We start from the raw sequence: 57,671 nt of genomic DNA, 5'->3' as shown, positions 1-57,671 counted from the left end.
GGAGCAAGCGTAGCAACAGACAGATAATCATTAAAATATATAGTTATTATGAATTTGATAACTTATTCTTATGATATGGACCTTAAACACCTGCGTTATTTCAAAACCGTTGCCGACCTGCGCAGCTTCACCCGCGCAGCAGAGCAGCTGCATATCGCACAGCCCGCCATCAGCATGGCGATTCGCAAACTGGAGCACGAGCTGGATCTGCAGTTACTGCACCGTAAAGACCGCCAGGTGGGACTGACCGACGAAGGGGAGAGACTCTATGCCCATGCCAGCCGGATGCTGCAGGCGGCAGATGATGCAGCACTGGAGATGCAGGAACTCAAAGGACTGCTGCGGGGCGAGGTTCGGGTCGGTATCCCGGGGATGCTGGGTTCATACTATTTCCCTCCGCTATTAATGGCTTTTCGCCACCGTTACCCGCAACTTAACCTGTCAGTGATCGATGGCGGCACTGGCAAGCTGCAGCAACTGCTGGAAAACGGCGAGCTGGACTTGGCGGTCATTGTCGAAGATACAGTGCCGGAAAGCCTGCAGGCGGAAGTTTTTCTGCGCGAACAGATGATGGCAATCTGTCCCAAAGATCACCCCTTCGCACAACTATCCAGTGTTCCCATGGAAGATTTTTTTGCCGAAGAGCTGGTGATGTTCCAGGCCGGGTATTTTCACCGCAAGATAGTCGACCGTATTGCCGAAGCACATCAAGTTGAGGTCAACATCAGCTTTGAAACCAACCTACTGCCCCTGATCAAGTCGATCGTACGCCAGGGGTTTGGTGTGTCTACCCTGCTGCAAATGGTCATTGCCGATGAACCTGAACTGGTCGCCCGCCCCTTTGCCGAACCTGTCTGGCTTGACCTGTCTATTGCCTGGCGGCGCGATGGCTATCTGTCCCGGGCCAACCGGGCATTTCTGGAGTTTATGCTAGAACAAAGCCGTGAGTATCGTAATGACGGATGAAGCACGCCTCTGCCTTTAGACAATTGGCATATTTCCCACTATCATGCGCCGTCAAATTACGGAGACGACTCATGCTTAATGTAAACGAATACTTCGACGGCACAGTAAAATCCATCGGTTTCGAAAACCGTGATGGCCGTGTCACCGCAGGCGTAATGGCGGCGGGTAACTACGAATTTGGCACCAGCGAAAACGAACTAATGAAAGTCGCCAGCGGTGAGCTGCTGGTTAAGTTGCCGGGCAGTGAAACCTTTGAGTCTTTCCCCTCCGGCAGCGAGTTCAAAATCGCGGCTAACCAGACTTTCCAGCTCCAGGTGAAAGAACCAACCGCATATATCTGCATCTACGGCTGATCAGGTAAGTCCGGTTTCGCAGCAGTGTTGCATGCGCGTAACTCTGCTGCGAAATGATTCAACTCAGGTTGAATATTTTTCGCCCAGATTGCCAAGCGCATTGATCAATTTCATCAAGCCCTGTGCTAATATAGCGCCCTTTCATTTTTGCCAGTCAATCACCGGTGCCCACTGTTCCCGCAACGCGGCCCAAACGAAGAGTTACCAACATGAGCAAAGCCACTTCTCTGGACAAGAGCAAAATCAAAATTCTGTTGCTGGAAGGTGTACACCAATCTGCAGTAGATACCTTCAATGCGCATGGTTACGACAATATCGAATACCTAACCGGCTCACTGCCTGAAGCGGAGCTGCTCGAGCGCGTTAAGGATGTACACTTTATCGGCATCCGTTCGCGTACCCAGCTGACACCCGCAATATTCGAGGCGGCAGACAAGCTGGTCGCAGTCGGCTGTTTCTGTATCGGCACCAACCAGGTTAATCTGGAAGCGGCTACCATCAGAGGTGTCGCGGTATTCAACGCGCCGTACTCCAACACCCGCTCCGTTGCCGAATTAGTGATTGCTGAAGCCATTCTGCTTTTGCGCGGCGTCGCCGAGAAAAATGCCAAGGCGCACCGTGGCGTATGGCAAAAAAGTGCTAAAAACTCCTTCGAAATCCGTGGCAAAAAACTGGGGATTGTCGGTTACGGCAGCATTGGTTCCCAGCTGAGTGTTATCGCCGAGTCCATGGGCATGCAGGTTTACTTCTACGATGTCGTCACCAAACTGCCATTGGGCAATGCCACACAGGTAGGTTCACTAAAAGAACTCCTGCGTAAAACTGACATTGTGTCCCTGCACGTACCGGAAACCGCAGCCACCAAAAACATGATGGGTGCAGAAGAGTTTGCCGAAATGAAACAGGGCGGTATCTTCCTGAATGCAGCGCGTGGCACAGTCGTTGACATCGATGCGCTGTGCGCAGCATTAGCGAGCGGCCATATTCATGGCGCAGCCATCGACGTATTCCCGGTAGAACCTCGTACTAACAATGACGAATTTATCTCGCCACTGCGTGAATTCGATAATGTCATCCTGACCCCACACGTGGGCGGCTCCACCATGGAAGCCCAGGAAAATATCGGTTATGAGGTATCCGAGAAGCTGATCAAGTACAGCGACAACGGTTCTTCTATCACCTCGGTTAACTTCCCTGAGGTGGCGCTACCGGAACACCCAGACGTTCACCGCTTGCTGCACGTTCACGAGAATATCCCGGGGGTGATGGCTGCCATCAACAACGTATTCTCCGAAAACAGCATCAACATCAGCAGTCAGTACCTGCAGACCAACGAAAAAGTGGGTTACGTGGTCCTGGACGTGGATGCCAATTACTCCGATGTCGCCCTGGAAAACCTGAAACATATCAAGGGCACCATCCGCTGCCGTCGTCTGTTCTGAACAGAAAAGACAGCAACACCAGAGAACGGGTCTTTATGACCCGTTTTTTATGCTCGGAAAAAATCCCCGACCTGGCCACAAGATTGAAAAGCCAGGCGATCTGGGTCAAGCTCAGGATTCCACTCTGAATCCAGTTGTTATGCCTGACTCCAACCCTAAGCCACTGTTTGACAACCTCTATAACCTGGTGACTGGGGATGAAGATGCCCGGGTTTGCAAGGATATTCCTGAAGCGGCTTGTAACGATCAGCCAGGTAACTTTTTTGCCTACCTGCTAGCCAATCTGCTAGGCAAAATCGCCGACGAGCTGGCCAGCGCCAAACTGATTATTCCCTGGCTGTTCGGGGCGCTGGGGGTTCCTGCCATCTTCACTGGATTTCTGGTGCCCATCAGGGAAAGCGGAGTGCTAATCCCACAACTGATGGTAGCGGCAGTTGTCCGCAAGCTGGCTATCCGTAAATGGGTCTGGATAGCCGGATCAGTATTATCGGCCTTCAGCCTGTTCGGTATGGCCTGGGCAGCACTGCAATTTGACGGGGCGGCTGCCGGCAGTGTCATCCTGTTAATGCTGGTGATCTTCAGTCTGTCACGCGGTATCTGCTCTGTCTCAGCCAAAGATGTACTGGGTAAAACCGTTTCCAAAAGCCGTCGCGGCATCCTGTCCGGCTGGAGCGCGTCACTGTCTGGTATTACGGTGCTGCTAATAGGCCTTTGGCTGAGTACGGTTGGTATGAATACGTCCGAGCTCAGTATTTTTGCCAGCCTGCTGATGGTCGGCGGGGTGCTCTGGCTAATCGCCTCGCTATTTTTTGCTCAGATACAGGAGCAACCCGGCGCGACCGAAGGTGGTGGCAACGCGCTGACAGTAGCACTGCAGCAGATCAAACTGCTGCAAACTGACCCACCGTTCCGCCGTTTTGTCATCGCGCGCAGCTTACTATTGTCAGTCGCACTGGCAATGCCGTTTTATGTACTGATTGCCCAGGCAGGCGCTGGTAGCGACTTCCTTGGCCTGGGCATTTTAATCATCGCGAACGGACTGGCAGCAGGGCTATCTTCCCCTGTTTGGGGTTACATGAGCGACCGTTCCAGCCGTCAGGTAATGGTCATTGCCGCCTCAGGCGCTGGCTTTCTGGGGCTGTTCACTGCCGCCGCCGTACTGGCGGAGTGGTCATGGGTGATCAACGAATATGGCCTGGCTCTGATCTTTCTGCTGCTGAATATCCTGCACGGCGGTGCCCGTCTGGGGCGAAAAACCTACCTGGTAGATATGGCCAGCGGTGATAACCGCGCCGCTTATGTGGCTGTCTCCAATACCGCTATCGGTTTACTGATGCTGGTTGGCGGTCTGATTGGTCTAATCGGTGACTGGCTGGGCCCAGCATACATAGTACTCAGCCTGGGTCTGAGCTCGCTGCTAGCTGCATTTTATATTCACGGCCTGCCAGAAGTGGCGGATGACAGCTAGTTCAGCAGAGGCACACAAGGGCACACTATGCATTTCGTCTCAAGCGCCGTTCTGCTGCTAATACTGTGCCGGACATATTGGCTGTGGCGGCAGCTCAAGTACAGACGCGGGAGGCTGTGGTAACAATGAAAACCGCGCGGTGCCAACATTACGCTATACCCTAAACCAGACAACATCTACGGTTGAACTAAATCAGAACAAACACAGTCCACTCTGGGAACCTGCCCAGCAAGCAAGGGTAATTTCTCAATAAAAACAACACGAGTGGAGCAACTCTTATGATCAAAGTCAGTGTGTTTTATGCCAATGAGCCCGGCAAAAAATTCGACATGGATTACTACTGCAACACCCACATGCCGCTGGTACAGAATCGCCTTGGCACACCCCTGAAAAGCAGCGCCGTAGAAGCCGGCCTTGGTGGCGGCGAGCCCGACGCTCCGGCACCCTTTGTCGCTATGGGCCACCTGTATTTTGATAGCGTAGAAGACTTTCAGAACAGCTTCGGACCACATGCCGAAGAGATCATGGGGGATATTCCCAACTACACCGATATTGCACCAACCATTCAGGTGAGCGAAGTCAAACTTTAAGCCATCATCCTATCAGAGCGGCCCTGCCGCTCTTTTCTCTGATTCTGACGATCAACCCATCAGTTAGCGTTCAGCATAGATAATCTGTTTACGCATGGGAGCCAGTCTGGCCAGCAGTCTGTTTTGTACCCGGTGGGCAATACCCGTCTTGTTCATGGCACTGATCAACACGTCGACGGTGTGATTAAACACCGACTCTGTCACCCCCATGTTGACATGAATATCAAACATGCTGTCGCCTGTGTAGTGGCAAGGGCCATCAGCGACTTCACACATATGCTCGATGAATTTACTGCGAAAGCGGTCCACATCACTCTCGGCAAAATAAGGGAAGAGCGTATCGTCATAAGCGATCTCTGCAATAAAGTTATCCACCAATGATGCAACGCCCTGCTCCCCGCCCAACTGTTGATACAAGGTCGACTGAGGAGCCACAGCGGTGCACGCCGTCAAGCACAAGAAACAGAACGCAAATGTCAGTTGCCGCATGAGATCACCACACATAACCCGTCACGGAAAAATACAGCCCCTGCTGATCCTTGGCACCGGCAATATCACCTAGCTCAGCCCAAGCGGCGGTGACATTAATATGTTTATTAGGGAACCAGGCCAGAAACAGGTCCGCCCAGTCGTCCTCTTGCGCAAAACCCAGGTTATCAGGCTTCTGCCGGTAATCGATGCCTACTGCCAGACGGCGGTTCAGCAGCACCGCCAGTGAGCCTTCCACCTGCCAGGATGCGTCCGACGCCTTATCTCCGCCAAAGCCCAGAAAGCCGATCTGATTAGCTTTGGTACGGCGCACTGTCAGGTTCCAGAGCAGGTTATAACCCGCCACAGCCCCAAGGTGCACTTTGGACGCGGCCAGATAGATATCATTACCACTGCGGTTGTTTTTGGCGCCCACCAGTCCGGCAATATCACCATCCAGCAGACGCTTATACTGAATCCCGACACTCACCTGAGGTAGCGCACTATAGACCAGGTCACCGTAGAGTCTCACCTTGGCCCCAATCACCTTCTGGTCAATATCGGTATGCAAACTATTCAAATGAAACGACTGATGCGCAACGGACAATTCAGCCCGATCAAACAAGCCTACCGCAACGCCATAACTGTCCAGGGCATAATCATCCACCTCAACCCGGGTGCGAAATACCGACATAGAGGTTTCATCGCGGCTGTCATAACCGGCTAGCACCGCCCAGGGCACAATGCCACCCCCCGCGGCACCTTCAATATTGGTGGTGGCCGCGGTGGCAATCAGTTTGCCCTGCCCGGCCCACAAGTAAGGAGCAAGTAAAAACAGGCATAGACACAGCCCAACCTGTCTCACTCTACTACCCCTGAGACAGAGGGTTTAAGGTCTTCAACGCTGAACTGCTGCAACCAGCTGACAAACTCAGCCGCTGGCAGGGGTCGAGAGATCAAATAACCCTGCGCCCAAGCACAACCCCAACCGGAAAGAATGTCCAGCGACTCAATATTCTCAACACCCTCTGCCACTACATCCAGCTCAAAGCTGTCGGCAAGTTCGATGGTCGATTTCACAATAGTCTGGTCATTCACATCTTCTGACAGATGCATCACAAACTCTCGGTCAATTTTCAGTACATTGACCGGCATATTCTTCAGCTGGGACAGGGATGAATAACCGGTACCAAAGTCATCAATGGCCAGCTCCAATCCGGAATTTCTGAAGCGCTGCAGCAGCGCAATCGCTTGTTCCGGCTGGTGCATCAATTCGCTTTCAGTAATTTCGAAGGCCAGGTTTTCCGGCCGTAACTTATGCTTGCGTAGCTGGTGGAAAATAATGTCGAGCATATCTTCACGGGCGATATCCTGCACCGACAAGTTGATAGCCACCTGAATGCTATGACCAAGCTGCAACCAGTACGCAACCTGCTCTGCCACCGAACCAATGATCCACTCGGTGAGTGAGTTAATCAGGCCCGACTGCTCCGCCAGTGGAATAAACACATCCGGCGGGATAAACCCCTGCTCCGGATGAATCCAACGAATCAAAGCCTCGGCTCGGTTCACCCGACCCGTTTTCAGATGCAGCTTAGGCTGGTAATACATCTGCAAACCCCGGCCTTTATCCCGCATCGAACTGCGCAGATCTTCAACGATTTTCAGCCGCCGGACATAATCCTGCTCCTGACCTGCCTGATAAAAATGAATGCCATTGTGCGCATAACGGGCAGAATCCATGGCAATATCCAGACGGCGCATCAGACCATGCGCATCCTCCACATCCGCCGGAAACTCCACCACACCGATATGAATTTCAAAATTCACATTGATGCCGTCAGCTTCCGCCGCCAGACGCACCATGTTCGACATGGTTTTAACCGACTGATCATGACAAGGGCCATCCAGCTTAGCCACGAAGCTGCCACCCCCATGCCGCGCCACTAACGGCACCATCGGCTTAAGCCGGTCACACAGGCTGATCAGTGACTTGTCCGCCGTAGAAGGACCAAACATGTCGTTGATCTGACGAAAGTTACTGACCCTGAAACCCATCAGGTAAAAGCTTTCACCTTCCGTAATGCAACTTTGAATGCTCTGGGTAAATGTCTGCCGGTTAATAACACCGGTGGTCACGTCATGGGTTGCCTGAAAGATAATTTTTTCTTCGCGCTCATGCAGTTCATCCTGCATGTTGGAAAATGCCGAAATCAGATCGTTAAACTCTCGGGTTTCCGCCTTAACATTGAGCTGGCTTTTGAAACTACCTGCTGCAATTCTGCGCGTCACACCCACCAACTGACGCAGTGGTCGGCTGATCTGTCGGGAAAATAGCAAACCCGCCACCAAGGCAACCACCAAGGCAAAAATAACAATGGCAATAATCGTTAACTGTAGCCGGTCAAACTCACTGAATACTCGGCGCAGATCATCCGTCAACATGACATCAATGGTGCCGCTGACCCCCAGATAAATAGGCAGCGTCTGCGACTGTAATACCGGACGATGGCTAAAAGAGGTGGCCCAACTCAGCTGGGTGGTTTTTAGCAGTGCTTCGGTGGTCACCCCAGGTAAGGTGCTGATCACATTATCCGGCAAGCCCTCCTGCTCCACCAGAAAACTCAACTCCAGGCCGGTAATCCGCTTCAGGCTTGCCGCCAGGGCGTTATCAATTTCAAAGCCGATGACAGCGACACCGATTGGCAAAGGCGCCTCAACCGGGACCAGCACCAACTGGTAAGCCTTGCCTCTCAGCGGTGCCACAATAGAGGCACCACCTTGGCCCACCAGCCTGCTGAAATCCACTTCTGACTGCAGCGTTTCCAGGGCAACATTATCGATACCGACCGCATACTCCGGGACACCCCTCAGGCTGATAATTGCCATGATATCGGCTTCGATACGAGAAACGTGGTTCTCTAATGCACTGACGATAGTGCCACCATCCCGACTGGCCACCGCACCACGAAAACCAAAATCTGCCGCCAGTACCTCAGCCGAATTGACCAGCTGTTGTTCCCGTTCGCTCATAACCTGCTCAAACACCTTCGTACCCACAGAAAGGTCACGGCTGATCTGTTGCTGCGCAAACCGGAAGGTCGAGATCCACACCGACACCATGACAGCCAGGGCTGCCAGAAGTAACAAGCTGCCGATCAGTGAGCTGATCCTGAAACTGAGGGTTCTAATCATGATGATGTTTAAATCTGTTTTTAAAAGAGTTGGCCTGACGTGGGACTTCAGGTTCTATCGCAACGGGGAAAACCAGCAGGCCTGTATCATGGTTAAGTGAAACCCCATGCAACTGATTAATTTCACCCGTCTGCCGGGGATGCCAGACCATCACCTGAGACGGTGCTGCAGCAGGTAGTGTTAGCCTGCCATTGGCGTCGGTGACAGCACTCCATTCATTATCGGTCACCAGAATGTAACCGCGCATCTGGTCATGGATGTTGCAGCCAAGCACCACCAGCCCCGCCTGATCAAACAATACCGGTTGGCTGGGGACACCGCTGTAGAGCTTTATCTCGAAGGGCTTGGCCTGGGAAAAGGAATACACGTGGTGACGAATATCATCACTGTTCGGAAAACTGACCAACTGACGTTTAGCAATAGACATGACATGGGGCGCGAACGACTTGTCTACCTGGTCCATAATAGCCGGAGTATCCACCGCCACTTTGGCCAAGCCAGGTACAATCACCACGGCATCCGCCAACGGCTGACCGTCAGAATCATTTAACTGCACTGATGCGCCGAATCCAGCCGGGGCATGAGCAAACAATAATGCCCACACTAACGGGCAACACATCCAATTCCTTTTGGGTGACATCAGAGTAGATAAACTCTTCATGCGAACACTCTTTGGATGTTTTCTGGCAATACCAAGATACGTTAGCGGCGGTGCACTTGACCACTTGAACCCGAATGCAGAAAACCTAAGCATCTATTTGTACTACCACCGATCGACAAGGGCGTGGATTGAACCTCAAGCCACCCACCAAGGTTAGACATCAATGCAAGGATCTACCAATGTCCATCTGTCACACTACCGATATTCAGTACCCGGCGACAGGTAGCCGACCGGGGTCTTCACCCGTTTGATCCAGCGCATTTTTTTATAGTACCTTTTGCTTAGTCTAATCAGGCTGACAGAAGTCTAAACTGTCCAGACGCCATACTATCCAATTAAGTGAACAAAATGTCGGTTAAATTCAAACAGTGGTTGGCAACCTGCCTGCTCTTGGCCAGTGGCATAACAGCGCATGCAGCCTCTACAAAAGACTGTGAGACACTCACGGCAACGGGCAACTCAGAATACCCTCCCTACCTTTGGCGGGAAGGCACAAATAACGGTCTGCTGGGTGCCAACAGAGCCATCATGGATGAGATAGGCAAACGGCTTGGCATCGAGATTCAATTGGTGGATGTCGGCTCATGGGCACGCGCCCAGGAAACTCTGAAAACCGGGCAGATCGATCTGCTTGCTGGCGCGTTCTATACCGTGCCACGCATTCAGTATATGGATTATGTGTATCCCGCCTTTCTGAATACCACCAGCGTGGTATGGCGCAAAAAAGACAACGCCCTAGCCTACACCAAGCAAGAAGATCTGATTGATAAATCAGTCACCACTGTCATCAATAACAGTTTTGGCCAGGCATTCGATGAGTTTGCCAAGGACAAGCTTGACCTGCAATATGTCACTTCACTGGAACAGGCGCTCAAGATGCTGATCCATGATCGGACCGACTTTGTGCTCTACGAAAAGAACCCCGGGCTAGCCTATGCCGACACGCTAAGCATGTCCGACCAGATCAATGCACTGGAACCAGCGATCAGCAGCGAAGGGTTATACCTGACTATCTCTCACCGTTCGGCCTGCAATACCGGCACCCTGCGCGGGTTGCTCGCCAAAGTGGTTCAGGAGATGCTACAGGACGGCTTTATGCAGGAAGCATTACAACAAAGCCTGAAGGACTGGCAGCAGTTTTCCCAGTCACGTAGCTAATATGCTACCTCGGTTTTACAGGTGCTCGATGACTAGATTCAACACTTTTTTACTTAGCTCCGCCAAAGCCTGCTGTCTGCTTACCAGCCTGTGCCTGCTCACGTCGGCGCAAGTACAAGCCGAACGTACTTTGCCGCAAGTCACCTGGTCCCGCACGGACTTTGCTCCCTATTTTATTGTGCAAGGCCCTTATGAGAACCAGGGTATCAGCGATAAGGTCATTCAATTGCTGATCTCGCAGATCCCCAGCTATCAACATCAAGCCATCGTTATGACCCTGCCACGCATGTTAAATGATGCCCAACAAGGTAAACCGATCTGCCACGCGTCGTTACTAAAAACGCAAGCACGTGAAGCCTTCATCGAATACAGCGATCCGGTAATGATCAATTATGCCAACGGCATCATCACCTCCGCAGCGGGTCTGCAAAAATTTGGCATGTCACCTGAAACCATCACCGACATTGACCTGGCCAGTCTGCGCGGCAAACCCCTCAGCATTATGGTGTATCAGGGGCGCTCTTATGCACCTCACATTGATCAGATCATTGCCGAGGATAGACGCACAGACAACTCCATCTTTCGGGTTAAAAGCGGCACCAGCGAGCATGACCGCCTGATCCGTCAGTTATTCGCTAAGCGCCTGGACGGATTTATGGGCCGCCCGGAAGAGGCCTACTTTGATAGCGTCAGCCACCATATAAGACAAAAGCTTTACCTGATCGGATTAACCGGACAACCACGCACGTCGGTCACGCGGATTGGCTGCACCAAAGGCAGCTGGAACGATGACTTATTGAAGGAGATTAACCGGTTAGTGAAAACGAAAACGATGCGCCAGGCCATCAACAAGGCTTACATTAACTGGCTGCCGGAGCAGTTAAGAGGAAGCTATGTCATGGACCAGGCAATCCATTTTGCCCCTGATACACTGGTGTTTAACCAACAGTGACCATGCGGTTTTTCCCCGCCGCTTTTGCTATATAAAGCCGCCGGTCGGCTTGCGCAAGCATTTCAATGATACGTGCCTCAGTGAGGCGCTCTGACTCGCAGCTGGAACCAATACTCAGGGTCAGGTTAATACTCTGGCCATCGTGCAGGGTAAATAACTGTTGCGATATCTCCTGCAGCAAACGCTGAAAAATCTGTTGTGCATTACCTTTATCATCACTGATCGCGATGATGAACTCCTCACCGCCATAGCGCCCCACTAGATCATAGCTGCGTAACATCCCTTGCATATAACGGGCGACCGCCTGCAGTACCAGGTCACCGGATAGATGGCCGTAGGTATCATTCACCTGTTTAAAATCATCCAGATCACAAATCGCCAGATGCAAAGCATACCCCAGACGCTCACTGCGCTGAGCCTCCTTCACCAAGGCATCCATAACTGCACGCCGATTCAGCAAACCCGTCAGTTCATCATGGGTGGCCTGATATTTCAGCGCCTGACGCGTCTGATGCAATTCATGCAGCAAGCCCAATGTGCGCTCTGCCACACAAATCCGGGCCATCAGTTCAGTAGCGTTGAAGGGTTTGCAGATATAATCATCCGCACCATTACCCAAACCTTGCGCCACATCCTCGGTATTATTTTTACCCGTGACCAGAATGTAGTACGGCGGATTAAGTCGCGACTCCTGCTTAACCTTGCGACAAAGCTGCATGCCATCCATGATCGGCATCTCCCAGTCGATCAGCATCAAACACGGGCCCTGATTATCCAAATAGGCTCGCCAGGCAGCCTCACCATCGGCCACTTCAACAACATCATGGCCCATTTTCTCCACCAGACTAGACAGTACGACCAGCGTAGTAGGATCGTCATCTGCAATGATTACTTTCATACCTTTATCTCATCCAGCTTATGCTGCAGCGCTTGTTCAAGCTGCTGATAGTCATGTTCCAGGTCTACCAGCAGCGGTTCTATCTCAGACATGTTGTCCTCTTTACCCGCAATTTCCATGGCAAACACGGTGTAACGCAGCGCATCGCCACCGACATTATCGGCAGAGCCCTTCAATTTATGCGCCAGAGCGGACACTTGCGCCGTTTGCTTATCACTCACTGCCTGACGGATCTGCTGAATCAACTTGGGTGAACTATCAAGAAAGGTTGTAATAACCCGCTGCACCAATTGCGTATCACCCATGAGCAGCGCATGCATTTTCTGATCATTAAATACTGTCAGGGCTTCCTTGATCGTGTCAGCGGCTTCCTCTGTTTGCTTAACAATTTCAGTGTCAGCGCCTGCTGATAACTCGGGTGCAGTAAAATCTCCGGCCCACTTCTGTAACACCCGGTTTAATTTATCCAGCACGATTGGCTTGGCCATGTAATCATTCATCCCGGCAGCCAGACACTTATCCTCGTCACCGATCAACGCATTCGCCGTCATCGCCACAATCGGCACATTGCGGTTAAAGCCCGCCAGACCAGAACGGATAGATCGAGTCGCCTGATAACCATCCATCACCGGCATCTGACAATCCATCAGCACCAAATCGAACAGTGACTGCCGCAACTTCTCCAGCGCTTCTGCACCATTCTCTGCCGTGGCATAACGCACCCCCAGATGGCTGAGCATGCCCTCAGCAACCATGCGGTTGGTGGGATTATCCTCCACCAGCAGTACCTCAATCCCCTGCAGGTTCGCCGGGTGTTCAAGCAGGGCATGCAATTCAGCATTTTCATGAGTCAGAACGTTATACACCTGAATGTGCTGTACCGGCTTAATCACCTGTTGCTGAAATTCTGGGTAGCGGCTGATATCAAACAACACGTTATGGCCAATCAATACCGTTTCCACATGCTGTAACCGCGCATCAGCCCTAACCTGTCTGGCCAGATTAAATGCCTGCTGCTCTGGCCAGTCCTGATCGATCCAGACCTGGATATGCGGTTCACGTTCAATCAGATCGAGCAGGGTTGGCATCGCATTGGACAGGTCTGTCAGCGCTATCACCTCAGCGCCAAAATAGCGCATGGTACTCAACAGGTAGCGGCTGCTGGACGCGTTCCAATCCAGAACAACCACGGTGGGCAAACCTTTAATTTGCGGGGGCGTACCCTCTGATACAACCCGCACTGGCAGATTAAACCAGAACTCAGAACCTTGCGGGCTACTGTGCAAACCAATGGCACCGCCCATCAGATCCACCAATTTTTTACAGATAGCCAACCCCAACCCGGTACCACCAAATGCCCGGGTAACTGAATTATCCGCCTGGGTGAAACGCTCAAACAGGTTCTGTTGCTGCGCTTCCGGCACGCCAACGCCGGTATCCCGTACTGAAAACTGTACCCTCACTTTATCGCCGTCTGAGGGCATGCAGCTATAGTGCACCGAGACTTCACCCTGATCGGTAAACTTGATGGCATTACCAATCAGATTGACCAGGATCTGGCGGATCCGCACGCTATCCGAAGAAACCACCATCCGCAATGGCGGCGATGCCGGGCAGATCAGCTCAATGCCTTTTTTCTGCGCCACGGCAGAGAAACTCAGGGCCACATCATTAATCAGTGCATCCAGGTCGGTATCATGCGGGTCAATAGCCAACTGATCCGCTTCAATTTTGGAAAAATCCAGAATATCGTTAATGATCTGCAACAGCCCATTGGCGCTGCTGCTCAGCTGGCGCACCAAAATTTGCTGGTTGGCATTCAATTCGCTTTTCAACAACAGCTCGGCGATACCGATGACACCATTCATGGGGGTGCGAATTTCGTGGCTCATATTGGCCAGAAATTCACTTTTTGCGGTATTGGCTGAATCAGCTTTCTTTTTCAGTTCCAGCAACACCTGCTCTTTTTCTTCCGCATCCTGCAACGCGCCTGAACCCGTTTGAAACAGTGTTTCAAACGCCGCTTCCAGCACATCCAGCTCATCACGATCACTTGGTTTTGTCGGTTTGGCACGCACCAGACAATATGGGCTGTCCTTGTCACGCAAATCAGTTTGCGAAATATTGCCCCATTCGGCGGCCATTCGAGTCAGACGGCGGGTAACGGTGAGCTGAAAAATCTGGGTAATACTGAAAGCGATAACAATGATGATCAACGTAGTACTGATAAAACTGTACACCCCTTCGTTCAGTAACCGGGCTTGCTCCTCACTGAAATCTTTGCGCAATACCAGGGTACCCAACAGCATGTCTTCACCCTGGGTCTGGCGATGGTGCAACTGAAAACGCTGCTCAAGGGTATTACCGTGGATAACCTTCCTGCCGTAATGTTCTTTGGGGCTGCCATCGGTCAGCAATAACTCAGCCGAGGTGATATATGGCTGCTGAATCAGTGTCTGCATCTGCAACTTGACCTGCGGCAGGTCAAACGCCCAGATACTGGTACTGAGGGTAGGCAGAAAAGTATTGCCCACCTCCGCTATCTGGTTCTCCAGGTAGGTATAACGCTGGTTGAAGTTGACGACGAACTGCACAGTAGTGGCAATAACCGATGTAACCAGACCAGCAATCACCGCCCAGAACACCAGCTTCCTTGCTATTTTGCTTTTCGCTGGCTTCCCGGTGCGAAGATCTTTGGATTGGAGCATGCTGTGAGATCTATCCATCAGGCCAGAATTGGATGTAACAATGAGAACCGAATGTCCTTATGTATAGCCCTGTTATCACGGTATTTCATTGATAAAGGTCTAAAAAATATCAGGTTAACCACGCCTGCCATCATTTGGCACGGGTTTAAACCGAACCAAAACAGAGTCAGCTCATGCGACATCAACCAGCAGAGCAACCTGCAAAACTGTCACACAGCCATTCTACAATTGGCCGTCTGAATAGCAAAACTGACTGATACTGACTTCTAATGCACCGTTCAATCCTGCTAGACAGCCTGCGTATTGTTGCCATTGTCCTGGTGTTTTTAGCCCATCTCGGCCAGCTATTAGGTCACAACAGTGGTGATTTTTTCGGCTGGAAGAATATCTATTTCGTCAGTTTGGGTGGTGTCGGCGTTAGCCTGTTTCTGGTGCTGTCTGGGGTACTGGCCGGGCTGGGGGCTACCCCACGCCATGCAGACCATGAGTGCTACCTGACCTACCTGCTGAAGAAAATCCTGCGTATTTACCCGCTTTATCTGCTATCAGTACCACTGGCGGTGCTGGGCTACGCCCTCAGTGAGGGTCTGTTACAGGGCGATTTTCCGGACATGTTTCCCAACGGCATCGCCACGGATCTGACCGGCAGCCTTACCGGCTTCTACGCCTGGGCCGGCCTCTGGGGCGGTCCTTACAACCCGCCCAGTTGGTTTATCTCACTGATCATGTCGCTGTACGCTCTGTGTCCACTGCTGTTGTGGGCCATAAAACGCAGACCGCACCAGGCCCTGCTGGCACTGTTCTGCATCAGCCTTGGCGCCCGTTACTATGTCGGTCAGTGGGGGATTCCGTTTGCCGACCCGTCGTTATACGACAACCTGCAAGGCTGGCTTTACCGTCAATATGGCGTTATGCCCGGTCGCCCCGGCGACTGGTTTCCACCCTGTCGCCTGTTCGAATTTGCGCTGGGCATCTATCTGGTCCTGCGCCTGCCCAACCGGTTCTGGTTCCGTCTCCAACTACCATTCAATAACGCCATCCGCTGGCTGAGTGACCTGGCGTTCCCGCTGTTTCTGGTGCACTACCCGTTTCTGTTTCTGGTCACGACACTGACCGACCTCGGTCTGCCGATGATGCTGGCGATTGCTGTTTATATGGGGCTAATGCTGGTACTGGCGCATTGGATTAACCAGCTGGATATGCGGATACCCCGCAAGCGGATTATTGCGCGGTTATAGGTATTTGCTTCCATTGTTTTTTTTTGCTGGGTAATCTCTTTTTCCACTGACGTGGAGTTAAGAGCGTGCGGCTGCACCCTCCCTTAACAATCTCTCCACCGCCCCGCGCCTTGCCCGCCGCACGGGTACCCTGCGCTACTCGCTGAACGCGGGACAACCAGAACTCGCTGCGCTCAAACATGCTGGCCATCTGATCCGCTTTACGCTGCGTTGCCCATAGGGCACAGGTACTCGACGTCGGTGAAGAGGGAATTTATCCGTGCCAACCTCAATAATCCGATGTCCTCCGCAGCATGGATGTAGCACCCCTTCCCCTTTTGCGCTGCCGAGCAATGCAGGTTGTAAGCGAATTGAGGGCGGAGCTGTCTGAGGCCGAAGGCCGAGTTCTTCGCCCGCGCTTACGACCGAATCGCGCAGGGAAGTCGCGTAGCGACCCAGCAGCGGGGCGGCTTTAGATTGTTAAGACCTTTGGCCGCCCAAAGGGCTTAACCCGCCTTAGGGCGGAAAAATGAAAGGTTTGACTACGCAGAAAAGACCTGCAAATAATTCCTTAAAGATATAAGGAAAATGGAGATTCCAACGTGCCGCACCAAAACCCTTTTTATGTATACGCGCTTAAAGATCCACGAGAAAAACCTGCGAAAGCGTTTTATATCGGTAAAGGCACAGGAAATCGTGCTTGGGAACATCAATCCAAAATCGATGATTCTGAGAAAGGGTATGTTATTCAGCAAATACATGAATCAGGCCTCAATGTTTTACACACTGTCATTGCCGACAATCTAACCGAAGAACAAGCTCTTAAAATCGAAGCTGAGTTAATCGCGGCATTTGGAATCCGTAACCATGGGGGGCTCTTAACAAACAAGATAAAACCCAACCCAAATACGATTTCCAAAAAGATTAAAATCAATATTCCAGAAGGCTGTTATGAACGCGCCCAAATGGGATTAGAGTTTTTAAAATCTGCGGTGATGGAGTTAGCAAAGGCGAACCCTAACGGAATTGGAAATGCCGATGCAGCTAAATATCTAGGACTTCAATCAGATTACGGCGGGGGTTCGAAGGATTATCTGAGTTACAGTATTTTGGGCATCCTAATGAACGAGGGAAAAATCGAGCGGACTGACAAGAAGAAACATATAGCTATCAATGAGTAAGGTTTTATTTTTACGCCTAAAATAACCGTTAACAATTGAAGAGTTGCTCAAACACCCTCCCCCTATATTCCTCACTCTCATTCACCAAATGGTGCCGCGCACCCGGCACCATACAAACCTCCAACTGCGGATAGACCCGCTGCAACACCGGCAAGTTGTACTGCCAATCCACCGTTTTATCCGCATCCCCCTGAACCACCCTTACCGGGCCCGGCAGGGCTGACTGCTGCTCCAGCGCATCGCCAAAATTCAACATCGCGCCTACCCAGCTCATTGGAATCTGGCGATACTGCAGCGGGTCATGCTGTTCCAGAAACGTGAGGAATGCAAGGTCATGGCTGCACTGGGTAAATTTACGTGGCACCTGCTTGAACATGCGCCGCAACCACGGGTAACGCCGTTTGATACTGCGCCACATGGCCGGACGTACCAGCGGCGCCAGCAGAATACGTTGCTGTACCTGCAGCGATAACGGCAGTGTTAACACCTGCTGCGCCATGATGACCGCGCAACCGGTACTCTGCCCCAGCAGGGAGAGTGGTTCGCTGATCTGCGGTTGCAGTTGGTTGATCAAATCAGCCAGCTGCTGGGCATAATGGCTAAAGTCGTGGATATGCAGCACCTCACCTGCCGACAGGCCATGGCCGGTCAGGTCATAACACATCACATCATAGCCTTGGTGCAACAGGTGCCGGATGAGGTGACCATACAATCCCATATGGTCCATATAACCATGCACCACCAGCACCGTGCCCCGACTCTTTGCAGGTTGCTGGTAATACTGCACCGCAGTATCGATTCCGGCACACTCAAGTAAGCCCAATTCCAGGCTGTAGCCCTGCGCCAGATCGGCCAGTCCATAGAACTTGAGATAGCTCTGGAGCTGAGGTGCCAGGCCGGACAGTGGCGTCAACGCCAGAGCTGGAAGCTGCTGCAGCAATTCAGCACGATTCAGAGTATTCATGCAGTTCTATTCCATAACAACGCAGTGACACTGCCGTACCGGCGAATGCCCTTTATTTGCTACAGGATAGCTGTAAATCTCCTATATAACTTAGCTAAATACTGGGTATACGCCGTGCAGGGGGCGACATTTTGATCAGTTTGGGGTAATGTTGCATCGCATAAAGCCGGGGGTTTCGCTCTGCACCAGCACCCGCTAAAAGGCACCATCTCGCTGGTCTACGCTCGGGATAGAGCATGAGCTTCGAGGCATTCGGCAAGTCACTATTTCTACTTAAAAATACGGTTCCCGGTCGCCTCGGACCCGAACCGTGTTACTACAACTGGGGCAATATCACTATGAGTCAAAGGGTAACGAGCGGTGGCCTGCAGGTCGCACAGGCTCTGTATGATTTCGTAAACAACGAAGCACTGCCGGGTACCGGCGTAACCAGCGAACAATTCTGGTCCGGGTTTGATGCCATTGTGCATGAACTGGCACCACGTAACCGTGAGCTGCTGACCAAGCGTGACGCTATCCAGGCACAGGTCGATGAATGGCACCGCGCCCGCAAGGGTCAGGCGTTTGATCTGGCAGCCTACAAATCTTTCCTGACCGAGATCGGCTACCTGCTGCCGGAAGGCGAAGATTTTACTGCGACAACCGCCAACGTTGATCCTGAAATGGCCACTATGGCTGGCCCACAGTTGGTAGTCCCGGTCATGAATGCCCGTTTCGCTCTGAACGCGGCGAACGCTCGCTGGGGCAGCCTATACGATGCACTGTACGGCACCGATGCTATCTCCGCAGAGGGTGGCGCTGAAAAAACCGCCGACTACAACCCGGCGCGTGGTGCCAAGGTTATCGAATTCGCACGTAACTTCCTGGATGACGCTGCGCCACTGGCGACTGGCTCACACAAGGATTCCGTCGGTTACACCATTACAGACGGCAAACTGGTTGTCAGCATGACTGACGGCAGCGAAACCGGACTGGCTCAGCCGGAAAAACTGGCAGGCTACCTGGGCGATACTGCTGCGCCAGATTCCATCCTGCTGGCAAACAACGGCCTGCATTTTGAAGTGCAGATCGACCGTGACAGCCTGATCGGTAAAGACGATGCGGCCGGTATTAAAGACATCGTGATGGAATCAGCCCTGACCACCATCATGGACTGTGAAGACTCCGTTGCTGCTGTAGACAGCGCCGATAAGGTTCTGGTTTACCGCAACTGGCTGGGGCTGATGAAAGGCGATCTGACTGAAGAAGTCAGTAAAGGTGGCAAGTCGTTCACCCGTACCATCAACGGCGACCGTGAATATACCGGTCTTGACGGCGCTACTGTAACCCTGAAAGGCCGCAGCCTGATGTTCGTGCGTAACGTGGGTCACCTGATGACCAACGAGGCGATTCTGGACAAAGACGGCAATGAAGTACCGGAAGGTATCATCGACGGCATGGTGACTACCCTGATCTCGATCCACGACATCAAGGGCAACGGCCAGTTCAGCAACACCACCACCGGTTCCATGTACATCGTTAAACCGAAGATGCACGGTCCGGAAGAAGTGGCGTTTGCCAACGAACTGTTCGGTCGCATCGAGGACGCACTGGGCCTGGACCGCTTCACCATGAAGATGGGTATCATGGACGAAGAGCGTCGTACCACCGTCAACCTGAAAGAGTGTATCCGCGTTGCCAAAGAGCGTGTGGTGTTCATCAACACTGGTTTCCTTGACCGTACCGGTGACGAGATCCATACCTCCATGGAAGCCGGCCCGATGATCCGCAAAGGCGACATGAAACAGGCTGCCTGGATCAGTTCTTACGAAAACTGGAACGTCGACAACGGTCTGGCCTGTGGCCTGAGCGGTCGCGCCCAGATCGGTAAAGGCATGTGGCCAATTCCGGATCAGATGGCCAACATGCTGGATGCCAAGATCGGCCACCCGCTGTCCGGTGCCAACACTGCATGGGTGCCATCACCAACCGCGGCTACCCTGCACGCACTGCACTACCACAAGGTCGATGTCTTTGCCCGTCAGGAAGAACTGAAATCCCGTGGCCGCGCGTCATTGGACGATATTCTGACCATCCCGGTTGAGAGCAACCCAAGCTGGTCTGCTGAAGAGATTCAGCAGGAGTTGGACAACAACGCACAGGGCATCCTGGGCTACGTGGTTCGCTGGATCGATTCCGGTGTCGGCTGTTCCAAAGTGCCAGATATCAACGATGTAGGCCTGATGGAAGACCGTGCAACGCTGCGTATTTCCAGCCAGCACATCGCCAACTGGCTACACCACGGCATTTGCACCAAGGAGCAGGTACTGGAAACCATGCAGCGCATGGCGGCGGTTGTTGACCGTCAGAACGCCAGCGATCCGACTTACCGTGCGATGGCACCTAACTTCGATGACAGCGTGGCCTTTGCTGCTGCCTGCGAACTAGTGTTTGAAGGCACCGTGCAGCCAAACGGTTACACCGAGCCGGTCCTGCACCGTCGTCGTATTGAAGCCAAAGCCAAGTTTGGCGCATAAGGGTTAAGCCCTTGCGATAAAAAGGCCGCTGTTTAGCGGCCTTTTTTGTACCCGCTAACCGGCGATCGGGCAAATTACCCGGGTTTAACGAAATATTTACAGCACCTAACCAATCCAAGAAGTGCTATCGTCAGAAGGACGATTGACCAACAACAATAATATGGAGTTACCCCATGCATAGCTTACGTAATGCTCTCCTACTGAGCGCCCTGATCAGCGGCCAGGCTTTAGCCGCTGGCAACATTGCCGTAACCGAATCTGTTCAGTTAAATGCCAAGCCAGCTGCCGTCTGGGCACTGGTGGGGGACTTCAATGGCTTGTATCGCTGGCATCCTGCCGTGATCAAAAGCCAGTCAACCTCAGACACCGGTCGCATACTCACACTGGGTAATGGTGCCACCATCAGTGAAACCCTGTTGAGTCAGGACAATGAGGCACACTCGTACAGCTACCGGATCGACGAATCCCCCCTGCCAGTCGCAAGTTATGAAGCAAGCATTGCAGTCAGTGCGACTGAGAACGGTAGTCTGGTGACCTGGTCATCCAGCTTTGATGCCTCTGGGGCCAGTGATGAAGAAGCCGCCAGCACGATTCGCGGTGTCTACAAGGCAGGTCTTGAGCACCTGAGCGACCTGTATAACTAAACTTCAGACGTTACTTTTGCGGTAGCTGGCCATCCCCCGGCTACCCTTTTCCCCAGCTGAACGGGTGCAGTTTCGCCCGGCTTTCTTGGCAGAGTACAACGCCTGATCCGCCTCTTTTATCACTTCATCGGCATCCTGGTGGTGCTCAGCCTTCTCGCAGAAGCCAATACTGATGGTCACTTTAACCACCTCACTAGCATCCACCTGATTCCGCTGCTGCTTGCCCTGCTTGGTATCTTCAGGCCGTTGGGGACTGCGAATCCGCATGGGATAGTTGGCAACCACCTCGCGCACCTCTTCCAGATACAGTCGCGCCTGGGGCTCCGTTTTACCGGGGAACAGAATAGTAAATTCTTCACCGCCGTAGCGATATGCGCGACCACCACCCTGCACTTTGGCGATTTTTGCCGCCACCATACGCAGCACCTGGTCACCGGTATCATGGCCATAGCGGTCGTTAAATTGCTTAAACCGGTCAATATCGATCATGGCGATGGTATACACCCGGCCCAAGGTATTAATTTTGGTATACAACGCCCGGCGCCCGGGAATTTCGGTCAGTTCATCAATAAATGCCATGCTGTAAGAGCTCTGAATCACAGCAGTGGCCAGCACCAGCAACGCAGCAGAGACAAACAATGCTGATATCAGTGGCCGGTCAAACCACAGCAACATCACAACTGCGGCCACCAGCGAAGCCAGCAACGCTGCATCCGCGGGGGCGCGACGCAGATAGAGCGAAACCAGCACTGGCAGCAACGACAAGCCAAAGATCCAGGCCGCAGCCTGACTCAGATAAGTTTCCAGGTAGAGCATTTCCAGCATCGACATCGGCAACCAGGGCAATAGGTAACCCAACCAGTTGCCAGCATCCAGCAGCAATATCAGCAGGTAACCCGGAGTCAGCAAAGCCAACTGCCGCAGCCCTGTGGGAGTAAACACACCCCGCTCGTTAAACAGCGCAATCAAGGCCGTATTCATGGGTAACAACAGAGAGAGCGCACTGAACAGCACATAGGCATCTGGATTATCCAGACTGGTTTGCAAACCACACCGGATCAGCGCGTAAGCAACACAGAGATTGAGTGCTGCCAGCAGTATTCGGCTGCGACGAAAACCGATCGCCAGCATGGCCACCGTCAGGCCAAGCACATAGGGCATCAGGGCAATAAGTGCCTGCTGCGCATCGGGCAGCGCGGCCACCGGATTGAGCGCAAAATAAGCCCCTGGCAACAGCAGAAGCATGGGAAGCAGCAGACTTAACCGACGTAACGCCACAAAGATGCCTTTATTGAACAACTAGTCTGAGGTGTTATCGGCCGCATATGGGAAAAATTTTATCTAAATCACACCCATTGAATATGCCGCTGGCCAGCATCACCCAAATGACACTTATACAGACATATAACCGGCCCCACCAGCCAGGACATTGCAGATGAGGCCTGGCGTGATGCGCCAGCCGACTTTACCCGATCCAGAGCAAGCCCTAGACTGAGCTGCCGACGGACAACCACTGCTGAACCGATGCCAGAGATACTGAACTCTCCCCTGCAAAGCTATCAACAGGCCCTTGCGGAAGGTTTTATTGATGACCCTGCTCAACAGCATGCAGTCGCAGTGCTGCAGGCGTGTTTTTTAGCTGTACATCAGCAGCCGGAACAGCCGACGCAAGGCGTATACCTTTGGGGACCAGTTGGGCGCGGCAAAACCTGGTTGATGGACCAGTTTTATCACAACCTCAGGTTACCCGCCCGACGCCAGCACTTTCATCACTTTATGCGCTGGGTGCACCGGCGGCTGTTTCAGTTAACCGGCACCCCAGAGCCGCTACAGGTCTTAGCGCATACGCTGGCACAAGAGATCCGGGTACTCTGTCTGGATGAGTTTTTTGTCAGTGATATCGGTGATGCCATGCTATTGGGGCCTCTGGTGCAGCAGCTATTCAGACAGGGCACACTGGTTGTGACCACCTCCAACCAGCCACCAGCACAGTTATATGCCGACGGTTTCCACCGCGACCGTTTTCTGCCGACCATTACGGCCATCGAGCAGCATATGCAGGTGGTGGCAGTCCACGGCAGCGAAGATCATCGCCTGCACCCGGGCACCCCGTTGCAGCGTTACTGGGTACAGCACGGCGCTAACAGCCTACTGCCGGAGCGGTTTGCCAAACTGAGTCACAGCCCAACCTGCCAGCACCCCATCACGCTCAACCATCACCGCCTTGACGTGGTACAGCACAGCCAGCAGGTGCTGTGGTGCAGTTATGCCCAACTCTGTGAAACACCACTGGCGGCGAATGACTACATTGAACTTTGTGACCGGTTTGAGCATATTTTTGTCAGTCAGTTGCCCTGCCTTTGTGCCGGGCAACAGGTCGCCAGCATTGCCCGCGGTACTGAAGATGCCTGCCTGCAGGTAACCACCGGCGACCGGCAATTACCTAAACAATCCATCAAGGATAACGGAGTACGACGGTTCATCGCACTGGTGGATGAGTGTTATGACCGCGGCGTGCCGCTCTGGCTGGAAGCAGAGGTGGCAATGACAGAGCTTTACCCACAGGGTTTTCTCAGTTTCGCATTCCGCCGCACCCTGAGCCGACTGCAGGAGATGCAGCTGGCTCGCTTTGGCCAACGCTAAAATCTGTTAACGTTAAACTATTCGCATCCAACACCGGAGGAACTCAGGTGAGTCTGCAAAGCCTGTACGCCCGTTACGCCAGTACCCTGCCCCCCGGCAAACTGGAATGGATCGGCCTGCGCCCGGCACGCCGGGAACCCATGCAAAGCTGCAACGCCGTGCAGGCACTGGCCGGACTGGGCTTGGCCGGTGACCATCGTTGCCAGAAGACCCCCGGTTCAGCACGCCAGGTCACCTTGATCTCCAGGGAGTTTATCCAGCAGATCGCCCAGCATTGTGGTTATGAACAGATTGATCCCGCCCGTTTACGACGCAACCTGGTGATCAGTGGCATCAACCTTAATGCCCTGCGCTACCAACGTTTTCAATTGGGGGGAGCGATTTTCGAAGCCACTGCCCTGTGTCACCCCTGTAGCCGCATGGAGCAGGCACTGGGTCCCGGAGGGGTAGCGGCCATGCTCGGTTATGGCGGGTTATGCTGCAAAGTTTTACAGACGGGCCAGATCCAGTTGGGTGACGAACTCAGGGTGCTGACAGAAGACAGTTCACAAATGAGTCTGTTCAGCCCTCATCCTGATGCGCCCAATCTACGTAACAGATAAAAACTGCAGAGAGCACGGTTATGCATCATGCTGAATTACTGACTGAATTTATCCGCCAACATCCCCGGCTGACAGTATTAACCGGTGCCGGGATCAGTACTGACAGTGGTATACCTGCCTACCGAGATGAAGCCGGGGTCTGGCAACATAAGCCTCCGGTACAACATAAGGTGTTTATGCAGGATCATTACGCCCGACAACGCTATTGGGCGCGTAGCCTGATTGGCTGGCCAATGATCGATAAAGCCCAGCCCTCTGCGGCACACCGCGCCCTGACAACCTTGGAAAACATGGGGCATGTACAGCAAATCATCACCCAGAACGTCGATGGCTTACACCAGAAAGCGGGTAGCCAGCAGGTGCTAGACCTGCATGGTCGTGCCGATGAAGTGGCCTGCATGAACTGCGGTCAACGTTATAGCCGCAATCAGGTACATCAACGTTCAGCCGAAGAAAACCCAGGGTTTTGTGGAGGCGCAGCCGACGTTCGACCGGATGGTGATGCCGATCTGGAGCGGGAGGATTTTGCCAATTTTCAGGTACCCGACTGCCATCAATGCGGCGGCATACTCAAGCCTGATGTGGTATTTTTTGGCGATAATGTACCCAAAGAAAAAGTCTTCAGCAGCCTGGATATAATGAAAAAAAGTGATGGCTTACTTACCATAGGAACCTCTTTAATGGTGTATTCCGGCTACCGCTACTGCCTGCGGGCGCGGGATTGTCAGCTACCCATTGCCGCCCTTACCCTGGGTATTACCCGGGCCGATCACCTGCTGCAACTGAAACTGGATGCGCCCATTTCAGAAACCCTGGATACCGCTGTGGCATATCTGCAGACAAGCTGAAATCATTGCAGCTCGGAGCGGTTGATCAGTTCATGCTGCATCGCCACCCGCAGCAGTTCGATATCAGACTGCACATTGAGCTTGCGCTTGATGATGTAGTGACAGTTAGCCACGGTCTTGGCACTGATATGCAGGGTTTCAGCGATGTCCGTTTTGCTTTTTCCCTCAACCAGCATCCGCAGGATTTCAAACTCCCGGGCGGTAAGCTCAGCCAACAGTCCCTTGTCACCGCCCAGACGTTCCAGCGCCAGCGCATGGGACATGTCATCACTCAGGGCAATCTTGCCCTGCATCACCTCTGCCACCGCTTTAAGTAGCACCTCCGGCTCGCTGCTTTTGGTGACATAACCTCGCGCTCCGGCTTCAATCGCTTTCATCGCCATGGCCGGATTCTGATGCATGCTGAAGATCAGCACTCTGGCCGCCGGATCAAACTGCCGAATCTGAATTAATGTCGCCAGACCACCTTTGCCTGGCAGGGACAGGTCCAATACCACCAGATCCGGTTGTTGCGTCCGATACAGGGCATAAGCCTGTTCGCCACTGGCCGCCTCGGCAACGAGCTCCAGATTGGCCTGTCGATTGAGTAGAGAGCGATACCCTTCACGCACAATGGCATGATCGTCCACCAGCAGGATACGTACCTTATTCATGCCAGTTTCCCTTCACTAAATGGCGGTAGCTCAATGTGCACCGATAATCCATCCCCCGGCGCATTGGTCATATTAAGTTCCCCTCCCAGGGCGCTGACACGTTCCCGAATACCCAGTAAACCATGCCCAGGCCTATCGACAAATTCGGTACTGAGGCCCTGGCCGTTATCCCGAATCAACAGGCTAACGGCACTGCCAGGGCCAGAACCACACACCAGTGTCACTTCTGCCTCGCTGGCTCCAGAATGCCGACTGATATTGGTCAGGCACTCCTGCACAATCCGCAACAGGTTAACCGCTACCGAGGCTGCCAACTGGTCCGGTTCCCCTTGCAGGGAAAGCTTCCAGCTTATCGCCTGGTGCTTGTTATTCCACTCCCGGACCAGCCCCCGCAAGCTTTCTGCCAGCCCCAGCTGATCGAGATCGGCCGGGCGCAACCGCAGTAACAGCCCTTTCACCAGATCCATCATATGCCGGCTGATCCGGGTGATCTGATCGGCCGGTTCAGACAACTGAGGATCGGTATGCAACGCTTCCGTCGACATCGCACTGGCCACGGCGCTCAGTCCCGCCAGTGATTGACCCAGCTCATCATGCAGCTCACGACAAAGATAACGCCTCTCCTCTTCCTGCAGATTCACCAGCTTCAACGCCAGGGCTTTACGCTCTTCCAAAGTCGCCTGCAGGTTTTCCGCCAAGCCGTTAATGGCAACACCGGTTTCCTGCCATTCAGTAATAGGAAAGGCCGGCACCCGTACCGACAGATCATCCTGCACCATCTGCCGCAGGCAGGCCTGGGTGATGCGTACCGGGCGCAACACCCAATGCAAAGCGATATAGAGCAGAATACAGAGTGTGAGCACAATAACGCAGGCCAGCTCCATCAAGTTACTCAGGGTATTCCAGGCACGTCCAACCTCAACCACCTCACTGGAAGATACTTCCACCAGCCCCTGCACCTGTCCTTTGTATCCCACATCCAGGCGCACCGGCTGAGCCGGGCTGAACAAGCTCAGATACAAGCTATCAAACCAGTCTGGCCAACGCTCTTCCGTCACGTCGCCCAGACACAGGCTGCGCAGCACTTCAATGTCCCGGTTGAGGTAGGTGACACACAAGCCAACATGGTTGGTGGATTTTTGCCAAAGATGGAAATCGGGGAAGTGTTTTAGAAATTCAAACTGGTTATCAATACGGTACAGCTGCAACTCCAGCTGTTGTTTGGCTACTTGTGCCGCCATCTCGGTGCGGGCGCGGGATGACTGATCCGACTGATGCAGTATAAACCCTGCTGACAATAGCAAGGCTACGCTGCCCGACAGCACCACCATCAGCATCAATAACAAATTCAGTCGCACTGTGGGCATAGACTCCATCCATCATACCAACCTGAAGCTGTATTTTAGGAACCCGGCAGGCACATGAACAGCCAGCCACAGGATTCGGGCAATTTGCCCGGTTACGTCGGTCTTTTTTCAGCTTACACTGAAACTGAGGTTGATTACTGTTTAGGTGCGTTCAAGCCAACATCACAAGGAGAGTTACCATGCACGCACAACCACTGTCAGCAGTCATCCCCTGGCAACATCTGGACGGGCTGGAGCATCTGGCCTTCAAAATTCTGCATATCGATGATGACCAACAACGTGCTGAAGTACTGTTTCAGTTCGAGGCACACCAGCCCATCATACTGCACCGCCACCGGGCACTGAATAAAACCCTGGTGTTAGAAGGACAACATATTATCTACCGCCCGGACGGCGAGATTGAAGAGGTTAGACCTACCGGGCAGTACACCGTTATCGAACCCAGTGAAGAGCCGCATTCGGAAAGCGGGGGTAACGGTGGTGCCATCGTGTTATTCAGTATTTTTGATAACGGCGGCCTGCCACTATATGAGTTGCTGGACGACCAGCAGAACATCGTGGCAAGCCTGAGCATGACGGATTTGGTGGCATTACGTCAGCCAGACGGCTGAGATGCTCCAACCGATATAAGATCACGTAACAATAACAAACAGGCGGGAGTCATTATGAAATTCTTTACCGGTACCCTGCTCAGCCTAATGCTGCTGAGCAGCACCAGCCATGCAGAGCCATCTCAAGCCGACTGGTCGATCTATGGTAATGGCTTACACAACCAGCGCTTCAGTACACTTGAGCAGATCAACCGCAGCAATGTACAGGCACTGACCCTGGCCTGGCGTTATGAGACCGGCATTAAGGCTTCATTTCAGACCAGCCCTATTGTGCTGCAGGGCGTAATGTATTTCAGTACCCCGTTTAACCATGTGGTCGCGCTGGATGCAGTCACCGGCAAACAACTATGGCGCTATGAACACCCACTGAAAAGCAAAAAAAGCTGCTGTGGACCCGCGAACCGTGGGGTAGCGGTGGCACAGGGTAAGGTATTCCAGGCCACCATTGATGGTCACCTGATCGCACTGGATCAAACCAGCGGCACACTACTCTGGGATATTCAGGTCGGCGACCTGAGCCTGTCGACTCAGGAAACACTGGGCAGCCTGCTGCAGGGTGCGAGCCTAGGCCAGAATACCAAAGTCATTGGTGGCACCAGCCACAGCTTCAATATGGCGCCACAGGTATTTGACGACAAAGTGATTATCGGCAGTACCGGCGCAGGTTACGGTTTACACCTGGATACTGACCAGGGGCTCAAGGTGGTAGGGCTAGGCGATGGCCGCACCGGTTTACGCGGCTTCCTGGCAGCATTTGATGTCAATAACGGCAAAGAGCTGTGGCGCTGGTACAGCGTCTCCGGTGAAACCTGGGTTGGCGACTGGGCCGAAACCACCACCGATGGTACGCCACTGCACCGAGACATTGCCAAAGAGCAAGCCAGCGGCGAACGCTTTAAAGACAGTTGGAAACTCGGTGGCGGCTCTATCTGGACCACCCCTGCGGTTGACCCGGACAGCGGCTGGCTGTTTGTCGGCACCGGCAACCCGGCACCGAATATGGATGATTCCACCCGCCCCGGCGATAACCTGCACACCTCCAGCCTAGTGGCCATCGACAGTAAAACCGGCCAGATGCAATGGGCTTTCCAGCAGGTGCCCCATGACCGCTGGGGCTATGACGTTTCCAGCCCACCAGTACTGTTTGATCTGGAGCAGAACGGCGAAACCATCAGAGCGGTGGGGCAGGCCGGTAAAACCGGTTGGTTTTATGTCCTGAATCGGGCAACCGGCGAACTGCTGTTCAAGTCTGAACCCTTTGTACCACAGCAGAACCTGTTTGCTGATCCGACAGAAACCGGCGTGACCGTAGCGCCCGGCATTGCTGGCGGCAGTAACTGGTCTCCGGTCGCCGTGAATAACCGGGCCAAGACTGCTTTCGTCGCTGGGGTGCATCGCCCCGCCACCTATTTTCGCAAGCCGTTAAAACTGGATGCCGACTTGCCCTGGCAGACCTATACCTATTTTGAATTCCCGGACAAAGACGTGTTTGGCACCCTGACCGCCATCAATCTCGACAACGGCAAAATCCGTTGGCAACAAAAAACCCGTCAACCCATGCTAGGCGGGGTACTGGCCACTGCCGGAGGGCTGGTATTCAGCGGTGAAGGTGATGGCGAATTTTTTGCCATGGATGCAAACAACGGCCAGAAACTGTGGAGTTATCACGCGCCTTACGGAGTCAACGCACCGGCCATCACCTATACCGTCGACGGTAAACAGTACATTGCTGTCGCTGCCGGGGGGAATAAACTGGCAGGATATGCCACTGGCGACCAGGTACTGGTGTTCGCATTGCCGGATAAACCCTGAACAATCAACCTGCTACTTGGGTAGCAAATTACCCCTCCGACCTTTTACCTGGCGGATGGTTGTAGTATCAACGTAATGGTTAGCCTAACAAGAGAAGACACTGTGTATCTGCCAATCGCCTATAAAACCATGCTCTACTGGCTGTTAATGGCTGGGGTGATGCTGTTTGGCATCTACATCAGCTGGGATCTGCAAGTACTGCAGACTATTCTCCAACAGGACAAAACCCGCATCAGTCTACTGATAATACTGATGCTGCTGGTGATGTCGGTACACTGCGCCAGACGCAGCTATTTCCTGGCACGGCAGTTCTTGATGTTTGACCATTTCCACCAGCAATTTAAGCGCGGCACACACCCCGGCATCAGCCAACCCTATAGTGAGGGCCGCTCACTGTCCCAGGATTACTTTGCCGGTTTGCTGAAAAGTCATAGCGCCAATCATGAAAACGAAAATGCGCTACTGGCCGAACTGCTGGCCGAAGGCGCTCGTGGCTCTCATCAGGTGGGCTGGTTTATCACTGGCCTGATGGTGAAGTTAGGCCTGCTGGGTACCGTGGTGGGGTTTGTCATCATGCTGAGTTCGATCTCGGGATTAGAGAATCTGGACCTGTCAGACATCAAGCAACTTATGCAGCAGATGACTCAGGGCATGGGGATTGCCATGAATACCACAATGACCGGCCTGGTATGTAGCATGTTGCTGGGCGCACAGTATCTGTTGTTGGATCGCATGGCTGATCGCTTAATTGCCGAAACCGTCAATCTGGGACACCGGTTTGGCGATCAACGTGCGGCAAACGGTTAAGTATTATGGCTCTGTTCAATCACAAACGTGATTACGATATCGACCCGTTTACGGACTTGCTGTTTAACGCGCTGCTAACCTTCACCTTCCTGTTCCTGGTGGCGCTGCTGCTGCTTAATCCGCCGGCGAAATCAGGCATTATCGACCCCAAGGCCGAGTTTCTGATTACCGTCAGTTGGCCCGACAGTAACCCGAATGATATCGATGTCTGGGCTCAGGGCCCGGATAATAGCCAGGTCTGGTATATGCGCACCCAACAGGGGCTGATGCATCTGGATCGGGATGACCGTGGCATGGCCAATGACACCCAGGTGATTGATGGCCGCGAGATCATCAACCCACTGAATCAGGAAGTACTCACCATCCGTGGCAGGCCGCCGGGTGAGTACATAGTGAACCTGCATTATTTCAAAAGCGAAGATCAGCTAGAGGTGCCGGTCACTGTCTATCTGGCAGAGGTCAATCCAACGATGAAGGTGCTTAATTACACCACCACGACCCTTCGCAAGGAAGGCGATGAAATGACCGCATTGCGCTTTACCATCACCCCTCGCGGTGAGGTAGTGAATATCAATCAGCTGCAAAAAAGCATTATCGAGGCGAATGACCAATGAATGAGGTGTTACTCGGCCTGACTCTGGCCTATGTGTTTCTGACCGCCGTACTGTTGCTGGCCGTAATCTCTGGCCGGCTGCACTGGATTTTCAAACTGACCCTGTTGCTGTTAGCTATCGGTTTTTACTGGATCAGCTATCAGGGCTGGAAGCAGGCACAGGGCTGGCCCACCGATGCCGTGGTACCGGAACAGTTCCTGATGCATTACGCGGTCGTGGAAGAGCCCGATAAGGAGAAAGGTAGAGAGGGTGGCATTTTCCTCTGGCTGACAGACCTTAAAGGCCACCAATTGGCCGTAGAGCCACGCGCCTACCGCATCCCTTATGACCAGAAGACACACACTAATATCCAGCTCGCCATGAAAGATATCCGCAACGGCAGTGTGCAGCTGGGACAGCGTTCGCCAAAACCAGAGGACCCGGTCAGTGTTGAAAATAAAAAAGCGTTTGGCGAGAAAAAATATCTGCTGGAGTTTTCCGACCTGCCTGACCCGGCACTGCCGGAGAAATAAGCATGCGTAACTTTACCCTGCTGGCCTTAACGGCACTGACACTGAGCGGCTGCGATGCGGATATCCCGGCCACCGATTACTTCCCCCTACACGCAGGCGTGCGCTGGGAATATAAGGTAACAGAGAATCTGACTGATCGGGTTAACGAACGCCGTTTCAGCATCGAAAATCGCGGCACTGCTCAGCTAAAGGGACGTTATGCTGACGAACCGGTCAGTATCCGTCATACCAGTGACGGCACTGACTACTACATTTTGCAGGATGATACCGGCAGTTACCGTATTGCCCGGCGCACCATGATTGAATACGACCCCCGCTATGAAGAAGAGGAAGTACGTATATTGCCAAACTATAAGGACCTTGATCTGGGCCGTAACTGGTCAGCTGTCACCCGTCCCTATGCCCTGCACAGCCTACCCTCTTACGCCGTCGAAGAACCGGGTGGCAAAATGGTCAATATGGAATTTGAAATCACTGCCCTGGATGACACGGTCACCGTACCTGCTGGAACGTTTGCAGGCTGTATCCGGGTGGTAGGCAAAGCCAAGATCAACCTCTACGCTGATCCGAAGATTGGCTATCAGGATGTAAAGCTGACACAAACAGAATGGTATGCTCCGGGAGTTGGCCTGGTAAAACTGGTTAGGGATGAACCGCTGGATCTGGATATTTTTAAAGGCGGGACAATCTCATTTGAATTAGTGTCGTTTGACCCCTGACGGGGTCAACGTATCTGTCAGGCGGGCACTGCCAGTTCAAAATCCTGTTCACTAATATGCTGCTGCATCACACTGCGCGCGGCACAGGCACACTTACCACAGGTACCGGCCACGTCCAGTGACTGATTCAGATCGCGCAAGCTGCGCGCCCCTTGATCAACCGCTTCTTTCACCTGACTGTCTGTGACATTGTTGCAAATACAGATATACATAAATCATGAACCAACAAGCTGCTTATTTAATACAAATGATAATACTTATCATTTGCTTTCATTTCAACACTAAGTTAACGTCTTTTCTGTAGAATTTTTCATGGATAAATCAGATGCCAACGCAGCTTTCATTTTGCTAGGCTGTTCTGAACCAACAGACTGACCTAGCAACGACAATATAAACTAAACTTTATTACTGCTTAGACACCACAGTTGCAAACGACAAGGAACTTCCTATGCAAGGTGATAAACAGGTCATCACATTATTGAACAAAGTACTTTCCAGTGAACTGACCTCCATCAATCAATACTTTCTTCATGCCCGCATGTTCAAAAACTGGGGGCTGAATGAACTGAATGAAAAAGCCTACAAAAAGTCGATCAAGGACATGAAACAAGCCGATAAGCTGATAGAGCGCATCCTGTTTCTTGAAGGTTTACCTAACCTGCAGCACTTGGAACGACTGCGCATTGGTGAACACACCGAAGAAATGCTGCAGTGTGACCTGGAATACCAGCTGGACGAACGTTCCCTCCTACGTGATGCCATCGCCGGTTGCGAGCTCGCCAGTGATTACGTCAGCCGTGATCTTCTGGAAGATATTCTGGAGTATGAAGAGGAGCATATTGACTGGCTGGAGACTCAGCAGTACCTGATTCAGCATACCGGTATGGAAAACTATCTGCAGTCGAATATCTGAGGACCGAACAATGAAAGGCAACAGCCGGGTAATCAATGCCCTGAACGACCTGCTGGCGATGGAGCTGGCTGCTATGGATCAGTACTTTATCCACTCACGGATGTACGAAGACTGGGGACTGACCAAACTCTACGAACGCATTGACCATGAGTTCGATGACGAAAAAGGTCATGCGGCTGCCTTGATCGAACGGATGCTACTACTGGAAGGCACCCCGGACATGACCAAGCGTACCGGTTTCAAGGTGGGCAAGGATGTACCTGAAATGCTGACCAACGACCTGCAGCTGGAATATGATGTGGGCGATGCCCTCAAAGCATCGATCAAGATCTGTGAAGAGGAGCAGGATTACCAAACCCGTGAGATCCTGGAAAAGCTGCTGGCCGATACCGAAGAGGATCATGCTTACTGGCTGGAGCAGCAGCTGGGACTGATCAAACGTATCGGTATTCAAAATTACCTGCAATCCCAGCTATGAGCCATTGAGTACGCATAAAAAAACCGCCATTTGGCGGTTTTTTTTATCAGCGTTGAGGCTTAGCTCACTGCTTCATCTTCTTCCATATCCTTCATGGACAGTTTGATACGGCCACGCTGGTCAACATCCAGCACTTTAACCTTAACCATCTGTTCCATCTGGATATAGTCGGTCACTTTCTCGACACGCTTGTTGTCGATCTGCGAGATGTGTACCAGACCATCTTTACCCGGCAGGATGTTTACAAACGCACCGAAGTCTTCAATACGTACTACCTTGCCTTCGTAGATCTTGCCGACTTCTGCTTCAGCAGTGATCGCCAGAATCTTATCGCTTGCCAGTTTGGCCGCACTGCGATCTTCCGCATAGATACGAACGGTACCGTCTTCTTCGATATCGATAGAAGCACCGGTCTCTTCGGTCAGGCCACGAATAGTCGCGCCACCTTTACCGATCACATCACGGATTTTCTCAGGGTTGATCTTAATCTGAGTCATGGCTGGTGCATTGTCCGGCAGTTCAGGACGGGCATAACCAATAACCTTAGCCATCTCTTTCAGAATGTGGGTACGGGCATCAAATGCCTGTTCCAGCGCGATATCCATAATCTCTTCGGTAATACCGGTGATCTTGATATCCATCTGCAGAGCGGTGATACCGTGTTCAGTACCCGCAACTTTGAAGTCCATATCACCCAGGTGATCTTCATCACCCAGGATATCGGTCAGTACCGCAAAACGCTCACCTTCTTTGACCAGGCCCATAGCAATACCAGCTACCGGTGCTTTCAGTGGAACACCCGCATCCATCATGGACAGGGACGCGCCGCAGACAGAAGCCATAGAGCTGGAACCGTTGGATTCAGTAATCTCGGAAACGATACGGATGGTGTATGGGAACTCTTCCTGAGTCGGCAATACCGCTGCAACACCACGGCGCGCTAGGCGGCCATGACCGATTTCACGACGACCAGCACCCATCATGCGACCACACTCACCCACAGAATATGGAGGGAAGTTGTAGTGCAGCATAAACGGATCTTTACGCTCACCTTCAATCGCATCAATGATCTGCTGATCACGTGCAGTACCCAGCGTACAGGTAACAATAGACTGGGTTTCACCACGGGTGAACAATGAAGAACCGTGGGTGCCTTTCAAGACGTCAATTTCAACTTCGATTGGACGAACAGTTTTCGTGTCACGGCCATCGATACGCGGCTGACCATCCAGAATACGACCACGCACCACTTCTTTTTCCAGTGACTTGAAGATACCTTCAACATCACCTGCATCCGGCGCACCTTCTTCACCCGTTGCGATCTCAGCCAACGCTTTGCTGCGCAGTTCTGCTACTGCTGCCTGGCGCTGCATTTTATCAGCCACCTGGTAAGCATCAGACAGGCCTGCAGCGACAACGCCACGTACCTGCTCGATCAGGCTTTCATTTTTCTCGGCCAGCTGCCAATCCCAAGCAGGTTTGCCTGCTTCTGCCTTCAGTTCATTGATAGCATTGATGGCAACTTGCATCTCCTGGTGTGCAAACAGTACGGCACCCAGCATTTCATCTTCAGACAGTTCTTTGGCTTCAGACTCAACCATCAGCACGGCATCCGCAGTACCCGCAACCACCATGTCCAGCTCAGAAGTCTGCAGCTGTTCGAAAGATGGGTTCAGCAGGTAGCCATCAGCTTCGGTGAAGCCAACACGGGCAGCACCGATTGGGCCCATGAATGGAATACCGGAAATCGCCAGTGCAGCAGAAGTACCCAGCATAGCCGCCATATCAGGATCGTTTTTCTTGTCCGCGGAAACCACGGTACACACCACCTGAACTTCGTTCATGTAACCTTTCGGGAACAGTGGACGAATCGGACGGTCGATCAGACGGGAGGTCAGTGTTTCTTTCTCGGAAGGACGGGCTTCACGCTTGAAGAAACCACCAGGAATACGGCCAACTGCATAGTATTTTTCCTGGTAATGCACGGACAACGGGAAGAAGTCCTGTCCAGCTCTGGCTTCTTTAGCGCCTACCACAGTACACAATACCTGGTTGCCGCCCATTGTTACCATGACAGAACCGGTTGCCTGACGGGCAACACGACCAGTTTCCAGGGTGACTTCCTGGTTACCGAACATGAAGGTTTTTTGCTTAATATCAAACACAGTAATTACCTTAGTTTGGGTTAGCGGATGCTACTTGCAGATACCCATCATGCTCTGAGACTTGCCTGTACTCAGCTGCACTCTGCACAGAAAATGCAGGTGAGTACGGGCGAGATGAACAGGTGATCTGTGCAGTACCCTAAATAAAACCGGGGCCATACATTGTATGGCCCCAGAAGCTTTACACGACTCTGTTAGCGACGCAGACCCAGACGCTTGATCAGTTCCAGGTAGCGGTCAGCATCTTTACGCTTCAAGTAATCCAGCAGCTTACGACGCTGGTTTACCATGCGGATCAGACCACGACGGGAGTGATGATCGTGCTTGTTCGACTGAAAGTGACCCTGCAGGCCGTCAATGTTAGCTGACAGCAGCGCAACCTGTACTTCAGGAGAACCGGTATCACCTTCGCCGCGCGCGAAGTCTTTTACGATTTCTGCTTTTTTCTCAACAGACAATGCCATGTTGTATTTCCTCTTAAATATGCACACGGTGGCCACGCCAACCGCTGGATTAAAGACACGATGTACCGAGCATATTTCCAGTACAACGTCACAGCCCGGTAAACCAGGATGTTAGTTAGGATCAGCTACGCTGATCAGTCGCTGAGGCTTTAACTGCCCCTGCTCCACCGCAGCCACCCCAATAAAGCGGCCATCAGCGGCAAATAATCTTACTTGTGTCAGCTCAGGCAGCGTATCGCAGGGTAATGCTCGCCCATGCAACATCAGCTGAGTCTGCTCTGCATCAAGCTGAAAAGCATCAAATTCTGACACCGCAGCCCAAGGCGGCAATAATAGCGCATCCAGGGTATTTTGTATGCTTTCTGCCTCGGTTTCGGGATCAAAATCGGCGATTTTTTCTGCAATTTCTGCCAATGTCAGCATCTGTTCCGCCCGGTAACTTCCGACATCCAACCGGTGCAAACGGGTCACATGAGCACCACAGCCCAGCAGCAAGCCCAGGTCTTCGACAATTGAGCGGATATAGGTGCCTTTAGAACAGTGCACTTCCAGGTCCAGTTCATCGCCGCGAAAGCCCGTCAAACGGATTGAATGAATCGTCACCCGGCGTGGTTTGACCTCAACCTGAATACCTTTTCGCGCCAGTTTATATAGCGGCTGGCCCTGAAACTTCAGGGCAGAAAACATCGAAGGTACTTGCTCAATTTCACCGCTGAAGTGATTTTGCAGCAGCGTTTCTATGCGCTCTGCGGTCAGGTCGACCGGCACCGGTTTTTCCTCAACCACCACACCATCTGCATCACTGCTATCGGTACGGATACCCAACTTGGCAGTGGTCTGATAGCACTTATCAGCATCCAGCAGATATTGGGAAAATTTAGTCGCTTCGCCCAGACAGATAGGCAGCATACCCGTGGCCAGAGGATCCAGCGCCCCCGTATGCCCGGCTTTAGCAGCCTGATAAAGACGTTTTACCTGCTGTAGCGCAGCATTGGAAGAGAGGCCGCCGGCTTTGTGTAATAGCAAGACGCCATCCACCGCACGACCACGACGTTTGCGATTTGACGCCAAGGATTACTCCTCGTCTGCGTCTTGCGCAGCGTTTTCCTGACGCACAGCCTTTTCAATCAGGCTATGCAGATGACGGCCACGTTCGATACTCTCATCGAAGTGGAAGCGTAGCTGTGGTAACACCCGCAGCTTAATGGCATGCGCCAATTCACTACGCAGAAAACCCGCAGCGTTGCCCAGCACTTTCAGTGCAACGGCAACCGCTTCGGCTTCATCCTGATCCCCTTTCGGCAGCACGGTAATGTAGACGTCAGCAAAGCCAAGGTCTTTACTGACCTTGACGTGGCTGACAGTGACCATGCCCAGACGGGGGTCTTTGATCTGGAACTGAATCAGCAGTGCCAGCTCACGTTGGAGCTGGTCGCCAATCCGATGGGTACGGCTATAATCTCGCGCCATATAGGTTCTGCTATACCTTACAGAGTACGTTGTACTTCGATGGTGTCGTAAACCTCAATCTGGTCACCGACTTTAACATCGTTGTAGTTTTTCACGCCGATACCACATTCCATACCCTGACGTACTTCGTTAACAGCATCTTTAAAGCGACGCAGAGATTCCAGCTCGCCTTCATAGATAACGACATTGTCACGCAGTACACGGATACGCTTATTGCGGTATACGGTGCCCTCAATCACCATGCAGCCAGCCACCTGACCAAGCTTCGGTGAACGGAACACATCACGCACTTCGGCAGTACCGACAATCTCTTCTTTGTACTCAGGTGAAAGCAGACCGCCCATCGCCTGTCGTACATCATCAATGATGTCGTAGATAACGCTGTAGTAACGCAGCTCGATACCTTCGCGTTCAACAACCGCTCGGGCCTGAGCATCGGCACGCACGTTAAAGCCGATAACAATGGCAGAAGACGCCAGCGCCAGGTTGGCATCAGTTTCCGCAATACCACCTACGCCACTGGAAACAATGTTCACCTTCACTTCGTCGGTAGACAGGTCTTCCAGCGCCTGGCTCAGTGCTTCCAAGGAGCCACGTACGTCGGCTTTCAACACGATATTCAACGACTTAACGTCACCTGCCTGCATATTAGCAAACAGATTTTCCAGCTTGGCTTTCTGCTGACGAGCCAGTTTCACATCACGGTATTTACCCTGACGGAACAACGCCACTTCACGCGCTTTCTTCTCGTTCAGGACCATAGTGAATTCATCACCGGCACCCGGCGTGCCATCCAGGCCCTGGATTTCTACAGGGATGGAGGGGCCCGCTTCCTCTACCGGTTTACCATTTTCGTCCAACATGGCACGTACACGGCCGTAATGCAGACCCGCCAGCACAATATCACCCTTACGCAGGGTACCGTTCTGAACCAGCACGGTGGCAACAGGACCACGACCTTTATCCAGTCGAGATTCCACTACAACACCCTGAGCCGGTGCTTCCGGCACTGCCGTCAGCTCCAGAATTTCAGCCTGCAGCAGGATCGCATCCAGCAAATTATCAATGCCATCACCCGTTTTAGCGGAGACATTCACAAACTGCACGTCGCCACCCCAGTCTTCCGGAATCACTTCGCGCTGTGCCAGTTCGTTTTTGACCCGATCCGGATCAGCTTGTTCTTTATCTATTTTATTGACCGCAACCACCAACGGTACACCAGCAGCCTTAGCATGCTGCACCGCTTCTTCAGTCTGCGGCATAACACCATCATCAGCGGCCACAACCAGAATAACGATATCGGTCAGTTTGGCACCACGTGCACGCATGGCGGTAAACGCCGCATGGCCCGGAGTATCCAGGAAGGTCACCATGCCATTATCGGTTTCTACATGGTACGCACCAATGTGCTGGGTAATACCACCTGACTCACCAGAAGCAACACGGGTAGACCTGATGTAATCAAGCAGGGATGTTTTACCATGGTCAACGTGACCCATTACGGTAACAACCGGGGCACGGGAAGCATTATCACCCTGCAAGTGCTGGATACTTTCCAGTAATGCTTCTTCCACAGCATTTTCCTGCAGTGGAACCGGCTTGTGCCCCATCTCTTCAACCACCAGTACCGCGGTATCCTGATCAATCACCTGGTTGATGGTCGCCATGGCACCCATGTTGAACATCACCTTGATGACTTCTGCCGCCTTGATGTTCATCTTCTTAGACAATTCAGCGACGGTAATGCTCTCAGGAATACTGACATCCATCACCTGAGGAGCGGTTGGCTCTTTAAAGCCATGTTGGTTCGGTTTGTTAGAAACCGGTTTACCTTTTTTGTCACGTACTCGGCTCAGCTTACCGCCGCGACGGCTGCCTCGTTTGTCATCATCAAAACGGGAGCGGCCCTCTTCACGTTTTTTACTCTTGCCACGACCGCCTGTTTCTTTCTTTTTGTCTTCGGTCCAGCCGGGCTTCTTCGCGCGATCGGGTTCAGCAGCGGGTTTTTCTGGGGACTGTTTCTTGTTGGCTGCTTCTGCTGCTTCACGGACGGCGGCTTCAGCATCCGCCTTAGCTTTCGCTTCAGCGTCTGCCTTCGCTTTCGCTTCAGCTTCTTCTTTAGCCTTGGCTTCGGCGTTTTCACGCTCAATGCGCGCCTGCTCTTCTTCCTGGCGCAGACGATCAGCTTCAACCTGCTGCTGATCAACCATGGCTTCTTCTACTGCCGGGTCGGCTGGCTGTTCGCCATCGATTTCTGAGCGTTTCACGTAGGTACGCTTCTTACGCACTTCTACATTGACGGTTTTCTTCTTACCGGATGAACCTGCCACCTTCAATTGAGAGGTGGTTTTACGCTTCAGCGTGATTTTCTTGGGCTCACCCGCTTCTGCTGATTCACCATGACTTCTTTTCAGGTGATTAAGCAGGGATTGGCGTTCCGCCTCGGAAACCGCTGAGGACTCGCTTTTGCCATTAATTCCGGCTTCAAGCATCTGCTCCTGCAAACGCTCAACGGAAACACCTACCATATCGGCAAGCTGCTTGACTGTGACTTCTGCCATAAGGAGGCTCCTCGTCCGTTATTCGTTACTCTGCTGCAAACCAAGGCGCACGCGCAGTCATAATCAGACTGGCAGCACGTTCTTCTTCAATACCTTCGATGTCCAGAAGGTCATCAACAGACTGTTCAGCCAGGTCTTCCATAGTAACAATACCCTGGGCTGCCAGCAGGAATGCCAGATGGCGGTCCATACCGTCCATCTGCAGCAGATCGTCGGCCGGTTCGGCCTGATCGAGTTTTTCTTCATTAGCGATGGCCAGCGTCAGCAGAGCGTCTTTGGCACGCTTACGCAGTTCTTCAACGATATTTTCATCAAAGCCATCGATTTCCAGCATCTCTTCAACCGGAACATATGCAACTTCTTCCAGGGTGGTAAAACCTTCCTCTACCAGTACCTGGGCAACGTCTTCATCAACATCCAGATGTTCTATGAACTGGTCGATAACTGAACCGACTTCTGACTGATGCTTTTCATCAGCTTCAACTTCGGTCATTACGTTCAATGTCCAACCACTCAGTTCAGAGGCCAGACGAACATTCTGGCCATTACGGCCAATCGCCATTGCCAGTGCTTCTTCTGCCACCGCAACGTCCATAGAATGCGTTTCTTCATCAACGATGATGGAAGCAACTTCAGCCGGCGCCATGGCATTAATAACCAACTGCGCAGGGTTGTCGTCCCACAAAACGATATCAACACGTTCGCCGCTTAGCTCATTGGACACAGCCTGCACCCGACTACCGCGCATGCCGACACAAGCACCCACGGGGTCAATCCGGCCATCATTCGTTTTCACGGCAATTTTGGCACGGGAGCCTGTGTCACGAGCAGCCGCACGGATCTCAATCACTTCTTCAGAAATTTCCGGCACTTCAATGCGGAAAAGTTCTATCAGCATTTCGTTACAGGCACGGCTCAACACCAACTGAGGACCACGACCTTCAGCACGTACTTCCAACAGCACAGCACGTACCCGGTCGCCCATGCGGAAGGTCTCACGCTGAATCAACTGATCCCGCGGCAGCAGCGCTTCGGCATTGTTACCCAGATCAACAATAATATTGTCGCGGGTTACCTTTTTTACCGTACCGGAGATCAACTCGCCCAAGCGGTCACGGTAAAGCTCAACCACCTTGGCGCGTTCAGCTTCACGTACTTTCTGCACGATGACCTGTTTCGCGGTCTGCGCAGCAATACGGCCAAATTTAACCGACTCCACCTGTTCTTCGTGGATATCACCCGGCTGCATTGAACTATCAATTTCCAGTGCTTCTTCCAGGGTCAACTCAGTACCCAGTGCCGGCACTTCCTCATTGCTCATTACCAGCCAGCGACGGTAGGTTTCATAATCCCCGGAGGTGCGATCAATCACGACCCGAATGTCAGCTTCTTCGTCGTAGCGTTTCTTAGTTGCTGTTGCCAACGCAACCTCGATAGCTTCGAAGATCACTTCTTTCGGAACGTCTTTTTCGTTAGATACGGCTTCCGCAACCAACAGAATCTCTTTGTTCATGCCTTTGCCTCGCAAAAAACCTCAATTCCGGTTAAGAGAACCGGGGAATAATGTTCGCACGATCGATATAGTCGATCGGCAGCATATACTCTTCGTCACCAACCACAACGAGGATTTCATCACCATCCACGCCGTTGAGAATACCTTTAAACTTACGCCGGCCTTCAAACGCCAGTCGCAAACGAATCTGCACCTGTTCTCCGGTATATTCAGCAAACTGCTCCAGCGTAAAGAGCGGTCGATCCATACCTGGGGATGACACTTCCAGGGTGTAGTTCCCGGCAATCGGATCTTCAACATCCAAAATACCGCTCACCTGATGACTAACACGGGCACAGTCATCAACTGTAATACCCGCATCCGAATCGATATAAATACGCAATGTGCTATGCCGCCCCTGTGAGAGAAATTCGACTCCCCAGAGCTGAAATTCCAGTGCTGTAATTGCCGGTTCGATTAGGGCCTGCAACTGACCGATCTTTGCTGACACAGCCGCTCCATTCACGCCTTGGGCGCGGTTAAACCAATAAAAAATGGGTCTAAGTGACCCATTCCTGTGCGCCACACCTGAGTACAGCGCGATACCTACGAAAAAGCCCCTAAACAGGGGCTTCTCCAAGAAAGAGGTTGGAAGCGGGGGCCGGATTTGAACCAACGACCTTCGGGTTATGAGCCCGACGAGCTACCAGACTGCTCCACCCCGCAACAAAAAAGCTGGCGCAAATTGTATATCTACACCGAACTTTTATCAACATAACCACAAGAAAACACTGTTAAATCCAGCATATTTTGCAGTTATGCAATTTGGTGCCCAAGGCCGGACTTGAACCGGCACGGCCTACGGCCACTACCCCCTCAAGATAGCGTGTCTACCAATTCCACCACTTGGGCTAAACTCATGCCTGTCAGTCTGCTTTTGGGATATCAGACTCGGGTGCTGCTGGCGCAGCAGGCACCTGGCTTTCTTCCAGCGCAGGAAGCTGTTCTTCCTGAACTGCTGCCGACGGAGCAGCGCTTTCAATCAGCTCCGCAGCTGGGATACCGGCATCATTCACCGCATCCGCTTGGTTTTTCGCATATACAGCAAGGATAAAACTGGTGGCAAAGATGCCGGCAGCAACAATCGCCGTCATGCGCGACATAAAGTTACCACTACCCGTACTACCAAATACTGTTTGTGATGCTCCCGCACCAAAAGAGGCACCGGCTTCAGCACCTTTGCCCTGCTGTAGCAGAATCAGGCCGATTACGGCCGCTGCCAGCAACACATGAATGATCAGAACTATCGTTTCCATATCAAACCGTCTGTTCTTCACCTGCCGCCTGGCAGATGGTGATAAATTCGTTTGCTTTCAGGGAGGCGCCACCAACAAGGCCACCATCCACATCTGGCTTGGCAAACAACTCTGCCGCATTACCGGCATTGACACTGCCGCCATACACAATGCGGCAACCTGCAGCGATACCCGAATCAGCTTCAGCCAATTGCGCCCGGATTGCCTGATGCACTTCTTGCGCCTGTTCTGCTGTCGCAGTTTTACCCGTACCAATCGCCCAGACCGGCTCATAAGCCACTACTGCATCTGCAAAATCTGCGATACCAGCATAACTCACAACCGCCTGTAGCTGACGCTGAATCACATCGAGCGTAGCGCCCTGCTCGCGTTCTTCCAAGGTTTCACCAACACACAGGATTGGTTTTACCCCAGCAGCCAGCGCGGCACTGAATTTCTCAGCAACCAACACGTCCGATTCGGCATACAACGCACGTCGTTCGGAGTGACCTACGATTACATACTGACAACCAAGGTCGACCAGCATTGCCGGTGACACTTCACCGGTATAGGCACCAGATGCATGTTGAGAAACATTCTGCGCACCCCAGGTGATATCAGTTGTTGCCAACCGAGATGCTACCTGAGCAAGATATATCGATGGAGGGCAGACAAGCACTTCAGAGTTACCAGCCTGACAGCCTGTAACCAGCCCATCCAGCAGTTGCTGAATTGACTCAGTAGTGCCATTCATTTTCCAATTTCCGGCAACTAGTGCTCTACGCATTGATACCCCCTCGCAAAGAGGCGCAAATAGTAACTGCGTTATCAGGAAGTTTCAAGCAGTTGCAGGGCTTTTTCCACATCAGCGGCCAACTGCTGGCACAGGCCAGAAACTTCTGTTTCATCCTCACCTTCTACCATCACCCGCACAACCGGTTCGGTGCCAGACGGCCGCAACAGCACGCGCCCTCTGCTACCCAACTGCTGCTCAGCTGCCGCCACGGCTTCATCAATCGCGGTCACACCAGACAGTTCAACTTTGGACTGCAGCCGCACATTGATCATTTTCTGTGGCAGCTTGGTCATGCCGCTGCGTAATTCCGCCAGAGTATTGCCGGTTTCACTCATACCCTTAAGCACCTGCAGGGCGGCGACAATGCCATCTCCCGTCGAGGTCAAATGGCGACAAACCAAGTGTCCCGAGCTTTCACCGCCCAGCTGCCACCCTTTATCTGTCAGGGCTTCCATGACATAACGGTCGCCTACCTTGGCACGAACAAACGGAATCTGCTCGCGCAATAAGGCCTGTTCAAGGCCGAAATTGGACATCAACGTGCCCACTACACCGCCCCGAAAAGAACCCTCACGGATCAATTGCGAAACAATGACATACAGCAGCTCATCACCGTCGACTTCTGCCCCCGTATGATCCACCATGATCACCCGATCACCGTCACCATCCAACGCAATACCCAGATCAGCCTCTTCAGCCAACACACGGCTTTGCAATAATGCCGTTGACGTCGCACCACAGGCTTCGTTGATATTGAGCCCATCCGGTGAGGACGCTATCTCGATAACCTGCGCACCCAGCTCACGGAGTACCGCCGGAGCCACGTGATAGGTCGCCCCATTCGCACAGTCCAGCACCAGCTTTAAACCTCTCAGGTTAATACCGCCAGCGGTGGCTTTGCAGAATTCGATATAGCGCCCTGCCGCATCGGTAATCCGTCGCGCCTTACCCAACTTGGCTGGGTCAACGGTAGTCATAGCAAGATCCAGCTGCGCTTCAATCGCATGCTCAATCTCATCTGGCAATTTAGTGCCCTGCGCAGAGAAAAACTTGATGCCATTATCATCAAATGGATTATGCGAAGCACTGATCACAATACCGGCATCAGCCCTGAACGTACGTGCCAAATACGCAACAGCCGGGGTTGGCATCGGCCCGGTTAGCAGTACATCAACCCCTGCAGCGGACAACCCTGCCTCAAGGGCGGATTCGAACATGTAGCCCGAAATGCGGGTATCCTTACCAATCAGGATCTTGCTCTGACCCTCTCGGGCAAAAACACGACCCGCGGCCCAGCCAAGCTTGAGCATAAAATCAGGCGTAACCGGGAACTGACCGACCTTACCGCGAATACCATCAGTGCCAAAATAACGCTTACTCATCCATTTTCCCCTATCTGCTCCCGCATCACCGCTTCGGCCATGCGCACTGCATCCATTGTAGCTGCCACATCATGTACTCTGATAATTCGAGCGCCTTTCATGACAGCCATCACCGCTGTTGCCACACTACCGATGATCCGTTGTTCAACCGGCTTATTTAATACCTGTCCAATCATGCTTTTCCGGGACGTACCGACCAGTAACGGCAAACCCAGACCATGCAGGCGCTCTAACTGATTTAACAACCGCAAGTTATGTTCGATTGTTTTACCAAAACCGAAACCCGGATCCAGCAGCAACCGGCTGCGGTCAATACCAGCCATTTCACAGCGCACAATCTGATCTAACAAAAATTGCTCTACGGCATCCAGCACATCCACATACTCAGGCTTATCCTGCATATCTTGCGGTGTACCCTGCATATGCATCAGGCACACCGGCAAGCCCGTTACCGCTGCAGCCTGCAACGCACCCGGCCGCTGCAATGCCCTGACATCATTGATCAATCCAGCGCCCGCCGCTGCCGCTGCGGTCATAACTTCCGGACTACTGGTATCCACCGAGATCACTACCTCCAACGAGGCAGCAATGCGTTCCACCATGGGGATCACCCGATCCAACTCTTCCTGAACCGATACCACTACAGCTCCCGGACGGGTAGATTCACCACCGATATCGACCAGCGAGGCACCTTCAGCCACCATTTTTTCAGCATGCGTTAATGCCTGATCCATCACGAGATCAGTAGCATGGAAAAACTGGCCACCATCAGAAAAAGAATCGGGGGTCACATTAAGAATGCCCATAACCTGTGGGCGATCGAGCTGCAATTGACGGGAGCCGCACAGCAGCGAGGAAGCAGTATTCATGCAGTCAACGGGCTTGAATTGGGCGTTAAAAGAAAGGCTGGCCATTAGGCCAGCCTGACAATCTTGACTAGATTAGTGCGCGGGACGGTCTGAAGCACCCTGCACATCATCTGCAGCAGGCTGTTCCGGCTCAGAAACCGGTTCTGCTTCGGCTTTCAATCCCTGGTCATCGCCTTTATCGCTGTCATCGTTCCAGCCCTGCGGATCAGATACCGGCTCACGCGCCATAAGCTGATCAATCTGGCTGCTGTCGATGGTTTCATATTTCATCAGCGCTTCAGCCATCGTTTCCAGAATATCCCGGTTATCTTCCAGTAACTGCTGGGCTTGAGCGTAGCAGTTGTCGATAATCTTGCGGGTTTCCGAATCAATACGACTATGGGTTTCCGGCGACAACTGCTTAGCACCCTGACCATAACCACGGTTAAACGGATCACTCTCTTCTTCGTCATACAGCAATGGACCCAGCTCATCGGTCAGGCCCCACTTGGCTACCATATTTCGAGCAAACGAGGTAGCACGCTGAATGTCATTCGAAGCCCCCGTGGTCACACCCTCTTTACCAAGGGTCAGCTCTTCAGCGATACGGCCACCGTAAAGCGAACAGATATTCGAAATAATCGACTGCCGACTATGGCTGTAACGATCTTCTTCCGGCAGGAACATGGTCACACCCAATGCTCGGCCACGGGGGATGATCGATACTTTGTATACCGGGTCATGCTCTGGCATCAAACGACCCACAATCGCATGACCGGCTTCATGATAAGCCGTATTCAACCGTTCTTTATAAGACATCACCATGGATTTTCGCTCAGCACCCATCATGATCTTATCTTTGGCTTTCTCAAACTGATCCATCGCCACCAGACGGCGGTTTTCACGGGCCGCAAACAGGGCAGCCTCGTTGACCAGGTTTGCCAGGTCGGCACCGGAAAATCCTGGTGTACCACGCGCAATCAGCTCTGGCTTCACATCATCACCCAGCGGCACCTTGCGCATATGCACTTTGAGAATCTGCTCACGTCCACGGATATCCGGCAAGCCGACATGCACTTGGCGGTCAAATCGACCCGGACGCAACAGCGCAGGGTCCAACACGTCCGGCCGGTTGGTTGCAGCTATCACTATGACGCCTTCGGTACCCTCGAAACCATCCATCTCAACCAGGAGCTGGTTAAGGGTCTGTTCGCGCTCATCATTACCCCCACCCATGCCAACACCACGATGACGGCCGACCGCATCAATCTCATCAATAAAGATGATGCAAGGCGCATTCTTTTTCGCCTGTTCAAACATGTCTCGCACACGGGAAGCACCCACACCAACAAACATCTCAACAAAGTCGGAGCCGGAAATACTGAAAAACGGTACTTTAGCTTCACCGGCAATCGCTTTTGCCAACAGGGTTTTACCGGTACCCGGACTGCCCGCCATCAGGACACCGCGCGGGATATGACCACCCAGGCGCTGAAATTTGCCAGGGTCACGTAGGAAGTCGACCAGTTCACGCACATCCTCTTTGGCTTCTTCAACACCCGCCACATCATCGAAGGTGGTTTTGATCTGGTCCTCAGACATCATCCGTGCTTTGGACTTACCAAAGGACATAGGGCCGCCCTTGCCACCGCCGCCCTGCATCTGGCGCATAAAAAACATAAATACCGCGATAATGACCAAGATCGGGAACGATGCAACCAGTAACTGGGTCCAGATGCTTTGCTGTTCCGGCTGCTTACCTTCAATGGTGACATTATGGTTGATAAGATCATCCACCAGTTTCGGATCCTGCAACGCAGGGCGAATGGTTTCAAAAGGCTCACCATCGGCGCGCTGGCCACGAATGACATAACCGTCAACAACGACCTTGCTGATCCGATCTGCCTGAACTTCAGTGACAAAATCGGAGTAACTGAGTCGCTGCGTGTCCGTGCTTTCATTGAAGTTGTTGAACACAGTCAGCAAAACCGCTGCGATCACCAGCCACAACACCAGATTCTTTGCCATGTCATTCAATTGAATACCCTCAAAAATATAAATTCCGTTGCCAATACAGCGGAAAAATCACCCGACAAAAACGGGATGCCTGCAAACTCAGGCGTATATGTACAGCTTAACCTTTAAAACCCTTTGCTAACAGATAGACTTCCCGGGAACGTGCCCTCGAAGCATCCGGTTTGCGGGTCATTACTTTGCTGAACGACTGTCTTAATTCAGCAAGGTATTGATCAAAGCCTTCTCCCTGAAACACCTTAGCCAGAAAGGTACCTCCAGGTTTTAAAACTTGACGCGCCATATCTAGCGCCAGCTCAACCAGATACATCGCTGCTGGCTGATCTATAGCGGACATACCACTCATATTGGGGGCCATATCCGAAATTACAAGATCTGCCGGCGCATCACCCAAGGCTAATAGTATTTGCTCTAATACTGCTTCTTCAGTGAAGTCCCCTTGAATGAACTCCACCCCAGCCATCGAATCCATCGGCAAAATATCCGACGCCACTACACGCCCCTTCTCGCCCACTTTTTCCGCGGCTATTTGTGACCATCCGCCCGGCGCAGCCCCCAGATCAACCACCGTCATACCTGAACGAAACAAATGATCTTTATCGTTCATTTCCAGCAGTTTAAAGCTGGCACGGGAACGATAGCCTTCCTGCTTTGATTTTTTGACGTAGTGATCGTCGAAATGTTCCTTCAACCAGCGTTCACTGCTAACTGATTTTGCCACGGCGGCCTCTCACATTTGATAATAGGATGAAAACTACTCAGCTTGCGCCAAGTCAGGTAGAATCGCGCCATTCCGCGCTACTAACGCGCCCGTAACTGAGGCACTATTTTAATATGAGCTTGAAGCCCGAGCAAAAGAAGCACTTTCGCACCATTGGCCATGGCCTGAATCCCATTGTAACCGTTGCCAGCAAAGGCCTGACCGAAGCCGTTCAGCTAGAAACCGATCGGGCGCTGGAAGATCATGAACTCATCAAAGTAAAGTTCGCCGTTGGCGACCGTACCGTGAAAAAAACCATGATCCGCGAGCTGTGCGATATTGTTGAAGCAGAATTGGTACAGGAGATCGGCAATATTGCCCTGATCTACCGCAAGGCCCTGAAGCCCAACCCCAAATTATCTAACCTGCAACGTGAATCCTAATAAAAAAACCGGCCTCAGAGCCGGTTTTTTTATTAGTGATTGCTAGCCTACTGACTCAGATATGCTCGACCGAATCGATCTCATATTCGGTTGCACCACCTGGCGTCTGGATACAGACCACATCCCCCTCTTCTTTACCCACAAGGCCACGTGCAATAGGAGAATTGACGGATATTTTATTTTGCTTAATATCCGCCTCATCATCACCCACGATCTGATAAGTTTTAGTCTCATCCGTATCCAGATTTAAAATCGTAACGGTCGTACCAAAAATCACCTTCCCCGTGTGCGCCATCGACTTCACATCAATGACGTGGCAATTTGACAGCTTGCTTTCCAAATCCTGAATTCGGCCTTCGATAAAGCCCTGCTGCTCTCGGGCAGCGTGGTATTCAGCATTTTCTTTCAGATCGCCATGCTCTCGAGCCTCAGCAATAGCCGCAATAACTCGCGGTCTATCATCTGACTTTAAACGATCCAATTCAGCTCTGAGTGCAGCCTCTCCAGCTACAGTCATAGGTACTCGGCTCACATCAAACTCCCAGATCCTGCAAACGCCGGACCTCTTTTTCTTCACCATATTGCAGCGCCATCACGGTGGCTTCAGCCCCCGCCAGTGTAGTGCTGTAAGGCACTTTATGCTGTAACGCGCTGCGACGAATTTCCGCAGAATCAGAGATCGCCTTACGGCCTTCAGTCGTATTCACTACATAAGCAATCTCATCATTCTTGATCATGTCGATGATATTCGGACGACCTTCCATCACCTTGTTGACCAAATCAACCTGCAGGCCATTTTCTTTCAGCAGGTTAGCCGTGCCGCGGGTTGCCACCAGACTAAAGCCCAGTTCTACCATATCTTTTGCCAGCTGCACTGCGGCGGGCTTATCAACCTCGCGAACAGAGATGAAGGCACGGCCTGGTTGTGGCATTTTTTCACCAGCCCCAACCTGGGCCTTCATAAATGCCTCACCAAACGTTTCACCAACCCCCATCACCTCACCGGTAGATTTCATCTCCGGAGACAAGATTGGGTCAACACCCTGGAATTTATTAAACGGGAATACCGCTTCTTTCACGTTAAACAGCTTAGGCACGATTTCTTCTGTGAAACCAACCTCTTCTAACGTTTTACCGGTCATTACCAGCGCCGCGATTTTAGCCAGTGATACGCCTATGCACTTAGAAACAAAAGGCACGGTACGTGACGCACGCGGATTCACTTCAATGACATAGATCTCACCATCCTGGTATGCCAGTTGAGTATTCATCAGACCGATCACACCCAGTTCCAGCGCCATCTTGCGAACCATCTCACGCATTTCATCCTGCACGTCCTGCGGCAGGCTATATGGTGGCAGCGAGCACGCCGAGTCACCGGAGTGAACACCAGCCTGCTCAATATGCTGCATAATCGCGCCAATCACGACTGTTTTACCATCACACACCGCATCAATATCAACTTCAACGGCGGCATTCAGGAAGTGATCCAGCAGCACGGGAGCATCATTCGAGACCTGTACAGCACTGGTCATATACCGGCGCAGCTCAGTTTCTTTGTATACGATTTCCATCGCTCGCCCGCCCAATACGTAAGATGGACGCACAACCAGAGGATAACCCAGCTTTCCGGCTTCGATGACCGCCTGCTCCAACGAGCGAACAGTGGCATTTTCAGGCTGTTTCAGGCCCAAACGTTTCAGCATCTGCTGGAACTGTTCACGGTCTTCTGCCCGATCAATAGACTCTGGACTGGTACCAATAATAGGCACTCCCGCCTCATCCAGCGCCACGGCCAGCTTAAGCGGCGTCTGACCACCGTACTGCACGATGACACCTTTTGGCTTCTCGATGTTGACGATTTCCAGCACATCTTCCAGCGTAATCGGCTCAAAGAACAAACGGTCCGACGTATCATAGTCAGTCGAGACTGTTTCCGGGTTACAGTTAACCATGATGGTTTCAAACCCGTCTTCACGTGCAGCTAGCGCAGCATGGACACAACAATAGTCAAATTCGATACCCTGGCCAATTCGGTTAGGTCCACCACCGATAACCATGATTTTGTCACGATCTGACGGATTCGCTTCACACTCTTCTTCATAGGTGGAGTACATGTATGCGGTATCAGTCGCGAACTCTGCAGCACAGGTATCAACGCGCTTATAAACCGGGCGTACACCCTTACCATGACGGTACTTACGGAACTGTTTCTCGCTAACACCCAGCAGAGTTGCCAGACGCGCATCGGAGAAACCTTTGCGTTTCAGACGATATACCTGATCCCGATCGAGGTCAGACAGGGCCATTTCTGTTACGCGCTGCTCATCTTTAATCAGGTCTTCAATCTGCACCAGGAACCATGGATCAATGCCAGAGAGTTCATACAGCTCTTCAACACTCATGCCCAATCGGAAGGCGTCACCGACATACCAGATACGCTCGGCGCCAGGCTGCTTCAACTCACGCACGATATCAGCGCGCACATCTTCGCTGTCCAGGTCCACAATTGAATCCAGGCCCGTGGCACCTACTTCCAGACCACGTAAGGCTTTCTGCAGAGATTCTTGCTGCGTGCGGCCAATTGCCATGACTTCACCCACTGATTTCATCTGTGTGGTCAGGCGATCATTGGCTTGCGGGAATTTCTCAAAGGTAAAACGAGGAATTTTAGTAACGACGTAATCAATAGCAGGCTCAAACGATGCCGGAGTACGCCCACCGGTAATATCGTTTTTAAGCTCATCCAAGGTATAACCCACCGCCAGCTTCGCAGCGACTTTGGCAATCGGGAAGCCCGTCGCCTTTGACGCCAGGGCCGAAGACCGGGATACACGGGGATTCATTTCAATCACTACCATGCGGCCATCTTCAGGGTTAACGCCAAACTGAACGTTCGAACCACCTGTTTCTACACCGATTTCACGCAGCACCGCCAAGGAGGCGTCACGCATGATCTGATACTCTTTATCGGTCAGAGTCTGAGCCGGTGCCACCGTAATGGAGTCACCCGTGTGAACCCCCATGGCATCAAAGTTTTCGATAGCACAGATGATGATGCAGTTGTCGTTTTTATCACGCACAACCTCCATCTCATACTCTTTCCAGCCAATCAGCGATTCATCAATCAACAGCTCAGTGGTCGGTGACAGCTCCAGGCCACGTTCGCAGATCTCAACAAACTCTTCACGGTTATAGGCAATACCCCCGCCCGAGCCACCCATAGTGAAAGATGGACGAATAATGGCCGGAAAACCGATAGAATCCAGCACTTGCAGCGCTTCTTCCATGCTATGAGCAATTGCAGCACGAGGACACGCCAAGCCGATATTTCTCATCGCCTTGTCAAACCGGTCGCGGTCTTCAGCCTTATCAATGGTATCGGCATTGGCGCCAATCATTTCTACGCCAAATTTCTCCAATACGCCTTCGCGCTCAAGATCCAAAGCACAGTTCAGTGCAGTCTGACCACCCATTGTCGGCAGCAAAGCCTCAGGGCGTTCCTTTTCGATGATTTTAGCAACCGTTCTCCAGTTGATCGGCTCAATATAGGTTGCATCAGCCATGACCGGATCGGTCATAATCGTCGCCGGATTGGAATTAACCAAAATGACCCGGTAACCCTCTTCACGCAGCGCCTTACAGGCCTGAGCACCGGAATAATCAAACTCACAAGCCTGACCAATTACAATCGGTCCGGCACCCAAAATCAGTATGCTTTTAATGTCCGTGCGTTTTGGCATCGTATAAACCAGTCGTATCAATGACTGCGTACGCAAAGCGCCGCAGTTAAATCAATTCAATTTCATTTACAGGTGTACTTAGACACCTTTGGCTGCAGCCATGTCTCGAATAAAGCGATCAAACAATGGCGCAACATCACGCGGTCCCGGGCTGGCTTCTGGGTGGCCCTGGAAGCTAAATGCTGGGCGATCAGTACGCTCAATACCTTGCAGAGACTCATCGAACAGTGACTTATGGGTCGCTCGAAGCGTCGCAGGCAGGGAAGTCTCATCTACCGCAAAGCCGTGGTTCTGCGACGTGATCATTACCTGCTTGTTATCCAAATCCTGTACCGGGTGGTTGGCACCATGGTGGCCAAACTTCATCTTCACGGTCTGCGCACCTGATGCCAGAGCCAGCAGCTGGTGCCCCAGGCAGATACCGAACACAGGTACCGGAGTGGTGCAAATCTCTTGAATCGCCTGGATTGCATAATCACAGGGTTCTGGATCACCAGGGCCGTTAGAAAGAAACACACCGTCGGGGTTGAGAGCCAATACGTCGGCTGCTGGGGTCTGTGCTGGAACTACCGTGATACGACAGCCCCGCTCAACCAGCATACGTAAAATATTACGTTTAACACCAAAATCATACGCCACCACATGATACGGCAGGTCAGCATCCGCTTTCTCAGCGTGACCTTCACCCAGCACCCATGTACTGGAACGCCAGTAATAAGACTGCTCGGTGCTGACCACTTTTGCCAGATCCATGCCCTTAAGGCCCGGAAAAGCCTTGGCTGCCGCCAACGCCTTATCTTCATCGATGTCACCGGCCATGATACAGCCATTCTGCGCACCTTTTTCGCGCAAAATGCGTGTCAACTTGCGAGTATCGATATCAGCAATACCAACAATATTGTTGTCTTTCAGGTATTGATCGAGGTCCTTTTCATTGCGGAAGTTACTCGCGGTCAATGGCAGATCACGAATAACCAGACCGGCAACCCAGGTACGAGAAGACTCTTCATCTTCACTATTCGTGCCTACATTACCTATATGGGGATATGTCAGAGTGACTATCTGCTGACAGTAGGAAGGATCGGTCAGGATTTCCTGATAACCGGTCATTGAGGTGTTAAACACCACTTCACCACTGGACAGACCGTCAGCACCAATGGAGGTGCCTCTGAAAATACTGCCATCTTCAAGTACAAGAATGGCTGGCCTCGTCAATTGAACCTCCCCCGCATGCGCGAAACTGACTGAATATTGGATACGATACGTGCAAAAAAGCGAGGTAAAACCCGGGATTTCACCTCGCTCTTTCGTCTAATAAATCTGTCTTAAGATTTGCCGCAGACAAACCGGCTGCATTCTATTCTAATGCCCCCAATATGTCCATTACGCATCCGCAATAATCCGTGAAACATAACTGTAACTGTTTTGTAGTGGAATATCCCATTATCTGATCAGATCCAGCAGGCCAGACCGCACATGAAAATCACCACCATCAGCCGATTAACCTCCGGCGCTTTTATTCTTCTTATCCTTATCCTTGCCATCGCTCTGGTGAGTTCGTTAAAGACAATTGATCAGTCTTTCAAACTGCGTGATGCCTATGATCACTACCTGATTCAGGTTGAAAAACAGCTATCTGACCCTGTTGCCGAGTATCTACTGACCGGTGATGCCTCTTTACTCCTCACATTGGAACAGAATATTCAACAGCTGAAAGCACTCACAGCAACGACACTACCCGACAAGGCCAAACAACAGACAACCGAACTACTCACCTCCTTCCAGAGCGAACTTCTACCCAAGCTGAGAGCGGTTGGTAAACTGACCAATCCGCAGCAGCTATTGATTCAGAACGAGCAGGAGTTGAATGCGTTATTCCGCAGTCTGGGCGAATATACTGAAGCCGCACTTCCAGCCCGACCCGCACTATTCAAGAATTACAACCAAGCGATTTCCGCTGCCCTTGCCATCCAGTTACAGATTGCACACCAACGCCAGGACTATTTCCTGACACAGAAACCTCCGCTATTGGATGATATTCAAACGTTGCTGGAAGTGCAGGAAGCACATATTCAAACATTGAACACACTGCCTCGACTGGGTATTTACCTCAAAAACCAGGATGATAATGATCTGGCTGATTTATTAGGTTTTGACAACGACAATACTCAACCAGAGCAGCAAACTGAACAGGGTGACAACCTGATCAGCGAAATGCTCAGCCTCACTCGCCGCTACCCCAAAGAACTGGGCAATGCCAGCCAGCTTATCCAGCAACAAAACAAAACCCGCTCTACCACGCAAACGGCAGTTGAAGAGATTCATCAGGCAATCAGCATCGTGTCTGACATGATCTCGCAGCACTATCAGGACACGGTACATACAATCTATTATCAGCTAGCAGCATGCCTGGCGCTGGTACTCATTATCTGCCTTTCAGTCAATGCAGTGCAGCAAACACTCGCCCGCATCCTGATGGATACCAGCGCATTTATTCATCGCCTTGCCACCGGCCATTTCAGTGAAAAACCACAATTAAAGTCCAATATTGAAGAAGTCATCCAGCTGAATACATCAATCAATCAGCTACAGACATTCTTCGCAAACCTGTTAGCTGAAATAAATACGGAAACTACCCACCTATCAGAACTGCGAGAGAGCAGTTTGAAAGAAGCCAACGCGCTTGCAGAAAACGCTACCCGACAGGAACAGTTCAGTACGTCGACGGCTACCCAGGTTGTACAGTTAACCGCTTCGTTTAAAGAAGTAGCTGCCCGCGCCGCAGATACGCATATAGCGACAGAAAATGTATTAAGACTTGCACAGCAAGGGTTCAATTGCGTGGTATCAACCAGTGACGCATTACATAACCTTAATCATGAAATCTGCGTGACAGGTAAGGCAATGACAGCACTTCAACATGATTCAAATGCGATACAGAATGTTCTTGAAATAATTCAGGAATTTGCCGAACAAACCAATCTGCTTGCGCTAAATGCCGCTATCGAAGCAGCCCGCGCCGGGGACAGCGGCAGAGGTTTTGCTGTTGTTGCAGATGAAGTACGCAATCTGGCAGCCAAAACCACCCATTCGGCCACTGAGATCCAACAGATAATCCGCAGCCTTGCCGCTACAACAACGACAGCGATGAAGACCATACAGCAACAGGAAAAGAGCGCTGGACAGAGTGCAGAACTTGCACAGCACGCGATGATAACAATTGAAGAGATTAAAAAAGCTGTCAGTGAAGTAAATGACATGAATACGCTGATCGCAAGTTCAACAGAAGAACAGGCGATGGTGACTACAGATATCTCAAAAGCAATCGAATATAACCTCAGTGGAACCGAACAAATTACAACGGCCGCAACCACTAACCAAAGTCATGCAAATCAGCTGGCGGTATCAAGTAACCGCTTGACCAATCTTATAAAGCAATTGCATTAACGCAACTACGCCAGAATGAAGGCACGCACCTTCTCCGGCAGGGGTACCGATTTCTCCGTACGATGATCTATCCAGACAACTTTAGCGTAACCCTCAGCCACCGGCGCCACATTATCTTTACTACTGAACACCTTATAGCGCGTCATAAAACTTGAACGACCGGGCTCCTCCACATAGCAGTCAATACGTAGCGTATCCGGATACACAACTGCCTTCAGGAAAGTACAGCCAACCTGAATCACAACCGGCGCCATCCCATCAGGGTCCATAACCACACCCATTTCAGCAATTAACTGCACGCGGGCCTCTTCAAGATAACGCAGATACAGCGCGTTATTCACATGACCATAGGCATCCATATCCCCCCAGCGCACAGCCAGCTCACATGAATATAGCTGCCTGCCTTTTTCACTTGTCATAAAAAAATCTCCTATTCAATATCGTTAAAACAATAGGCCTCATATGCACATGTGTGAATAGCGTTTGAGGTCAAATCATTAACCAATCAAGACACAGTTGCAGAAAAGCAGACGGGAAACGCCACATGATTTTTTATTTTGAGCAACAAAAAAACCCCAACCGCGTCAGCGATTGGGGGTCTTTAATGTTAGGTGCTTGGCGATGACCTACTCTCACATGGGGAAACCCCACACTACCATCGGCGATGTTGCGTTTCACGTCTGAGTTCGGGATGGATTCAGGTGGTTCCACAACTCTATGGTCGCCAAGCAAAACTGGTTGCCTTAGATGTATTCAGTACATCCAGGCCTTGGATTCGATTCACCGCTCTCGCATATATAGATTCTTCTCTGACTCGTAAGCTCTACATGCACTCAACTCGCTTACTCTCTATCTCTACAAGCCATTCCCA

52 protein-coding genes, 2 tRNA genes and 1 rRNA gene are annotated in these 57,671 nt (G+C 52.1%); 24 read left to right on the top strand and 31 right to left on the bottom strand.

Annotation, left to right across the window (positions count from 1 at the left end):
- Window positions 1-48: 48 nt before the first annotated feature.
- The 5 genes from ACFVYJ_RS04730 to ACFVYJ_RS04710 all read left to right on the top strand — a co-directional run bounded on the left by ACFVYJ_RS04730 (window position 49) and on the right by ACFVYJ_RS04710 (window position 4,819).
- Window positions 49-966: a LysR family transcriptional regulator gene (locus ACFVYJ_RS04730; protein ID WP_419413893.1), complete on the top strand. Its 918-nt coding sequence runs from the start codon at window positions 49-51 to the stop codon at window positions 964-966.
- Between the two features lie 71 nt (window positions 967-1,037).
- The gene (gene ppnP / locus ACFVYJ_RS04725) at window positions 1,038-1,319 is read left to right on the top strand and encodes a pyrimidine/purine nucleoside phosphorylase (RefSeq protein WP_419413892.1); all 282 of its coding nucleotides are present in this window, start codon (window positions 1,038-1,040) and stop codon (window positions 1,317-1,319) included.
- A gap of 209 nt (window positions 1,320-1,528) precedes the next feature.
- Window positions 1,529-2,761, top strand: coding sequence for a phosphoglycerate dehydrogenase (serA, locus tag ACFVYJ_RS04720; RefSeq protein WP_419413891.1), 1,233 nt, complete (start codon window positions 1,529-1,531; stop codon window positions 2,759-2,761).
- A gap of 49 nt (window positions 2,762-2,810) precedes the next feature.
- Window positions 2,811-4,229: an MFS transporter gene (locus ACFVYJ_RS04715; RefSeq protein WP_419413890.1), complete on the top strand. Its 1,419-nt coding sequence runs from the start codon at window positions 2,811-2,813 to the stop codon at window positions 4,227-4,229.
- A gap of 278 nt (window positions 4,230-4,507) precedes the next feature.
- Window positions 4,508-4,819 carry an EthD family reductase gene (locus ACFVYJ_RS04710; RefSeq protein WP_419413889.1) on the top strand — a complete coding sequence of 104 codons (312 nt, stop codon included), beginning with the start codon at window positions 4,508-4,510 and terminating at the stop codon, window positions 4,817-4,819.
- Window positions 4,820-4,882: 63 nt separating this feature from the next.
- Here ACFVYJ_RS04710 and ACFVYJ_RS04705 read toward each other — a convergent pair whose 3' ends face one another.
- Genes ACFVYJ_RS04705 through ACFVYJ_RS04690 form a run of 4 tightly spaced genes read right to left on the bottom strand, consistent with a single transcriptional unit; the run spans window position 4,883 to window position 9,143 of the window.
- Entirely contained in the window at window positions 4,883-5,254 is a 372-nt protein-coding gene (locus tag ACFVYJ_RS04705) for a group I truncated hemoglobin (RefSeq protein WP_419413888.1), read from the bottom strand.
- A 58-nt stretch (window positions 5,255-5,312) separates the two neighbouring features.
- Complete coding sequence (locus tag ACFVYJ_RS04700; protein ID WP_419413887.1) at window positions 5,313-6,152, bottom strand: DUF3034 family protein; 840 nt, start codon at window positions 6,150-6,152, stop codon at window positions 5,313-5,315.
- Complete coding sequence (locus ACFVYJ_RS04695) at window positions 6,149-8,482, bottom strand: putative bifunctional diguanylate cyclase/phosphodiesterase (protein WP_419413886.1); 2,334 nt, start codon at window positions 8,480-8,482, stop codon at window positions 6,149-6,151. The genes ACFVYJ_RS04700 and ACFVYJ_RS04695 overlap by 4 nt, the downstream gene beginning before the upstream one ends.
- The gene (locus tag ACFVYJ_RS04690; protein ID WP_419413885.1) at window positions 8,475-9,143 is read right to left on the bottom strand and encodes a methylamine utilization protein; all 669 of its coding nucleotides are present in this window, start codon (window positions 9,141-9,143) and stop codon (window positions 8,475-8,477) included. The genes ACFVYJ_RS04695 and ACFVYJ_RS04690 overlap by 8 nt, the downstream gene beginning before the upstream one ends.
- A 348-nt stretch (window positions 9,144-9,491) precedes the next feature.
- Between ACFVYJ_RS04690 and ACFVYJ_RS04685 the strand changes: the two genes are divergently transcribed.
- Window positions 9,492-10,301, top strand: coding sequence for a substrate-binding periplasmic protein (locus ACFVYJ_RS04685; RefSeq protein WP_419413884.1), 810 nt, complete (start codon window positions 9,492-9,494; stop codon window positions 10,299-10,301).
- 28 nt (window positions 10,302-10,329) lie between these two features.
- Window positions 10,330-11,253, top strand: coding sequence for a TIGR02285 family protein (locus tag ACFVYJ_RS04680; protein ID WP_419413883.1), 924 nt, complete (start codon window positions 10,330-10,332; stop codon window positions 11,251-11,253).
- On the opposite strand, the gene ACFVYJ_RS04675 is transcribed toward ACFVYJ_RS04680, so the two are convergent.
- Both ACFVYJ_RS04675 and ACFVYJ_RS04670 read right to left on the bottom strand, forming a co-directional pair.
- Window positions 11,240-12,151: a GGDEF domain-containing response regulator gene (locus ACFVYJ_RS04675; protein WP_419413882.1), complete on the bottom strand. Its 912-nt coding sequence runs from the start codon at window positions 12,149-12,151 to the stop codon at window positions 11,240-11,242. The two genes, ACFVYJ_RS04680 and ACFVYJ_RS04675, sit on opposite strands and share 14 nt — an antisense overlap.
- Entirely contained in the window at window positions 12,148-14,859 is a 2,712-nt protein-coding gene (locus tag ACFVYJ_RS04670) for a hybrid sensor histidine kinase/response regulator (RefSeq protein WP_419413881.1), read from the bottom strand. The genes ACFVYJ_RS04675 and ACFVYJ_RS04670 overlap by 4 nt, the downstream gene beginning before the upstream one ends.
- Before the next feature lie 269 nt (window positions 14,860-15,128).
- Between ACFVYJ_RS04670 and ACFVYJ_RS04665 the strand changes: the two genes are divergently transcribed.
- Both ACFVYJ_RS04665 and ACFVYJ_RS04660 read left to right on the top strand, forming a co-directional pair.
- Window positions 15,129-16,097 carry an acyltransferase family protein gene (locus ACFVYJ_RS04665; RefSeq protein WP_419413880.1) on the top strand — a complete coding sequence of 323 codons (969 nt, stop codon included), beginning with the start codon at window positions 15,129-15,131 and terminating at the stop codon, window positions 16,095-16,097.
- A 581-nt stretch (window positions 16,098-16,678) separates the two neighbouring features.
- A complete protein-coding gene (locus tag ACFVYJ_RS04660) occupies window positions 16,679-17,257 on the top strand; it encodes an LEM-3-like GIY-YIG domain-containing protein (protein WP_419413879.1) in 579 nt (192 codons plus the stop codon).
- Between the two features lie 28 nt (window positions 17,258-17,285).
- Here the strand turns inward: ACFVYJ_RS04660 and ACFVYJ_RS04655 are convergent, their stop codons facing one another.
- The gene (locus tag ACFVYJ_RS04655; RefSeq protein ID WP_419413878.1) at window positions 17,286-18,221 is read right to left on the bottom strand and encodes an alpha/beta hydrolase; all 936 of its coding nucleotides are present in this window, start codon (window positions 18,219-18,221) and stop codon (window positions 17,286-17,288) included.
- Window positions 18,222-18,559: 338 nt separating this feature from the next.
- On the opposite strand from ACFVYJ_RS04655, the gene ACFVYJ_RS04650 reads away from it, so the two are divergent.
- Window positions 18,560-20,737, top strand: coding sequence for a malate synthase G (locus ACFVYJ_RS04650; protein ID WP_419413877.1), 2,178 nt, complete (start codon window positions 18,560-18,562; stop codon window positions 20,735-20,737).
- Window positions 20,738-20,910: 173 nt separating this feature from the next.
- Complete coding sequence (locus tag ACFVYJ_RS04645; RefSeq protein ID WP_419413876.1) at window positions 20,911-21,381, top strand: SRPBCC family protein; 471 nt, start codon at window positions 20,911-20,913, stop codon at window positions 21,379-21,381.
- A gap of 3 nt (window positions 21,382-21,384) precedes the next feature.
- Here ACFVYJ_RS04645 and ACFVYJ_RS04640 read toward each other — a convergent pair whose 3' ends face one another.
- A complete protein-coding gene (locus ACFVYJ_RS04640; RefSeq protein WP_463254974.1) occupies window positions 21,385-22,659 on the bottom strand; it encodes a GGDEF domain-containing protein in 1,275 nt (424 codons plus the stop codon).
- Window positions 22,660-22,905: 246 nt separating this feature from the next.
- Between ACFVYJ_RS04640 and zapE the strand changes: the two genes are divergently transcribed.
- From zapE to ACFVYJ_RS04625, 3 genes are read left to right on the top strand one after another with little or no spacing between them, the layout of a single operon-like run.
- Complete coding sequence (gene zapE / locus ACFVYJ_RS04635; RefSeq protein ID WP_419413874.1) at window positions 22,906-24,024, top strand: cell division protein ZapE; 1,119 nt, start codon at window positions 22,906-22,908, stop codon at window positions 24,022-24,024.
- Between the two features lie 47 nt (window positions 24,025-24,071).
- Complete coding sequence (locus tag ACFVYJ_RS04630; protein WP_419413873.1) at window positions 24,072-24,626, top strand: MOSC domain-containing protein; 555 nt, start codon at window positions 24,072-24,074, stop codon at window positions 24,624-24,626.
- 20 nt (window positions 24,627-24,646) lie between these two features.
- Window positions 24,647-25,474: an NAD-dependent protein deacetylase gene (locus ACFVYJ_RS04625; RefSeq protein WP_419413872.1), complete on the top strand. Its 828-nt coding sequence runs from the start codon at window positions 24,647-24,649 to the stop codon at window positions 25,472-25,474.
- A gap of 2 nt (window positions 25,475-25,476) precedes the next feature.
- Here ACFVYJ_RS04625 and ACFVYJ_RS04620 read toward each other — a convergent pair whose 3' ends face one another.
- Both ACFVYJ_RS04620 and ACFVYJ_RS04615 read right to left on the bottom strand, forming a co-directional pair.
- The gene (locus tag ACFVYJ_RS04620) at window positions 25,477-26,127 is read right to left on the bottom strand and encodes a response regulator transcription factor (protein ID WP_419413871.1); all 651 of its coding nucleotides are present in this window, start codon (window positions 26,125-26,127) and stop codon (window positions 25,477-25,479) included.
- A complete protein-coding gene (locus ACFVYJ_RS04615) occupies window positions 26,124-27,494 on the bottom strand; it encodes a HAMP domain-containing sensor histidine kinase (protein WP_419413870.1) in 1,371 nt (456 codons plus the stop codon). The genes ACFVYJ_RS04620 and ACFVYJ_RS04615 overlap by 4 nt, the downstream gene beginning before the upstream one ends.
- A 179-nt stretch (window positions 27,495-27,673) precedes the next feature.
- Between ACFVYJ_RS04615 and ACFVYJ_RS04610 the strand changes: the two genes are divergently transcribed.
- The 6 genes from ACFVYJ_RS04610 (at window position 27,674) to ACFVYJ_RS04585 (ending at window position 32,569) form a co-directional block, all read left to right on the top strand.
- On the top strand, window positions 27,674-28,105 hold the full coding sequence (locus tag ACFVYJ_RS04610; RefSeq protein ID WP_419413869.1) for a cupin domain-containing protein: 432 nt from the start codon (window positions 27,674-27,676) through the stop codon (window positions 28,103-28,105).
- 54 nt (window positions 28,106-28,159) lie between these two features.
- Window positions 28,160-29,917, top strand: a complete 1,758-nt coding sequence (locus tag ACFVYJ_RS04605) for a pyrroloquinoline quinone-dependent dehydrogenase (RefSeq protein WP_419413868.1) — start codon at window positions 28,160-28,162, stop codon at window positions 29,915-29,917.
- A gap of 102 nt (window positions 29,918-30,019) precedes the next feature.
- Complete coding sequence (locus ACFVYJ_RS04600; RefSeq protein ID WP_419413867.1) at window positions 30,020-30,724, top strand: MotA/TolQ/ExbB proton channel family protein; 705 nt, start codon at window positions 30,020-30,022, stop codon at window positions 30,722-30,724.
- A 5-nt stretch (window positions 30,725-30,729) separates the two neighbouring features.
- Window positions 30,730-31,338, top strand: coding sequence for a hypothetical protein (locus ACFVYJ_RS04595; RefSeq protein WP_419413866.1), 609 nt, complete (start codon window positions 30,730-30,732; stop codon window positions 31,336-31,338).
- The gene (locus ACFVYJ_RS04590; protein WP_419413865.1) at window positions 31,335-31,850 is read left to right on the top strand and encodes a hypothetical protein; all 516 of its coding nucleotides are present in this window, start codon (window positions 31,335-31,337) and stop codon (window positions 31,848-31,850) included. The genes ACFVYJ_RS04595 and ACFVYJ_RS04590 overlap by 4 nt, the downstream gene beginning before the upstream one ends.
- Before the next feature lie 2 nt (window positions 31,851-31,852).
- Window positions 31,853-32,569, top strand: coding sequence for a hypothetical protein (locus ACFVYJ_RS04585; protein ID WP_419413864.1), 717 nt, complete (start codon window positions 31,853-31,855; stop codon window positions 32,567-32,569).
- A 17-nt stretch (window positions 32,570-32,586) separates the two neighbouring features.
- On the opposite strand, the gene ACFVYJ_RS04580 is transcribed toward ACFVYJ_RS04585, so the two are convergent.
- Window positions 32,587-32,781: a (2Fe-2S)-binding protein gene (locus tag ACFVYJ_RS04580; protein WP_419413863.1), complete on the bottom strand. Its 195-nt coding sequence runs from the start codon at window positions 32,779-32,781 to the stop codon at window positions 32,587-32,589.
- Between the two features lie 236 nt (window positions 32,782-33,017).
- Between ACFVYJ_RS04580 and bfr (ACFVYJ_RS04575) the strand changes: the two genes are divergently transcribed.
- Together bfr (ACFVYJ_RS04575) and bfr (ACFVYJ_RS04570) are read left to right on the top strand one after the other, a co-directional pair.
- Window positions 33,018-33,482 (top strand): bacterioferritin, encoded by a 465-nt coding sequence (gene bfr, locus ACFVYJ_RS04575; protein ID WP_419413862.1) that lies wholly within the window; start codon window positions 33,018-33,020, stop codon window positions 33,480-33,482.
- A gap of 10 nt (window positions 33,483-33,492) precedes the next feature.
- On the top strand, window positions 33,493-33,960 hold the full coding sequence (bfr, locus tag ACFVYJ_RS04570; RefSeq protein ID WP_419413861.1) for a bacterioferritin: 468 nt from the start codon (window positions 33,493-33,495) through the stop codon (window positions 33,958-33,960).
- 59 nt (window positions 33,961-34,019) lie between these two features.
- Here the strand turns inward: bfr (ACFVYJ_RS04570) and pnp are convergent, their stop codons facing one another.
- The 15 genes from pnp to rlmE form a co-directional block, all read right to left on the bottom strand.
- Window positions 34,020-36,125, bottom strand: a complete 2,106-nt coding sequence (pnp, locus tag ACFVYJ_RS04565; protein ID WP_463254968.1) for a polyribonucleotide nucleotidyltransferase — start codon at window positions 36,123-36,125, stop codon at window positions 34,020-34,022.
- Window positions 36,126-36,319: 194 nt separating this feature from the next.
- A complete protein-coding gene (gene rpsO / locus ACFVYJ_RS04560; RefSeq protein WP_419413860.1) occupies window positions 36,320-36,589 on the bottom strand; it encodes a 30S ribosomal protein S15 in 270 nt (89 codons plus the stop codon).
- 111 nt (window positions 36,590-36,700) lie between these two features.
- A complete protein-coding gene (truB, locus tag ACFVYJ_RS04555) occupies window positions 36,701-37,660 on the bottom strand; it encodes a tRNA pseudouridine(55) synthase TruB (protein WP_419413859.1) in 960 nt (319 codons plus the stop codon).
- Between the two features lie 3 nt (window positions 37,661-37,663).
- A complete protein-coding gene (gene rbfA / locus ACFVYJ_RS04550; protein ID WP_419413858.1) occupies window positions 37,664-38,059 on the bottom strand; it encodes a 30S ribosome-binding factor RbfA in 396 nt (131 codons plus the stop codon).
- Window positions 38,060-38,076: 17 nt separating this feature from the next.
- Window positions 38,077-40,620 (bottom strand): translation initiation factor IF-2, encoded by a 2,544-nt coding sequence (infB, locus tag ACFVYJ_RS04545; protein ID WP_419413857.1) that lies wholly within the window; start codon window positions 40,618-40,620, stop codon window positions 38,077-38,079.
- Between the two features lie 25 nt (window positions 40,621-40,645).
- The gene (gene nusA, locus ACFVYJ_RS04540; RefSeq protein WP_419413856.1) at window positions 40,646-42,133 is read right to left on the bottom strand and encodes a transcription termination factor NusA; all 1,488 of its coding nucleotides are present in this window, start codon (window positions 42,131-42,133) and stop codon (window positions 40,646-40,648) included.
- 31 nt (window positions 42,134-42,164) lie between these two features.
- Window positions 42,165-42,623 (bottom strand): ribosome maturation factor RimP, encoded by a 459-nt coding sequence (rimP, locus tag ACFVYJ_RS04535; protein ID WP_419413855.1) that lies wholly within the window; start codon window positions 42,621-42,623, stop codon window positions 42,165-42,167.
- Window positions 42,624-42,761: 138 nt separating this feature from the next.
- Window positions 42,762-42,838 (bottom strand) — tRNA-Met (locus tag ACFVYJ_RS04530).
- Window positions 42,839-42,938: 100 nt separating this feature from the next.
- Window positions 42,939-43,024, bottom strand: a tRNA-Leu gene (locus ACFVYJ_RS04525).
- Window positions 43,025-43,038: 14 nt separating this feature from the next.
- Entirely contained in the window at window positions 43,039-43,428 is a 390-nt protein-coding gene (gene secG, locus ACFVYJ_RS04520) for a preprotein translocase subunit SecG (RefSeq protein WP_419413854.1), read from the bottom strand.
- Between the two features lies 1 nt (window position 43,429).
- Window positions 43,430-44,194, bottom strand: a complete 765-nt coding sequence (gene tpiA, locus ACFVYJ_RS04515) for a triose-phosphate isomerase (protein WP_419413853.1) — start codon at window positions 44,192-44,194, stop codon at window positions 43,430-43,432.
- Between the two features lie 41 nt (window positions 44,195-44,235).
- Window positions 44,236-45,585: a phosphoglucosamine mutase gene (gene glmM, locus ACFVYJ_RS04510; RefSeq protein ID WP_419413852.1), complete on the bottom strand. Its 1,350-nt coding sequence runs from the start codon at window positions 45,583-45,585 to the stop codon at window positions 44,236-44,238.
- Window positions 45,582-46,454, bottom strand: coding sequence for a dihydropteroate synthase (folP, locus tag ACFVYJ_RS04505; protein ID WP_419413851.1), 873 nt, complete (start codon window positions 46,452-46,454; stop codon window positions 45,582-45,584). Before folP ends, glmM begins: the two co-directional genes overlap by 4 nt.
- A gap of 72 nt (window positions 46,455-46,526) precedes the next feature.
- Complete coding sequence (gene ftsH / locus ACFVYJ_RS04500) at window positions 46,527-48,461, bottom strand: ATP-dependent zinc metalloprotease FtsH (RefSeq protein ID WP_419413850.1); 1,935 nt, start codon at window positions 48,459-48,461, stop codon at window positions 46,527-46,529.
- Between the two features lie 106 nt (window positions 48,462-48,567).
- Complete coding sequence (gene rlmE, locus ACFVYJ_RS04495) at window positions 48,568-49,188, bottom strand: 23S rRNA (uridine(2552)-2'-O)-methyltransferase RlmE (protein ID WP_419413849.1); 621 nt, start codon at window positions 49,186-49,188, stop codon at window positions 48,568-48,570.
- Window positions 49,189-49,301: 113 nt separating this feature from the next.
- On the opposite strand from rlmE, the gene ACFVYJ_RS04490 reads away from it, so the two are divergent.
- Window positions 49,302-49,610 (top strand): YhbY family RNA-binding protein, encoded by a 309-nt coding sequence (locus tag ACFVYJ_RS04490; RefSeq protein WP_419413848.1) that lies wholly within the window; start codon window positions 49,302-49,304, stop codon window positions 49,608-49,610.
- A gap of 55 nt (window positions 49,611-49,665) precedes the next feature.
- On the opposite strand, the gene greA is transcribed toward ACFVYJ_RS04490, so the two are convergent.
- The 3 genes from greA to carA all read right to left on the bottom strand — a co-directional run bounded on the left by greA (window position 49,666) and on the right by carA (window position 54,568).
- Window positions 49,666-50,142, bottom strand: coding sequence for a transcription elongation factor GreA (gene greA / locus ACFVYJ_RS04485; RefSeq protein ID WP_419413847.1), 477 nt, complete (start codon window positions 50,140-50,142; stop codon window positions 49,666-49,668).
- A 1-nt stretch (window position 50,143) separates the two neighbouring features.
- Window positions 50,144-53,353, bottom strand: coding sequence for a carbamoyl-phosphate synthase large subunit (gene carB, locus ACFVYJ_RS04480; RefSeq protein WP_419413846.1), 3,210 nt, complete (start codon window positions 53,351-53,353; stop codon window positions 50,144-50,146).
- Between the two features lie 78 nt (window positions 53,354-53,431).
- Window positions 53,432-54,568: a glutamine-hydrolyzing carbamoyl-phosphate synthase small subunit gene (gene carA, locus ACFVYJ_RS04475; protein WP_419413845.1), complete on the bottom strand. Its 1,137-nt coding sequence runs from the start codon at window positions 54,566-54,568 to the stop codon at window positions 53,432-53,434.
- Window positions 54,569-54,829: 261 nt separating this feature from the next.
- Between carA and ACFVYJ_RS04470 the strand changes: the two genes are divergently transcribed.
- Entirely contained in the window at window positions 54,830-56,800 is a 1,971-nt protein-coding gene (locus ACFVYJ_RS04470; RefSeq protein ID WP_419413844.1) for a methyl-accepting chemotaxis protein, read from the top strand.
- A 5-nt stretch (window positions 56,801-56,805) separates the two neighbouring features.
- On the opposite strand, the gene ACFVYJ_RS04465 is transcribed toward ACFVYJ_RS04470, so the two are convergent.
- Window positions 56,806-57,219 (bottom strand): acyl-CoA thioesterase, encoded by a 414-nt coding sequence (locus ACFVYJ_RS04465; RefSeq protein WP_419413843.1) that lies wholly within the window; start codon window positions 57,217-57,219, stop codon window positions 56,806-56,808.
- A gap of 194 nt (window positions 57,220-57,413) precedes the next feature.
- Window positions 57,414-57,529, bottom strand: a 5S ribosomal RNA gene (rrf, locus tag ACFVYJ_RS04460).
- Between the last annotated feature and the right edge of the window lie 142 nt (window positions 57,530-57,671).

Origin of the sequence: Pontibacter sp. JAM-7, assembly GCF_048548695.2 — a bacterium.
GTDB lineage: Bacteria > Pseudomonadota > Gammaproteobacteria > Pseudomonadales > Balneatricaceae > Neptuniibacter.
Note: the sequence above shows the minus strand (reverse complement) of the source record. Positions and strands in the feature narration are given on the sequence as shown.

Coding starts and splice junctions, on each gene's coding strand:
- ACFVYJ_RS04730 (WP_419413893.1), top strand. CDS start 49: ATGAATTTGATAACTTATTCTTATGATATGGACCTTAAACACCTGCGT.
- ppnP (WP_419413892.1), top strand. CDS start 1,038: ATGCTTAATGTAAACGAATACTTCGACGGCACAGTAAAATCCATCGGT.
- serA (WP_419413891.1), top strand. CDS start 1,529: ATGAGCAAAGCCACTTCTCTGGACAAGAGCAAAATCAAAATTCTGTTG.
- ACFVYJ_RS04715 (WP_419413890.1), top strand. CDS start 2,811: ATGCTCGGAAAAAATCCCCGACCTGGCCACAAGATTGAAAAGCCAGGC.
- ACFVYJ_RS04710 (WP_419413889.1), top strand. CDS start 4,508: ATGATCAAAGTCAGTGTGTTTTATGCCAATGAGCCCGGCAAAAAATTC.
- ACFVYJ_RS04695 (WP_419413886.1), bottom strand. CDS start 8,482: ATGATTAGAACCCTCAGTTTCAGGATCAGCTCACTGATCGGCAGCTTG.
- ACFVYJ_RS04690 (WP_419413885.1), bottom strand. CDS start 9,143: ATGAAGAGTTTATCTACTCTGATGTCACCCAAAAGGAATTGGATGTGT.
- ACFVYJ_RS04685 (WP_419413884.1), top strand. CDS start 9,492: ATGTCGGTTAAATTCAAACAGTGGTTGGCAACCTGCCTGCTCTTGGCC.
- ACFVYJ_RS04680 (WP_419413883.1), top strand. CDS start 10,330: ATGACTAGATTCAACACTTTTTTACTTAGCTCCGCCAAAGCCTGCTGT.
- ACFVYJ_RS04675 (WP_419413882.1), bottom strand. CDS start 12,151: ATGAAAGTAATCATTGCAGATGACGATCCTACTACGCTGGTCGTACTG.
- ACFVYJ_RS04670 (WP_419413881.1), bottom strand. CDS start 14,859: ATGCTCCAATCCAAAGATCTTCGCACCGGGAAGCCAGCGAAAAGCAAA.
- ACFVYJ_RS04665 (WP_419413880.1), top strand. CDS start 15,129: ATGCACCGTTCAATCCTGCTAGACAGCCTGCGTATTGTTGCCATTGTC.
- ACFVYJ_RS04655 (WP_419413878.1), bottom strand. CDS start 18,221: ATGAATACTCTGAATCGTGCTGAATTGCTGCAGCAGCTTCCAGCTCTG.
- ACFVYJ_RS04650 (WP_419413877.1), top strand. CDS start 18,560: ATGAGTCAAAGGGTAACGAGCGGTGGCCTGCAGGTCGCACAGGCTCTG.
- ACFVYJ_RS04645 (WP_419413876.1), top strand. CDS start 20,911: ATGCATAGCTTACGTAATGCTCTCCTACTGAGCGCCCTGATCAGCGGC.
- zapE (WP_419413874.1), top strand. CDS start 22,906: ATGCCAGAGATACTGAACTCTCCCCTGCAAAGCTATCAACAGGCCCTT.
- ACFVYJ_RS04625 (WP_419413872.1), top strand. CDS start 24,647: ATGCATCATGCTGAATTACTGACTGAATTTATCCGCCAACATCCCCGG.
- ACFVYJ_RS04620 (WP_419413871.1), bottom strand. CDS start 26,127: ATGAATAAGGTACGTATCCTGCTGGTGGACGATCATGCCATTGTGCGT.
- ACFVYJ_RS04615 (WP_419413870.1), bottom strand. CDS start 27,494: ATGCCCACAGTGCGACTGAATTTGTTATTGATGCTGATGGTGGTGCTG.
- ACFVYJ_RS04610 (WP_419413869.1), top strand. CDS start 27,674: ATGCACGCACAACCACTGTCAGCAGTCATCCCCTGGCAACATCTGGAC.
- ACFVYJ_RS04605 (WP_419413868.1), top strand. CDS start 28,160: ATGAAATTCTTTACCGGTACCCTGCTCAGCCTAATGCTGCTGAGCAGC.
- ACFVYJ_RS04595 (WP_419413866.1), top strand. CDS start 30,730: ATGGCTCTGTTCAATCACAAACGTGATTACGATATCGACCCGTTTACG.
- ACFVYJ_RS04590 (WP_419413865.1), top strand. CDS start 31,335: ATGAATGAGGTGTTACTCGGCCTGACTCTGGCCTATGTGTTTCTGACC.
- ACFVYJ_RS04585 (WP_419413864.1), top strand. CDS start 31,853: ATGCGTAACTTTACCCTGCTGGCCTTAACGGCACTGACACTGAGCGGC.
- ACFVYJ_RS04580 (WP_419413863.1), bottom strand. CDS start 32,781: ATGTATATCTGTATTTGCAACAATGTCACAGACAGTCAGGTGAAAGAA.
- bfr (WP_419413862.1), top strand. CDS start 33,018: ATGCAAGGTGATAAACAGGTCATCACATTATTGAACAAAGTACTTTCC.
- bfr (WP_419413861.1), top strand. CDS start 33,493: ATGAAAGGCAACAGCCGGGTAATCAATGCCCTGAACGACCTGCTGGCG.
- rpsO (WP_419413860.1), bottom strand. CDS start 36,589: ATGGCATTGTCTGTTGAGAAAAAAGCAGAAATCGTAAAAGACTTCGCG.
- rbfA (WP_419413858.1), bottom strand. CDS start 38,059: ATGGCGCGAGATTATAGCCGTACCCATCGGATTGGCGACCAGCTCCAA.
- infB (WP_419413857.1), bottom strand. CDS start 40,620: ATGGCAGAAGTCACAGTCAAGCAGCTTGCCGATATGGTAGGTGTTTCC.
- nusA (WP_419413856.1), bottom strand. CDS start 42,133: ATGAACAAAGAGATTCTGTTGGTTGCGGAAGCCGTATCTAACGAAAAA.
- secG (WP_419413854.1), bottom strand. CDS start 43,428: ATGGAAACGATAGTTCTGATCATTCATGTGTTGCTGGCAGCGGCCGTA.
- tpiA (WP_419413853.1), bottom strand. CDS start 44,194: ATGCGTAGAGCACTAGTTGCCGGAAATTGGAAAATGAATGGCACTACT.
- glmM (WP_419413852.1), bottom strand. CDS start 45,585: ATGAGTAAGCGTTATTTTGGCACTGATGGTATTCGCGGTAAGGTCGGT.
- folP (WP_419413851.1), bottom strand. CDS start 46,454: ATGAATACTGCTTCCTCGCTGCTGTGCGGCTCCCGTCAATTGCAGCTC.
- ftsH (WP_419413850.1), bottom strand. CDS start 48,461: ATGGCAAAGAATCTGGTGTTGTGGCTGGTGATCGCAGCGGTTTTGCTG.
- ACFVYJ_RS04490 (WP_419413848.1), top strand. CDS start 49,302: ATGAGCTTGAAGCCCGAGCAAAAGAAGCACTTTCGCACCATTGGCCAT.
- carB (WP_419413846.1), bottom strand. CDS start 53,353: ATGCCAAAACGCACGGACATTAAAAGCATACTGATTTTGGGTGCCGGA.
- ACFVYJ_RS04470 (WP_419413844.1), top strand. CDS start 54,830: ATGAAAATCACCACCATCAGCCGATTAACCTCCGGCGCTTTTATTCTT.
- ACFVYJ_RS04465 (WP_419413843.1), bottom strand. CDS start 57,219: ATGACAAGTGAAAAAGGCAGGCAGCTATATTCATGTGAGCTGGCTGTG.